General features: G+C 49.8%; 52 protein-coding genes and 1 CRISPR repeat array (1 of these 53 only partly in view). Of the genes, 27 read left to right on the plus strand and 25 right to left on the minus strand.

The features are described 5' to 3' along the window. From rsxC to argR, 5 genes are all read right to left on the minus strand, one after another. Nucleotides 1-2,195, minus strand: a 2,195-nt coding sequence (gene rsxC, locus ACESOH_RS07780) for an electron transport complex subunit RsxC (RefSeq protein WP_373100611.1), incomplete at its 3' end; no start/stop codon positions are given. Then, nucleotides 2,188-2,787, minus strand: coding sequence for an electron transport complex subunit RsxB (gene rsxB, locus ACESOH_RS07785; protein WP_032091984.1), 600 nt, complete (start codon nucleotides 2,785-2,787; stop codon nucleotides 2,188-2,190). The genes rsxC and rsxB, both read right to left, overlap by 8 nt. A 1-nt stretch (nucleotide 2,788) precedes the next feature. Beyond that, nucleotides 2,789-3,370: an electron transport complex subunit RsxA gene (rsxA, locus tag ACESOH_RS07790; protein WP_032092245.1), complete on the minus strand. Its 582-nt coding sequence runs from the start codon at nucleotides 3,368-3,370 to the stop codon at nucleotides 2,789-2,791. 135 nt (nucleotides 3,371-3,505) lie between these two features. Then, the gene (locus tag ACESOH_RS07795; protein WP_373100612.1) at nucleotides 3,506-4,393 is read right to left on the minus strand and encodes a TIGR01777 family oxidoreductase; all 888 of its coding nucleotides are present in this window, start codon (nucleotides 4,391-4,393) and stop codon (nucleotides 3,506-3,508) included. 21 nt (nucleotides 4,394-4,414) lie between these two features. Continuing rightward, on the minus strand, nucleotides 4,415-4,882 hold the full coding sequence (gene argR / locus ACESOH_RS07800; RefSeq protein ID WP_373100613.1) for a transcriptional regulator ArgR: 468 nt from the start codon (nucleotides 4,880-4,882) through the stop codon (nucleotides 4,415-4,417). A gap of 224 nt (nucleotides 4,883-5,106) precedes the next feature. Here argR and mdh point away from each other — a divergent pair, with 224 nt between their 5' ends. After that, complete coding sequence (mdh, locus tag ACESOH_RS07805) at nucleotides 5,107-6,042, plus strand: malate dehydrogenase (RefSeq protein WP_373100614.1); 936 nt, start codon at nucleotides 5,107-5,109, stop codon at nucleotides 6,040-6,042. 225 nt (nucleotides 6,043-6,267) lie between these two features. On the opposite strand, the gene ACESOH_RS07810 is transcribed toward mdh, so the two are convergent. Both ACESOH_RS07810 and argS read right to left on the minus strand, forming a co-directional pair. Further along, nucleotides 6,268-7,167 (minus strand): DUF3298 domain-containing protein, encoded by a 900-nt coding sequence (locus ACESOH_RS07810; protein WP_373100615.1) that lies wholly within the window; start codon nucleotides 7,165-7,167, stop codon nucleotides 6,268-6,270. A 51-nt stretch (nucleotides 7,168-7,218) separates the two neighbouring features. Continuing rightward, complete coding sequence (gene argS, locus ACESOH_RS07815; RefSeq protein ID WP_373100616.1) at nucleotides 7,219-8,949, minus strand: arginine--tRNA ligase; 1,731 nt, start codon at nucleotides 8,947-8,949, stop codon at nucleotides 7,219-7,221. Between the two features lie 86 nt (nucleotides 8,950-9,035). On the opposite strand from argS, the gene ACESOH_RS07820 reads away from it, so the two are divergent. From ACESOH_RS07820 to pgi, 15 genes are all read left to right on the plus strand, one after another. Next, nucleotides 9,036-9,623 (plus strand): VOC family protein, encoded by a 588-nt coding sequence (locus ACESOH_RS07820; RefSeq protein WP_373100617.1) that lies wholly within the window; start codon nucleotides 9,036-9,038, stop codon nucleotides 9,621-9,623. Nucleotides 9,624-9,628: 5 nt separating this feature from the next. Beyond that, nucleotides 9,629-9,952: a hypothetical protein gene (locus tag ACESOH_RS07825; RefSeq protein WP_373100618.1), complete on the plus strand. Its 324-nt coding sequence runs from the start codon at nucleotides 9,629-9,631 to the stop codon at nucleotides 9,950-9,952. A gap of 19 nt (nucleotides 9,953-9,971) precedes the next feature. After that, complete coding sequence (locus ACESOH_RS07830) at nucleotides 9,972-10,433, plus strand: outer membrane lipoprotein (protein ID WP_032091978.1); 462 nt, start codon at nucleotides 9,972-9,974, stop codon at nucleotides 10,431-10,433. A gap of 147 nt (nucleotides 10,434-10,580) precedes the next feature. Continuing rightward, on the plus strand, nucleotides 10,581-11,663 hold the full coding sequence (prfA, locus tag ACESOH_RS07835; protein WP_032091977.1) for a peptide chain release factor 1: 1,083 nt from the start codon (nucleotides 10,581-10,583) through the stop codon (nucleotides 11,661-11,663). A 43-nt stretch (nucleotides 11,664-11,706) separates the two neighbouring features. Continuing rightward, on the plus strand, nucleotides 11,707-12,627 hold the full coding sequence (prmC, locus tag ACESOH_RS07840) for a peptide chain release factor N(5)-glutamine methyltransferase (protein WP_373100619.1): 921 nt from the start codon (nucleotides 11,707-11,709) through the stop codon (nucleotides 12,625-12,627). Nucleotides 12,628-12,632: 5 nt separating this feature from the next. Beyond that, nucleotides 12,633-13,427 carry a SirB1 family protein gene (locus ACESOH_RS07845; protein WP_373100620.1) on the plus strand — a complete coding sequence of 265 codons (795 nt, stop codon included), beginning with the start codon at nucleotides 12,633-12,635 and terminating at the stop codon, nucleotides 13,425-13,427. 12 nt (nucleotides 13,428-13,439) lie between these two features. After that, nucleotides 13,440-14,294: a 3-deoxy-8-phosphooctulonate synthase gene (gene kdsA, locus ACESOH_RS07850; protein WP_373100621.1), complete on the plus strand. Its 855-nt coding sequence runs from the start codon at nucleotides 13,440-13,442 to the stop codon at nucleotides 14,292-14,294. 115 nt (nucleotides 14,295-14,409) lie between these two features. Next, nucleotides 14,410-15,351 carry a 2-hydroxyacid dehydrogenase gene (locus ACESOH_RS07855; RefSeq protein WP_373100622.1) on the plus strand — a complete coding sequence of 314 codons (942 nt, stop codon included), beginning with the start codon at nucleotides 14,410-14,412 and terminating at the stop codon, nucleotides 15,349-15,351. Nucleotides 15,352-15,440: 89 nt separating this feature from the next. Next, a complete protein-coding gene (locus ACESOH_RS07860; RefSeq protein ID WP_373100623.1) occupies nucleotides 15,441-16,631 on the plus strand; it encodes a lipoprotein-releasing ABC transporter permease subunit in 1,191 nt (396 codons plus the stop codon). An 82-nt stretch (nucleotides 16,632-16,713) separates the two neighbouring features. Then, nucleotides 16,714-17,391 carry a lipoprotein-releasing ABC transporter ATP-binding protein LolD gene (gene lolD / locus ACESOH_RS07865; RefSeq protein ID WP_373100624.1) on the plus strand — a complete coding sequence of 226 codons (678 nt, stop codon included), beginning with the start codon at nucleotides 16,714-16,716 and terminating at the stop codon, nucleotides 17,389-17,391. Continuing rightward, on the plus strand, nucleotides 17,388-18,641 hold the full coding sequence (gene lolE / locus ACESOH_RS07870; protein WP_373100625.1) for a lipoprotein-releasing ABC transporter permease subunit LolE: 1,254 nt from the start codon (nucleotides 17,388-17,390) through the stop codon (nucleotides 18,639-18,641). The genes lolD and lolE overlap by 4 nt, the downstream gene beginning before the upstream one ends. Nucleotides 18,642-18,790: 149 nt before the next feature. Then, on the plus strand, nucleotides 18,791-19,879 hold the full coding sequence (aroG, locus tag ACESOH_RS07875) for a 3-deoxy-7-phosphoheptulonate synthase AroG (protein WP_373100626.1): 1,089 nt from the start codon (nucleotides 18,791-18,793) through the stop codon (nucleotides 19,877-19,879). 262 nt (nucleotides 19,880-20,141) lie between these two features. Beyond that, complete coding sequence (locus ACESOH_RS07880) at nucleotides 20,142-21,560, plus strand: replicative DNA helicase (RefSeq protein WP_373100627.1); 1,419 nt, start codon at nucleotides 20,142-20,144, stop codon at nucleotides 21,558-21,560. A 13-nt stretch (nucleotides 21,561-21,573) separates the two neighbouring features. Further along, entirely contained in the window at nucleotides 21,574-22,650 is a 1,077-nt protein-coding gene (gene alr, locus ACESOH_RS07885; RefSeq protein WP_373100683.1) for an alanine racemase, read from the plus strand. Nucleotides 22,651-22,790: 140 nt separating this feature from the next. After that, entirely contained in the window at nucleotides 22,791-24,437 is a 1,647-nt protein-coding gene (gene pgi, locus ACESOH_RS07890; RefSeq protein ID WP_373100628.1) for a glucose-6-phosphate isomerase, read from the plus strand. A 109-nt stretch (nucleotides 24,438-24,546) separates the two neighbouring features. Here pgi and ACESOH_RS07895 read toward each other — a convergent pair whose 3' ends face one another. Beyond that, on the minus strand, nucleotides 24,547-25,722 hold the full coding sequence (locus ACESOH_RS07895) for an MFS transporter (protein ID WP_032091967.1): 1,176 nt from the start codon (nucleotides 25,720-25,722) through the stop codon (nucleotides 24,547-24,549). Nucleotides 25,723-25,857: 135 nt separating this feature from the next. After that, nucleotides 25,858-27,069 (minus strand): aromatic amino acid transport family protein, encoded by a 1,212-nt coding sequence (locus ACESOH_RS07900; RefSeq protein ID WP_032091966.1) that lies wholly within the window; start codon nucleotides 27,067-27,069, stop codon nucleotides 25,858-25,860. Between the two features lie 303 nt (nucleotides 27,070-27,372). Here ACESOH_RS07900 and ribH point away from each other — a divergent pair, with 303 nt between their 5' ends. Genes ribH through dapB form a run of 6 tightly spaced genes read left to right on the plus strand, consistent with a single transcriptional unit; the run spans nucleotide 27,373 to nucleotide 31,282 of the window. Beyond that, a complete protein-coding gene (gene ribH, locus ACESOH_RS07905; protein WP_032091965.1) occupies nucleotides 27,373-27,846 on the plus strand; it encodes a 6,7-dimethyl-8-ribityllumazine synthase in 474 nt (157 codons plus the stop codon). Nucleotides 27,847-27,849: 3 nt separating this feature from the next. Further along, a complete protein-coding gene (nusB, locus tag ACESOH_RS07910) occupies nucleotides 27,850-28,278 on the plus strand; it encodes a transcription antitermination factor NusB (RefSeq protein ID WP_032091964.1) in 429 nt (142 codons plus the stop codon). Between the two features lie 22 nt (nucleotides 28,279-28,300). Continuing rightward, complete coding sequence (gene thiL, locus ACESOH_RS07915) at nucleotides 28,301-29,308, plus strand: thiamine-phosphate kinase (RefSeq protein ID WP_373100629.1); 1,008 nt, start codon at nucleotides 28,301-28,303, stop codon at nucleotides 29,306-29,308. Nucleotides 29,309-29,317: 9 nt separating this feature from the next. Beyond that, nucleotides 29,318-29,809: a phosphatidylglycerophosphatase A family protein gene (locus ACESOH_RS07920; protein ID WP_373100630.1), complete on the plus strand. Its 492-nt coding sequence runs from the start codon at nucleotides 29,318-29,320 to the stop codon at nucleotides 29,807-29,809. 7 nt (nucleotides 29,810-29,816) lie between these two features. Beyond that, on the plus strand, nucleotides 29,817-30,452 hold the full coding sequence (locus ACESOH_RS07925; protein ID WP_373100631.1) for a LysE family transporter: 636 nt from the start codon (nucleotides 29,817-29,819) through the stop codon (nucleotides 30,450-30,452). 17 nt (nucleotides 30,453-30,469) lie between these two features. Then, on the plus strand, nucleotides 30,470-31,282 hold the full coding sequence (dapB, locus tag ACESOH_RS07930) for a 4-hydroxy-tetrahydrodipicolinate reductase (protein ID WP_373100632.1): 813 nt from the start codon (nucleotides 30,470-30,472) through the stop codon (nucleotides 31,280-31,282). Nucleotides 31,283-31,375: 93 nt separating this feature from the next. Here dapB and yfaE read toward each other — a convergent pair whose 3' ends face one another. From yfaE to dacB, 15 genes are all read right to left on the minus strand, one after another. Further along, nucleotides 31,376-31,624 (minus strand): class I ribonucleotide reductase maintenance protein YfaE, encoded by a 249-nt coding sequence (gene yfaE, locus ACESOH_RS07935; protein WP_373100633.1) that lies wholly within the window; start codon nucleotides 31,622-31,624, stop codon nucleotides 31,376-31,378. Nucleotides 31,625-31,681: 57 nt separating this feature from the next. Further along, entirely contained in the window at nucleotides 31,682-33,067 is a 1,386-nt protein-coding gene (locus tag ACESOH_RS07940) for an SLC13 family permease (protein WP_373100634.1), read from the minus strand. Between the two features lie 194 nt (nucleotides 33,068-33,261). Beyond that, entirely contained in the window at nucleotides 33,262-34,392 is a 1,131-nt protein-coding gene (gene nrdB, locus ACESOH_RS07945; RefSeq protein WP_373100635.1) for a class Ia ribonucleoside-diphosphate reductase subunit beta, read from the minus strand. A gap of 168 nt (nucleotides 34,393-34,560) precedes the next feature. Beyond that, a CRISPR array of direct repeats spans nucleotides 34,561-38,055; the repeat unit is 32 nt; unit sequence GTTTCAACTCTCAGCTACGCGTAGGTAGCCGG. 187 nt (nucleotides 38,056-38,242) lie between these two features. Continuing rightward, the gene (gene cas2, locus ACESOH_RS07950) at nucleotides 38,243-38,536 is read right to left on the minus strand and encodes a CRISPR-associated endonuclease Cas2 (protein ID WP_373100636.1); all 294 of its coding nucleotides are present in this window, start codon (nucleotides 38,534-38,536) and stop codon (nucleotides 38,243-38,245) included. Nucleotides 38,537-38,540: 4 nt separating this feature from the next. After that, nucleotides 38,541-39,554 carry a type I-C CRISPR-associated endonuclease Cas1c gene (cas1c, locus tag ACESOH_RS07955; protein WP_373100637.1) on the minus strand — a complete coding sequence of 338 codons (1,014 nt, stop codon included), beginning with the start codon at nucleotides 39,552-39,554 and terminating at the stop codon, nucleotides 38,541-38,543. Between the two features lie 124 nt (nucleotides 39,555-39,678). Further along, nucleotides 39,679-39,864: an O-methyltransferase gene (locus tag ACESOH_RS07960; protein ID WP_373100638.1), complete on the minus strand. Its 186-nt coding sequence runs from the start codon at nucleotides 39,862-39,864 to the stop codon at nucleotides 39,679-39,681. Continuing rightward, a complete protein-coding gene (locus tag ACESOH_RS07965; protein WP_373100639.1) occupies nucleotides 39,846-40,208 on the minus strand; it encodes an O-methyltransferase in 363 nt (120 codons plus the stop codon). Before ACESOH_RS07965 ends, ACESOH_RS07960 begins: the two co-directional genes overlap by 19 nt. Nucleotides 40,209-40,448: 240 nt before the next feature. Continuing rightward, nucleotides 40,449-40,616, minus strand: coding sequence for a hypothetical protein (locus ACESOH_RS07970; RefSeq protein ID WP_373100640.1), 168 nt, complete (start codon nucleotides 40,614-40,616; stop codon nucleotides 40,449-40,451). Between the two features lie 88 nt (nucleotides 40,617-40,704). Then, nucleotides 40,705-41,361, minus strand: a complete 657-nt coding sequence (cas4, locus tag ACESOH_RS07975) for a CRISPR-associated protein Cas4 (RefSeq protein ID WP_373100641.1) — start codon at nucleotides 41,359-41,361, stop codon at nucleotides 40,705-40,707. A gap of 14 nt (nucleotides 41,362-41,375) precedes the next feature. Further along, nucleotides 41,376-42,218 carry a type I-C CRISPR-associated protein Cas7/Csd2 gene (gene cas7c, locus ACESOH_RS07980; protein WP_032091954.1) on the minus strand — a complete coding sequence of 281 codons (843 nt, stop codon included), beginning with the start codon at nucleotides 42,216-42,218 and terminating at the stop codon, nucleotides 41,376-41,378. A gap of 25 nt (nucleotides 42,219-42,243) precedes the next feature. Next, nucleotides 42,244-44,232, minus strand: coding sequence for a type I-C CRISPR-associated protein Cas8c/Csd1 (gene cas8c, locus ACESOH_RS07985; RefSeq protein ID WP_373100642.1), 1,989 nt, complete (start codon nucleotides 44,230-44,232; stop codon nucleotides 42,244-42,246). Further along, nucleotides 44,229-44,981, minus strand: coding sequence for a type I-C CRISPR-associated protein Cas5c (cas5c, locus tag ACESOH_RS07990; RefSeq protein ID WP_373100643.1), 753 nt, complete (start codon nucleotides 44,979-44,981; stop codon nucleotides 44,229-44,231). The genes cas8c and cas5c overlap by 4 nt, the downstream gene beginning before the upstream one ends. Further along, on the minus strand, nucleotides 44,971-47,400 hold the full coding sequence (cas3, locus tag ACESOH_RS07995; RefSeq protein ID WP_373100644.1) for a CRISPR-associated helicase Cas3': 2,430 nt from the start codon (nucleotides 47,398-47,400) through the stop codon (nucleotides 44,971-44,973). The genes cas5c and cas3 overlap by 11 nt, the downstream gene beginning before the upstream one ends. 336 nt (nucleotides 47,401-47,736) lie before the next feature. Beyond that, nucleotides 47,737-50,007, minus strand: coding sequence for a class 1a ribonucleoside-diphosphate reductase subunit alpha (gene nrdA / locus ACESOH_RS08000; protein ID WP_373100645.1), 2,271 nt, complete (start codon nucleotides 50,005-50,007; stop codon nucleotides 47,737-47,739). 351 nt (nucleotides 50,008-50,358) lie between these two features. After that, a complete protein-coding gene (gene dacB / locus ACESOH_RS08005; RefSeq protein WP_373100646.1) occupies nucleotides 50,359-51,810 on the minus strand; it encodes a serine-type D-Ala-D-Ala carboxypeptidase in 1,452 nt (483 codons plus the stop codon). Nucleotides 51,811-51,978: 168 nt separating this feature from the next. On the opposite strand from dacB, the gene greA reads away from it, so the two are divergent. After that, on the plus strand, nucleotides 51,979-52,455 hold the full coding sequence (gene greA, locus ACESOH_RS08010) for a transcription elongation factor GreA (RefSeq protein ID WP_373100647.1): 477 nt from the start codon (nucleotides 51,979-51,981) through the stop codon (nucleotides 52,453-52,455). Nucleotides 52,456-52,500: 45 nt separating this feature from the next. Here greA and yhbY read toward each other — a convergent pair whose 3' ends face one another. Beyond that, the gene (gene yhbY / locus ACESOH_RS08015; protein ID WP_032091947.1) at nucleotides 52,501-52,797 is read right to left on the minus strand and encodes a ribosome assembly RNA-binding protein YhbY; all 297 of its coding nucleotides are present in this window, start codon (nucleotides 52,795-52,797) and stop codon (nucleotides 52,501-52,503) included. Nucleotides 52,798-52,920: 123 nt separating this feature from the next. Between yhbY and rlmE the strand changes: the two genes are divergently transcribed. From rlmE to glmM, 4 genes are all read left to right on the plus strand, one after another. Further along, nucleotides 52,921-53,550: a 23S rRNA (uridine(2552)-2'-O)-methyltransferase RlmE gene (gene rlmE, locus ACESOH_RS08020; RefSeq protein WP_032091946.1), complete on the plus strand. Its 630-nt coding sequence runs from the start codon at nucleotides 52,921-52,923 to the stop codon at nucleotides 53,548-53,550. Nucleotides 53,551-53,644: 94 nt separating this feature from the next. After that, nucleotides 53,645-55,570 carry an ATP-dependent zinc metalloprotease FtsH gene (gene ftsH / locus ACESOH_RS08025; protein ID WP_373100684.1) on the plus strand — a complete coding sequence of 642 codons (1,926 nt, stop codon included), beginning with the start codon at nucleotides 53,645-53,647 and terminating at the stop codon, nucleotides 55,568-55,570. A 195-nt stretch (nucleotides 55,571-55,765) separates the two neighbouring features. Beyond that, nucleotides 55,766-56,590, plus strand: coding sequence for a dihydropteroate synthase (folP, locus tag ACESOH_RS08030; protein WP_373100685.1), 825 nt, complete (start codon nucleotides 55,766-55,768; stop codon nucleotides 56,588-56,590). 56 nt (nucleotides 56,591-56,646) lie between these two features. Then, nucleotides 56,647-57,671 carry the 5' portion of a phosphoglucosamine mutase gene (glmM, locus tag ACESOH_RS08035; protein ID WP_032091945.1) on the plus strand. 310 nt of this gene lie beyond the right edge of the window, so 1,025 of the gene's 1,335 nt are visible here — the first part of the coding sequence; the start codon lies at nucleotides 56,647-56,649; the stop codon falls past the right edge of the window.

Consider the following 57,671-nt stretch of genomic DNA (forward strand, 5'->3'; position numbering starts at 1 on the left):
CGAGTTTTTTCGATCGCACTATTATGTTCGGTGCGTTTTTCTACCGCACTTTTTCCCGCTGCGCCGTCGGTTACCGGCTGTACGGTTGATTGCGGCGGCACTGTTTCAGCCGGCGGTGTCATGTCGGCACGATTGGCGGTGTTATCATTTTGCTGTGCTGCTTTTTTGGCCTTGGCGCGCGCAATGGCGGCGGCGATGGCGGCTTTTTTATCGTCAAGTGCGGTGGAATTTTCGCCGGTTTTTTCGACCGCACTATTATGTTCGGTGCGTTTTTCTACCGCACTTTTTCCTGCTGCGTCGTCAGTTGCCGGCTGTGTGCGTGACTGCGGTGGCACTGTTTCAGCCGGCGGTGTCGCGTCGGCAAGATTGGCGGCGTTATCGTTTTGCGCCGCTTTTTTGGCCTTGGCGCGTGCAATGGCGGCGGCAAGCGCGGCTTTTTTATTATCAAGTGCGGTGGAATTTTCAGTAGTTTTTTCTACCGCACTTTTTTCCGCTGTACCGTCGGTTGTCGGCTGCGCCCTTGACGGTGTTTGTTGCTCCGCCTGCTGACGGGCTAAGCGGCGCGCTTTACGCTGCGCCATAATCTCGCTGTTATCCGGCACCACTTCGCCTTTGGCGTTCACCACAGTTTTAATCTGCGCCTGGGCGGCGTTCTGAGCGGCGGATTGTTTGGCTTTTAGCCGCTCTAATGCGGCTTGTACCGGATCGACGCCTTGCTGCTGCGCCAGTTCGGCACGACGGTTTTCCGCAGCGCGCTGGGCTCTGGCTTTACGCGCCTGTTCCTCTTTTTGCAGACGCGCCTGACGCGCTTCAAACCGCACTTTGGCCTCTTCGGCCTTGTGCGCTTTGTCTTTTATTTCCCACAGTTTGGCCTTTTCCTGACGGAAATATTGAATCAGCGGGATATGACTCGGGCAAACATAGGCGCATACGCCGCATTCAATGCAGTCTTTCAGGGCGTATTGCTCCGATTTTTCATGATCTTCGCTGCGCGCGAACCAGTACAGCTGCTGCGGCATTAAATGTACCGGGCAGGCGTCCGAACAGGCGGAACAGCGGATACAGGACTGTTCCGGCTCCGGCGGTGCATATTCGAAATGATCCGGCGCCAGCAGGCAGTTGGTCACTTTGGTTACCGGCGCGTTTAAATCGGGCAGAATCACGCCCATCATCGGGCCACCCATAAACACCGGGAAACGATCGTCATAATGATAGCCCGCCTGTTGCAGCAGATGGGCGATCGGGGTGCCGAAGCGCACCCATTGGTTGCCTTTGTGCGGGATTTTATCGCCGGTCAGGGTAACCACACGTTCAATCTGCGGCTCATCGTCCATAATCGCCCGTTTGACGGCAAAGGCGGTGCCGACGTTATGCATTAATACGCCGATACGGGAAGAGCGTTGGCCGCTCGGTACTTCCAGCCCAGTCAGCACCTGAATCAGCTGTTTTGACGCGCCGGACGGGTATTTGGTCGGAATCACGCGGATTTCGATGTCGTTCGCACCGTGCAGCGCGCGGGTCAGCGCCGCCACTGCCTGCGGTTTGTTATCTTCAATGGCGAGTACCACGTTTTCCGGGCGCAGAATATAACGCAGGATACGGATACCTTCGATAATTTCCGCCGGATAATCGCGCATCAGGCGATCGTCGCAGGTGATATAGGGTTCGCATTCCGCGCCGTTGATAATCAGCAGTTTAACCTGTTTTTCCGCCGAATGAATTTTGGCCGCGGTCGGAAATGCCGCGCCGCCCAGACCGGCAATGCCGGCGTGGTAAATGGTTTCGATCAGCTGTTCCGGCGTGCGGCTGAGAAAATCTTCGAGCGGCCGGCGTTCACGCCATTGATCCAGCCCGTCGGCCTGAATTTCGATGCACAGTTCGCTTAATCCCGACGGATGGGCGGCGACGTGCGGCGCAATGGCGGTTACCGTACCGGAAGTGGGCGCATGCACCGGTAGGGCGCGCAGCCCTTCGCCCAGCGTCAGCGGCTGACCTTTCAGAACTTTGTCGCCCGGCTTGACCAGAATATTGCCTGCGCTGCCGGCATGTTGTTTCACCGGCACATAATAGGTTTCTGCCAATGGCGCGCGGGTAATCGGCGTTTGGTTCGATTGGGATTTCATTTCCGGCGGATGAATGCCGCCGTCGAACGTCCATAGTTTACCCGAATTGAAACGGGCTAATACATCATTCATCACGCTCTCCCACAATCAGTTTTTTCTGCACCGACGTGGTATCCAGCACGGGAATAACCAGTTTCGGATCAAATTTCCAGCTCCAGTGTTCGATATCCGGTTTTACTTTAATCATGGAAATACAGTCGGTCGGGCAGGGGGCGACACAAAGCTCGCAGCCGGTACAGAGATCGGGAATGACGGTATGCACCGCCCGGTTGGTGCCGATAATGGCGTCAACCGGACAGGCCTGAATACATTTGGTACAGCCGATACACATATTTTCGTCGATAAAGGCAACTTTCGGCGTCGGATCTTCAGCCAGCTCGCTTGCCGGTACTTCCACCCCCAGCAAATCCGCCAGTTTAACCACCAGCGGTTGCCCGCCGGGGACGCATTTGGTGATCACATCGCCGTTAGCAATGGCCTCGGCATAAGGGCGACAACCGGGATAACCGCATTGACCGCATTGACTTTGCGGCAACAGGGCATCGATTTTTTCGACGATAGGATCCGCCTCAACTTTCAGTTTTATTGAGGCGATGCCTAAAATAATACCGAAAATCAACGCCAATACGGCAATGGCGATCAGCACATAATAAAAGGTTGTCATGTTACGCTCTCACCAGACCGGTAAAGCCCATAAAGGCAAGCGACATCAGGCCGGCCGTAATCAATGCGATGGAGGCGCCGCGAAACGGCAACGGCACATCCGCCGCCGCCAGCCGTTCACGCAGGGCGGCGAATAAAACCAGCACCAGCGCAAAGCCGAGCGAGGCGCCGAAACCGTAAATCACCGATTGGGTCAGATTATGCGCTAGATTAATATTCAGCAGCGCCACCCCCAGTACGGCGCAGTTGGTGGTAATCAGCGGCAGGAAAATACCCAGCAGACGGTACAGCACCGGGCTGGTTTTATTGATCACCATTTCGGTAAACTGAACCACTACCGCGATCACCAGAATAAAGACTAATGTGCGCAGAAAATTGCCGTTAAACGGCGTCAGCAAATAGCGATCGGCCAGATAAGAACACAATGACGCCACCGTCAGCACGAACATTGTCGCCAATCCCATGCCGACCGCGGTTTCGATTTTTTTCGATACCCCCATAAACGGACAAAGTCCCAGAAATTTAACCAGAACAAAGTTGTTGATAAGCGCGGTACTGATAATCAATAAAATATAATCTGTCATAGTGTTTTCGCTGATTTGATTAAGCCGTATATTATCTCTGTTTCTGCCGCCCAGGACAATAAAAAGTTTAGCGCGCGGAAATTTAACATAAAACGACCGCACTTTTTATGCCGAAAACGGGGGATATGCCGGCGTTTATGATGACAGGCACTGCGCCAGCGCGGGCTTGATCGCCGGATATTGAAAGCAAAAACCGGCGTGCAGCAGTTTGGTCGGCTGTATTTTCTGGCTGTCCAGCAACAGTTGCGCCCGTTCGCCGAAGACCAGTTTCAGCATGAACGCAGGGACGCTGACAAAGTGCGGTCGGTTTAGCAGCGATCCCAGCGCCTGATTGAATTCGCTGTTGCGTGCCGGATTCGGCGCCGACAGATTGAATGCGCCGCGGCATGACGGATTGTGCAGCAGAAATACAATGGCATTGACCATATCCGGCAGTGCGATCCAGCCCCAATATTGCCGCCCGCTGCCGAGTTTGCCGCCCAAACCTAAGCGATACAGCGGCAGGATCTGCGCCAACGCACCGCCGTTAGGCGCCAGCACGATACCGGTACGCAGCAGGCAGACGCGGGTTTCGGCACCCAGCGCGGCGGCTTCCCATTGCTGACAGAGACGGGCGGGAAAGGTGGTGCCGGGCATGCTGTCTTCGCTGATCACCGCCTCGCCCTGATCGCCATAATAGCCCGCCGCCGAGCCGGAAATAAAACTGTGCGGCGGATGGCTGCTGCGGTTAATTAGTGCGGTCAGTTTTTCGGTTAAATTCACCCGGCTGTAAAGCAGGCGATTTTTCTGCTGTGCCGTCCAGCGGCGCCGGAATATCGGTTCGCCCGCCAGATTAATCACGGCGTCAAAGGCGTTCAGATCGCGGAACTGATCCAGCGTGTCGATAAGCCCGACGCCGGCGGGCAGTTTGGCTTTTGCCTGCGTCGGATTTCGGGTCAGCGCAATGATCTGATGATCACGGATTAAACGGGGAATCAATGCGCGCCCAACCAGACCCGTGGCGCCGGTCAATAAAATTTTCATCGTTCCCTCCCGTCGTATGCGTTACAGTGAATTTTCAAATAGCTGCTGAATGTTGCTGATCAGGCGCTTAATTTCGGTGCCGGATGTCGGGGTGATAAAAATGGTATCGTCGCCGGCAATGGTGCCTAAAATGCCTTCCGCTTTGCCTACCGAATCCAGCAGGCGGGCGATAAGCTGGGCGGCGCCCGGACTGGTTTTTACCACGATCAGCGAGGCGTTGGAGTCGATGTCCAGCACCAGATTTTTAAGCGGGCTGCTGGTATTCGGCACGCTGAGTTCATTGGGCAGGCAATATACCATTTCCATGCGCGTATTGCGGGTGCGCACGGCGCCGAATTTGTTCAGCATGCGTGATATTTTCGATTGATTGATATTGTTGAACCCCTGCTGCTGCAAGGCGGTGACGATTTCGCTTTGCGAGCCGAACCGTTCTTGCGCCAGCAACGCCTTGAATGCAGCGGTTAAATTGTCGCTTTTTTCATTTGTCATCGGAATGCTCCAGATTCTGTCTTTTGCATAGATTTTGCATAAAAATGCAAAATAAGTAAATAAAATTTGTTTATCTGCGCTGTTTTCGGTGTGAAAACGCGCTGATTGGCGGGAAAACCTTGAGTTAGATCTCACTATTGGATTTATCCGTTTGAATTTGCGCAGGAATAAATTTAGAATTCAGAGGTTCAATTTGTAAACTTAATCAACATAAGGAGTTTTAAATGAAAGTAGCAGTATTAGGCGCCGCAGGCGGTATCGGTCAGGCATTGGCATTATTGTTGAAATTACAGTTACCGGCAGGTTCCGAATTATCGTTATATGATATTGCGCCGGTAACTCCGGGGGTGGCGGCGGATGTCAGCCATATTCCGACCGCGGTTAAAGTGCAGGGATTCGCCGGTGAGGATCCGACACCGGCTTTGCAGGGCGCGGATGTGGTGTTGATTTCGGCGGGTGTGGCGCGTAAACCGGGTATGGATCGCTCCGATTTATTCAATATTAACGCCGGCATTGTGCGTAATTTAATTGAAAAAGTGGCGGCGGTGTGTCCGCAGGCCTGTATCGGGATCATTACCAATCCGGTGAATACCACCGTTGCCATTGCGGCGGAAGTGCTGAAAAAAGTCGGCGTGTACGATAAACGCAAATTATTCGGGGTAACGACGCTGGATGTGCTGCGTTCCGAAACCTTTGTATCCGAATTAAAACAGCTGAACGTTTCCCGTACGGCCGTGCCGGTTATCGGCGGTCACTCCGGCGTAACGATTCTGCCGTTGCTGTCGCAGGTGCAGTATGCCGAGTGGAAAGAGGAGGAAATCGCACCGCTAACCAAACGTATTCAAAATGCCGGTACGGAAGTGGTGGAAGCCAAAGCCGGCGGCGGATCGGCGACACTTTCCATGGCGCAGGCGGCAGCCCGTTTCGCCCGCGCACTGGTAAAAGGGTTGAGCGGCGAAACCGTGGTGGAATGCACTTATGTGGAAGGCGACGGCAAATACGCCCGTTTCTTCGCCCAACCGGTTCGCTTGGGTAAAAACGGAGTGGAAGAAATTCTGCCGATCGGCCCGTTAAGTGCGTTTGAACAGCAGGCGCTGGAAGCGATGCTGCCGACCTTACGCGCCGATATCGAGCTGGGTGAGAAATTTGTTAATTCGTAACGCGAATTTATTGTTCAAAAAGGCGGCAATTAAGCCGCTTTTTTTGTTTTTTATGAAAATTTTTAGCTAAAACCGTGAGTTAGTTCACAAATTTGGTAATAACCATTTGCCCTGTGAGGGTTAATTCTGTATCCTACGCCCATCAAAAACAAGTGCTATTAATAAATAGCCGACATATTTTGCTTTCCGAGTAGTGCCTCCGTTAAACGAGGCACTTTTTTTATCTTATTTATACCAGTTGTAATCCGGATTAATCAGATTATCTTCGATTGCTCCCCAAGGTAAAACCAGTGTCACGTCACCATAGGCATAAGCATTTAACGCGTAAGGCGGATAAACGAAATGAATGCCCTCCGGACTGAAATAAAATTCCGGCGAAATGCTGAAATCCTGTTTCGAAATAAACGGCGGCTCCCCGTTCATTACATTGTCAACATAGTCTTTCCATAAGAACTCGAGGAGTTTGGGCTGCCCGCTTTCGGTCACTAAATCATCAAGGCGGATAATGGCTTTTTTATTGATATCGATATTGGTGTAAAACAGATAGTGCATGCCGTGCGCGCCGCCGGTATAGGTAGAGACCGCCTCTTCAAAGCTGACGACATTTTGACGCTGACCGAGATAATTCGCGTTGATGCATAAGTCGAATCCTAAAGCCGGTTCGCGCTTGATTTCATCCATGGCGGTGGTATGAATGGTTTCCAGTCGTTTGATTAAATCCGCTTTGCTCGGATTCTCTAACGCGGATTGGCTTTTTTCATCGGAATTAACAAGATAGCCGTATTGCTTTTTCACCAGCAGCGCATCTAGCCATGGTACGCCGGTTTCCGGCAGATAATCGCAGGTGTTGACCGTTGCCTGCGGAATATCCAGGTCATTTTTCGTTTTGGCATCGAATTCAATTTGCGCCTGTTTGTTGAAAATTTCGCTAATTTTCACCTGTAATGCCGGAAATTGCGCTTTAGCCTGCGCGAGTTCGTTTTGAATGGTCTGTTGATTGGCTTTCAGCTGTGCGACGCTGTGTTCCGACTGTTGCAGTTGCTGCGTTAAGTCGGTGATCTCTTTGTCGTTACAGGCGGAAAGCAGGGCGGTGCTGAGCAGCAGGAGGGGAACGGATTTTTTCATGATGGTTGCCTTATGCGGTTAAAAAAGGGCGGTTTCGCCCTTTTGTTCGGATTACATTTTTTCTACGGTTTTGATACCCAGTAAATCCAATCCTTGTTTTAGGGTTTTTGCGGTTAATAACGCCAGTTTCAAACGGCTGAGTTTTATCTCATCGTCGGCATTGAGGATTGGGCAATGTTCATAAAATGCAGAAAATAATCCCGCCAGTTCATACAGATAAGCGCAGAGAATATGCGGCGTTCCGTCACGACCGACAATTTGCACCGCTTCCTCAAATTGCAATAATTTAATCGCCAGCAAGCGCTCTTTTTCGTCGTCCAGTTTAATTGGCGCCGTTGATAAACTTTCCGCACTGATTGCTGCTTTGTTAAAAATAGAACGGATTCGGGTATAGGCATACTGCATATAAGGCGCGGTGTTGCCTTCAAAACTCAGCATATTATCCCAGTCGAATACATAATCGGTGGTGCGGTTTTTGGATAAATCCGCATATTTCACCGCACCGATACCCACCGCTTCCACTACCGCCGCTTTTTCCTGTGCGGAAAGTGCGGTGCTTTTTTGCGAAATTAATTTATCCGCCCGTTCAAGGGCTTCGTCTAACAGATCCGCTAGCTTCACCGTGCCGCCGCTCCGGGTTTTAAACGGTTTGCCGTCTTTACCCAGCATCATGCCGAAATTTTTGTGTTCCAGCTGGAAGCTGTCCGGCACATAGCCCGCCTTGCGGGTGATAAGCCAGGCCTGCTGCATATGCTGACTTTGGCGGGTGTCGGAAAAGACCAGGGCGCGATCGGCGTGCAGGGTTTCATAACGGTATTTTGCCGCGGCGATATCCGTTGTGGTGTAAAGATAACCGCCGTCTTTTTTCTGGATAATCACGCCCATCGGATCGCCGTCTTTATTTTTGAATTCTTGCAGATAAACCACCCAAGCGCCGTCGTCTTCCACTGCCAGCCCTTGTGCTTTCAGATCCGCCACAATGCCCGGCAGCATCGGATTATACAGACTTTCTCCCATGACGTCTTTTTCCGTCAGGGTAACGTTCAGCCGCGTATAATTGTGCTGATTCTGACGCATGGTAATATCCACCAGCTTTTTCCACATGGTACGGCAATATTCGTCACCGCCCTGTAGTTTGACGACATAACCGCGGGCTTTTTCGGCAAAATCCGGGTCGTTGTCATAATGCTCTTTCGCCGCGCGGTAAAAGGCTTCCAAATCGCTTAGCTGCATTGCGCTGGCATGTTCGTTTTCCATTTTTTCCAGATAGGCGATCAACATACCGAACTGAGTGCCCCAGTCGCCGACATGGTTGGCGCGGATCACCTTATTGCCGAGAAATTCCAGCGTGCGCACCACGGCATCGCCGATAATGGTGGAACGCAGATGGCCGACGTGCATTTCTTTGGCCACGTTCGGGGAGGAATAATCCGCCACTACGGTTTGTTTTTGTGATGTGCGCACGCCGAGTTTTTCATCGTCAAGGGCTTGCTGAAGATTCTCCGCCAGCCAGTGTTTGGCTAAGAAGATATTGATAAAGCCGGGGCCGGCGATTTCGGTTTTTTCCGCCATGCCCTGCAAATCCAGCCGGTCGATAACCTGCTGAGCGAATTCGCGCGGATTTTGTCCCAGTTTTTTTGCTGCCGCCATAATGCCGTTGGCCTGATAATCACCGAATTGCGGTTTTCCCGATTGACGCACTGACGCATCGCATTGCGCATCTGCGCCCGCTTTGAGCATCGCCTGTTTGATTTTGTCCGATAGAATGGATTGAATATTCACTGTGTATGTAACCTGATTTTGAATTGTGAAAGTAATCCGCTATGATACCGTTCTTTCGTGAGCCAGAAAAGATGAAGTGAGAAAAAATGATCAGCCCGAACCAAAATCATCCGCTGTTTTGTCAGACTTTTGTCCATTTATCGGATTTTATTGAATTTGAACGAAAAATCATTGCATTGGCGGCGGCAATGGCACTGCCGTTGCAAGCATACCCGATCGATCATCTGGCGGTGAGAGTAAATCAGCGTAAAGATGCCGAGCAATGGCTGACAGTGCTATTAAAGTGCGGTACAATTTTGAGCGATAATATCGTTAACGGTCGGCCTATTTACTTGATTAAATTGAATAAACCTCTGCGGTTTTGCGATCAAGACGTAGATATTATTGAATTGCCGTTTCCTAAAAATAAACTGTATCCGCAACATGCCTGGGAGCATATTGAAGTGGTGATTCCGTTTTTGTACAAAGAATCGACGGAAGAATGGGTTAAGCGCATTAATGCGTTATTTTTATGGAACAAATTAACCGATTTGAGCGTCAAAGTCAGCGAGCCGAAAGTGGAAGGCGAACGTCTGCCGAATCCTTCTGTCGCAGTGAGCTTTGCGCAGCAATCGGATAATCATACCTGTATTAAGGTTCATCCGTATCATATTAAAAAAATAATTGAGGTTTAACACCAATGAAAAAAGCTGCTTTAGCATTAACCGTTTTATTGAGCCTGGGACTAACTGCCTGTTCATCACATTCCGATGACAACAGCTACAAAGGCGAAGTGGTTTTCAGTGCCTATGAAGGAAGTAATTTAAAACTGACTATTCGCCGTGACAACTGTGAACCTTCGGACGGTAATGCGGAAATGATCGAGTTGGTTTATCCTTATGATTCCAATTTGGTCGTCGGTGCCTGCGTATCGGTTTCCGCGGACGATAACGGTAATCTGAGTATCAAAAATGTGTCGAGATCAAAATCGGCCTCTTGGTTGTCCAGAACCGGTAAACATTAATTTTGTTTAAGGTATTTTTATGAAAAAAATCAGTTTGGCATTTGCATTGTTATTAACGCTGGGATTAGCCGGTTGCGCCAATCAGGACATTTACAGCGGCAGCGTCTATTCCGGTGCGCAGGCAAAAGAAGCGCGTTCTATCAGCTACGGTACCATCGTATCCACCCGCCCGGTGAAAATTCAGGCGGATAATCAAGGCGTTATCGGTACGGTGGGCGGCGGCGTATTAGGCGGTATCGCCGGTTCCGGCGTCGGCGGCGGAACGGGACAAGCCATTGCCACCACGGTCGGCGCCATCGCCGGTGCGGTGATCGGCAGCAAAGTGGAAGAAAAAGCCAGTCAGGTGGATTCGCTGGAATTAGTGATTAAAAAAGACGACGGCAAGGAAATTGTCGTCGTACAAAAATATGAAGCCAATTTGGTTCCGGGCGCACGCGTGCGTATTGTCGGCGGTTCATCGTTGAACGTTTCGGCATTATAATCCCGGATTTCATGACGGATAAAGGCTTTCGGCATTCCCGGAAGCCTTTATTTTTGGCGTGAAATTTTTCCGATAACTACAATTTTTCTGTCAAACCGTGCTAAAATAGCCCGATTTTTTATTTATGTTTTACTATAAGGTTAGTGAATGAAACCCTCAATTATCAGTAAGTTAGATAGTTTAAATGAACGTCATGAAGAACTGGCCGCGCTGTTGGGCGACCCGTCCGTTATCAGCGATCAGGATAAATTCCGCGCCTACTCAAAAGAATATGCCCAATTGGAAGATGTGGTGACCTGTTTTGCCCGCTGGAAACAGCTGAATGAAAATTTGGAAGAGGCGGCGGCGCTACTGGATGATCCGAGCATGCGCGAAATGGCGCAGGAGGAAATCGAAACCTGTAAAACAGAACGGGAACAGGTGGAAAAACAGTTACAGATTTTACTGCTGCCGAAAGATCCGAATGATGAGTATAACTGTTATCTGGAAATCCGTGCGGGAACGGGCGGTGATGAAGCGGGGATTTTCGCCGGCGATTTATTCCGGATGTACAGCCGCTATGCGGAAAGCAAGCGCTGGCGGCTGGAAGTGCTGAGCGAAAATGAAAGCGAGCAGGGCGGATATAAAGAGATCATCGTCAAAATCAGCGGCGATAGCGTTTACGGCCAGCTGAAATTCGAGTCCGGCGGTCATCGGGTACAACGCGTACCGAAAACCGAATCGCAGGGACGTATCCACACGTCTGCCTGTACCGTGGCGGTGATGCCGGAATTACCGGAGAGCGAACTGCCGGAAATCAACCCGGCGGATTTGCGTATCGATACCTATCGTTCATCGGGCGCGGGCGGACAGCATGTGAACACCACGGATTCCGCCGTGCGCATTACCCATATTCCGACCGGTATTGTGGTGGAATGTCAGGATGAACGTTCACAGCATAAAAATAAAGCCAAGGCCATGTCGGTGCTGGCGTCACGAATTGTGCAGGCAGAGCAGGAAAAACAAGCCGCTCAGCAGGCGGACACACGCCGTAACTTACTCGGTTCCGGGGATCGCTCGGATAAAATCCGCACCTATAATTACCCGCAGGGGCGCGTGACCGATCACCGTATCAATCTGACCGTTTATCGTCTGGATGAAGTGATGAACGGCAAAATTGACGAGCTGATTCAACCGATTATCACCGAATATCAGGCGGATCAGCTGGCGGCCTTATCCGAACAGAATTAATCTTTTTATCCTCAGGCTCATTCCACAGACAGAATCGGTTGCAGTGAACAATATTTACCCACAATGTTATCAGCAATGGCAGGAAGCTGCCATTGACTATTTACAACCTTATCAGGCTCAGGATCCTTATGCGAACCCTAAAGCCGATGTTCGCCTGTTATTACAGTTTGTGACAGGGTGTGATCGCGCAACGCTTCTGGCCTTTCCGGAAAGGCTGCTGGATGAAAAACAGATAAGCACATTGTCACAATTATTAGCGCGTCGGGCCAAAGGCGAACCGATGGCGTATATTCTCGGCGAACAGGCATTCTGGTCGTTAAATTTACAGGTGTCCCAACGGACCTTAATTCCGCGTCCGGATACGGAAGTGCTGGTGGAGCAGGCGTTGGCGGCGGCGAAACAGCGCTTAATTTCACCGCACTTTGACGGTGAACTGGCGATTTTGGATCTCGGCACCGGTACCGGTGCTATCGCGCTGGCATTGGCGGCCGAACTGACGCCGCTGACGGAACAGCGCGGCGTCGGTTTAACGGTGTTAGGTGTGGATGTGATTGCCGAAGCGGTGGCATTGGCGGCCGGTAACGCTGAACGCAATCGGGTGAAAAATACGCATTTTATACAAAGCCATTGGTTTGAGGAAATCGGTCGCCGGCATTTTGATCTTATCGTCGCCAACCCACCGTATATTGACGCTCAGGATGAGCATCTGCGTTGCGGCGATGTGCGCTTCGAACCTTTATCGGCGCTGGTTGCCGGACAGCAGGGATATGAAGATCTGCACAAAATTATCCAACAGGCGCCGCAATATCTGAAAACGAACGGCTGGTTATTGTTGGAACACGGCTGGCAGCAGGGAGAAAAAGTGCGGTCGTTTTTTGCCTCGGATCTATGGCAGGCGGTTGCAAGCGTGCGCGATTACGGTGACAATGAACGGGTAACTTTCGGGCGAATAGCCAAAGGATAATTGTGATGAAGTATTATCAAAAAGCCTTGTATGACGAAATGACGTCTTTTTATTTGATCACCTGTGATGACGAAGGGGATGAACTTGCCCGTATCCGCGCTTTAATGGGGGCGCTGGTGCGCAAAGCTCGCAAGGCGATGCCAGCGGAGATGCGCGATAAAGACAAAATTCAGCGCTTATTGCAGCTGGTTTATCAGGATTGGGGCTTTCATTGCGACCCCGAACAGTATTTTCATTCCGACAAGCTGTATTTGCCGCAGGTGCTGACGACACACAGCGGCATGCCGGTGAGTATCGGCGCGATTGTGCTGTATTTGGCGGACAGCCTGAACCTGCCGCTGTATCCGGTGAATTTTCCGACCCAGCTGATTTTGCGCGCCGATATGGAGGACGAAACGCTGTTTATCGACCCTTGGAACGGCAAAATCCTTTCGCGCCGACGGCTGGAGACGCTGTATGAAGGCGCACTCGGTTTCGGTGCGACCCTGACGGCGGAGGTATTGGCACGGGCGGACGGGCAAGTGCTGATTGAGCGTTTCAGACAGCTGGCCAAAAACGCGCTGATTCGCGAGGAACACAATTACGCCGCGCTGCAATATATCGAAACCTTATTACACCGCCATCCGGACGATCCTTATGAAATCCGCGATCGCGGCATTGTGCTGGCGCAAATGGGCTGCTTTAAAGCGGCGGCGGGCGATTTGGAATATTTTATCGAAAAATGTCCGCAGGATCCGACCGCACTTTTGCTGGCGGGACAATTATCGGAACTCAAAAAAGAAACAGAATCTATTCATTAGAGGGAATGTACTATGCAAAATAAAATTGTGCGCGTCGGTGACATCGAGATTGCCAACGATAAACCGTTCGTGTTATTCGGCGGGATGAATGTGCTGGAAAGCCGCGATATGGCGATGGCGGTGTGTGAGAAATACGTCGAAGTAACGACGAAATTAGGCGTGCCTTATATTTTTAAAGCGTCTTTCGATAAAGCCAACCGCTCCTCCATTCATTCTTACCGCGGCCCGGGCATGGACGAAGGGCTGAAGATTTTTCAGGAGCTGAAAGATACCTTCGGCGTAAAAGTGATTACCGACGTGCATGAAATTTATCAGTGTCAGCCGGTGGCGGATGTGGTGGATATTATTCAGCTACCCGCGTTTTTAGCCCGTCAGACCGATTTAGTGGAAGAAATGGCGCGCACCGGCGCGGTGATTAATGTGAAAAAACCACAGTTTTTAAGCCCGGGGCAAATGGGCAATATTGTGGAAAAAATCCGCGAATGCGGCAATGATAATGTGATTTTGTGCGATCGCGGCACCAATTTCGGCTATGACAATCTGGTGGTGGATATGCTCGGTTTCAATGTGATGAGGCAGGTGTCCGACGGATGTCCGGTGATTTTTGATGTGACTCATTCACTGCAATGCCGGGATCCGTTCGGTGCGGCTTCGGGCGGACGTCGCGCACAGGTGACGGAACTGGCGCGCGCCGGTCTGGCGGTGGGGCTGGCGGGTCTATTTCTGGAAGCACATCCTGATCCGAATAATGCCAAATGCGACGGCCCGTCGGCATTGCCGCTGTCGAAACTGGACGCCTTTATCGCACAGATGAAAGCCGTTGACGACCTGGTAAAAGGATTCGAGGAACTTGATACCGCAAATTAAGGTGAAAAGTGCGGTGGATTTTTAATAAGTTTTGTCAAGAGATTGTTAAAATCCGCCGCCTGCGGTATAGTCAAAGGCGGTAAACCGCAACATTTTGATAAAAGGAGAGTTATCTATGAATATCGTTTTTCTTGATAGTACCGCCATCCCGAAACATATCCCGATTCCCCGTCCGAGCTTTGCACATCAATGGATTGAATACGAACACACCTCCGCCGCGCAAACGGTCGAGCGCGCCAAAGACGCCGATATCGTGATCACCAGTAAAGTCGTATTTAACCGCGAAACCCTACAGCAATTACCGAATTTAAAACTGATCGCTTTAACCGCGACCGGCACCAATAATATTGATCTGGCGGCGGCGAAAGCACAGGGCGTGACGGTGAAAAACGTCACCGGTTATTCCTCGGTAACGGTGCCGGAACATGTGCTGGGCTTGATTTTTGCGCTGAAACACAGCCTGATGAACTGGTACCGGGATCAACTCAGCGCCAAATGGGCTGAGTGCAAACAGTTCTGTTATTTTGACTACCCGATCACCGATGTGCGCGGCGCCACGCTGGGGATCGTCGGCAAAGGCAATTTGGGCAGCGAAATCGGGCGTCTGGCCACCGCACTTGGGATGAAAGTGATTTATGCCGAACGTAAAGATGCGATCACGATTCGCGACGGTTATCTGCCTTTTGAAACGGTATTACGCGAAGCGGACATTCTGACCCTGCATTGCCCGTTGACCGAAAGCACGACTAATCTGATTAATGCCGACACCCTCAAGCAGATGAAACCGAGCGCGTATTTAATCAACACCGGGCGCGGGCCTTTGGTGGACGAACGCGCGCTGGTCGAGGCGCTGGAAAACGGCACGATTGCCGCCGCCGCGCTGGATGTCTTGGTGCAGGAACCGCCGGCAAAAGACAATCCGCTGATTCAGGCGGCGACCCGTTTACCGAATCTGATTATTACGCCGCATATTGCCTGGGCATCCGACAGCGCGGTAACCACCTTGGTCAGTAAGGTGACGCAAAACATTGAAGAGTTTGTGGCGACAGGTAAATAAATTATCGCTATAATGGCGTCATCCGTTTCTGATACCGGCACGGACTTGGGTTCGTGCTTTTATTTTTTTAAGATAACCAATAAACCGATATGACTTTTCCTGTCTCCTTATTTATCGCCCTGCGTTATTGGCGAGCCAAAAGTGCGGATCGTTTCGGGCGGCTGGTGACCAATCTTGCCGCCTGTGGCATTATACTCGGTGTGATGGCGCTGATTATTGTACTTTCCGTGATGAACGGTCTGGAAAAACATCAAAAACAACAGGTTCTCGCTACCATTGCGCACGCCATAGTGATGCCCGCTGAAGATCGACTGAACCTTGAAGATACGCCGCCGGCGCTGCCGGATTTCGTATCAAAAGCGGTGCCGATTAATACCACCGGCGTGATTTTGCAGACGGCGAAAGGCGTCAGTGCCGGACAGGCCATCGGTATTCGTGCTTTTTCCGACGACCGCCTACTGGATGAACTGGCGCCGCAGCAGTTTGAACAGCTGCTGCCTGCCGGCGGTTTTAAACTGATTATCGGCTCCGTGCTGGCGCACAAATTGCAGCTGCAAATCGGCGATAAAGTGCGCTTTATGATCACCGAAAACAGCCGCTACACGCCGTTCGGACGGGTGCCGGTACAACGTTTGTTTACGGTCAGCGACATTTATTTTTCCAATGCGGAGAGCGCCGATTACGCCGTGTTCGCCAATTTGAGCGATATCGGCCGTTTAATGCGCATTCAGCCGCAACAGGTGCAAGGCTATCGTCTGTTTCTTGATGATCCGTTCCGAATTACCGAATTATCCGCCTATTTTCCTGCACAACAATGGAAAATCGACGACTGGCGCAGCCAGAAAGGCGAATTTTTTCAGGCGGTCAGAATGGAAAAAAACATGATGGGCTTATTAATCAGCCTGATTATCGTAGTGGCGATATCCAACATTATCACCTCGCTGAGTTTAATGGTGGTGGATAAACAGGGCGAAATTGCGATTTTGCAAACGCAGGGGCTGCGTAAAGCGCAGGTGCGGCGGATTTTTATCGCGCAGGGCTTATTCGTCGGGCTTAGCGGCACCTTGTTCGGGACATTGCTCGGCATGGCGGCGACGTTAAATCTGGATCGCCTGATTAATGTAATCAACCCGCAGGGGATTTTTTTGCCGACGGAAACCGACGGCGTACAGATTGCGCTGGTCGTCGGCTTTTCTTTGCTGCTGTCACTGCTTTCCACGTTATATCCCGCTTACCGCGCGGCACAGGTGGAGCCGGCGCAGGCATTGCGCTATGAATAGTGCGCATATGCACAAAAGTGCGGTGTTTTTTTTATCTTTTTTTATTTAACGCAATAGAATTTAAGCTATGCCAAATCACGAAATGTTATTACATTGTCAACACGTCAGCAAAGATTATCAGGAAGGTGCGATCCGCACTCAGGTCTTAAAAGACGTGAGTTTTTCCATGCAGTCCGGCGAGCTGGTGGCGATTGTCGGCAGTTCCGGTTCGGGTAAAAGCACGTTGCTGCATACCTTGGGCGGGCTGGATCAGCCAAGCGGCGGCGAGGTGTTTATCCGCGGACAGTCTTTACAGCGCGCCAGCGCCGACGAACTGGCGCGGTTGCGCAACCGACAGCTGGGGTTTGTGTATCAGTTCCATCATTTGATGGCGGATTTCAGCGCATTGGAAAATGTGATGATGCCGATGCTGATCGGACGACAGAACAAAACGGAAGCCCGCGATCGGGCGGAAAACATGTTGGCGGCGGTCGGATTGTCGCACCGCGTGACGCATCGTCCTTCGGCGTTATCGGGCGGCGAACGGCAACGGGTGGCGATAGCCCGCGCGCTGGTTAATCACCCGGCGTTGGTGCTGGCCGATGAGCCTACCGGCAATCTGGATCGCAAAACCACGGAAAGCATTTTTGATCTGATCCGACAGTTAAACGAAGAACAGCAGATCGCTTTTTTACTGGTTACCCATGATCTGAATTTAGCCCGCAAACTGTCCCGCTGTCTGCTCATGCAAGACGGCGTACTGAGCGGAGCGCAGGTATGAATACGCCTTTTTTTATCAGCTGGCGCTATCAGCGTACCAAGCAGCAAAACCGTTTGGTTTCGCTGATTTCGCTGTTTTCCGGTATCGGCATTGCGTTGGGCGTGGCGGTGCTGATTGTCGGCCTAAGCGCGATGAACGGTTTTGAGCGGGAGCTGAATAACCGGATTCTGGCGGTGGTGCCGCATGTGGAAATCCGCGCTTATCCGGGGCAGGGCGACAGTGAAACGCTTGATCATTGGCAAAATCTGACCGCACTTTTAGCGCAGGATGCGCAAATCAGCGCCGTGTCGCCGTTTGTCGGATTTACCGCGTTGGTGGAAAACGGCGCCAAGCTGAAAGTGGTTCAGGTGAAAGGGGTGGAAAAAACGGCGCAGGATCAGGTCAGCGCGCTGGGAAAATTTGTGCTGGATGACGGTTGGCAGCGGTTTGAGCAGAACGGCGGTTTGATTCTCGGCGCTGCGATTGCCCGCGAGCTGGCGGTTGAGCCCGGCGATTGGGTGACTCTGCTGGTGTCTTCGCCCGGTAACGGCGAGGATTTCAGCCAACCGGTACGGCATCGGATGCAGGTCAGCGGTATTCTGCGTCTGGACGGGCAGCTTGATCACAGTTATGCGCTGATGCCGCTGGCGCAGGCGCAGACATTTCTGGGCTATCGGTCGGATCAGGTCAGCGGCGTGGAATTAAAAGTTAACGCGCCTTTTGCGGTTCAGCAGCTGGATTATGCCGTATTGCAGCATTATCCGCAGATGCTGAATGTGCAGAACTGGATTGCTAAATTCGGCTATATGTACCGCGATATTCAGCTGATCCGCACCGTCATGTATATTGCCATGGTGCTGGTGATCGGTGTCGCCTGTTTTAATATTGTTTCAACCCTGATTATGGCGGTGAAGGACAAGCAGGGCGACATCGCCATTATGCGCACGCTGGGCGCCGACAACGCATTTATCAAACGGATTTTTATTTGGTACGGCTTGCAGGCCGGGATGAAAGGTTGCCTGAGCGGCATTGTTTTAGGTATAGTACTGGCGCTGAATCTGACGACTTTGATTGAGGGCATTGAATGGCTGCTGGGCAGAAAACTGCTGTCGGACGGGGTGTATTTTGTGGACTTTTTACCGAGCGAACTGCACTGGCAGGATGTGGTTATCGTGCTGATTGCCGCATTAATCCTCAGCCTTATCGCAAGTCTGTACCCTGCCGGCCGTGCCGCGAAGCTACAACCCGCACAAGTTTTGAGCGGTCATTAAGGCAACGATTGAATATTTTTTTAAACTAGTTTACTAGTACAAAAATACATGTTACATTGACACCCATTATTTACGGTGTGATGATTTCTTCCGGAAAGCAAAATAAACGGGCGCTTGCAACGCCCGCTAATAAATTAAGAGAGTGATGTATGACGACAAAAAATAAAAACCATATCCGTATCGCCAATGACGATACCCGAATTGCCAAAATAGAGCAGGTATTACCGCCGATCGCGCTGCTGGAAAAATACCCGGCAAGCGAAACTGCGGTCAAAACCGTAAAAAATGCCCGCCGGCAGGCACACAATATTATCCACGGGCAGGATGATCGCCTGCTGGTGATTATCGGCCCTTGTTCCATTCATGATCCGAAATCCGCGCTGGAATACGCCCGGCGGATTAGAGCGATGCGCGAAAAATATCGCGATACGCTGGAAATTATCATGCGCGTTTATTTTGAAAAGCCGCGTACCACCGTGGGTTGGAAAGGCTTGATTAACGATCCGTATCTGGATCACAGTTATGCGCTGAATGACGGCTTGCGCATCGCCCGCAAACTGCTTTCCGATATTAATGATCTTGAAGTGCCGACCGCAGGGGAATTTTTGGATATGATTACCCCTCAGTATATTGCCGATTTTATGAGCTGGGGAGCAATCGGCGCCAGAACCACCGAATCGCAGGTTCACCGTGAACTGGCATCCGGCCTGTCCTGCGCGGTGGGATTTAAAAACGCCACCAATGGCGGTGTGCGTATTGCGCTGGATGCGATCGGGGCGGCGGAAGCACCGCACTATTTCCTTTCCGTTACCAAATTCGGCCATTCCGCCATTGTGTCCACCAAGGGCAATGAAGACGGCCATATTATTTTGCGCGGCGGCGATAAAGGGCCGAATTACAGCGCCGAGGATGTGCGCATCGTGTGCGATAATATTGCCAAGAGCGGTCGGATTCCGCATGTGATGATCGATTTCAGCCATGCCAATAGCTATAAACAATTCAAAAAGCAATTGGACGTTTGTCAGGAAGTCTGCCGTCAGGTTGCCGGCGGTTCGACCCGGATTTTCGGCGTAATGGTGGAAAGCCATTTGGTCGAAGGCCGTCAGGAGTTGGAGGACGGCAAAGCGTTGGTGTACGGCCAAAGCGTGACCGACGCCTGTATCGGCTGGGAAGACAGCGAGCAGGTCTTGCAGGATTTATCCGATGCCGTGGTGGCACGCCGCCGTGTTACGGGTTAATATGCCGTACTGTGCGCTCAACGGGTTTTGCCTCATAAGCGTAAAAAACGTTTAAAAAAACCACCGCACTTTTGTGCGGATTTTATCTCAAAGCGGGTCAGTTTCCCCGCTTTTTCTGTTTGTTACGGCGGGTACAAATCGCGCCGCCATATCATTTTGCCCTTTATTTTTATCCGCGTTTTTCTGTGCTTTTCGCTTAAACCGCCGTTGGATTTGGTATATCATATACAGCAATTTTTGGTATCGGATAACATAGATTAATATGGCACAACAACACGCTCAGTCCCAACGTACTCAAGCGAGAGATAATCAAGTGGCGCAGGTGAGCATTCCGCCTCATTCCATCGAAGCGGAACAGGCCGTGTTAGGCGGTATTTTATTAAGCAACAGCCACTGGGATGCCGTTGCCGAGCGGATTATCGCAGAGGATTTTTATACCTTCCAGCACCGGCTGATCTTTCAGGAAATGGCCGATCTGGTGCGCCGCAATCAACCGGTGGATTTGCTGACGATTGATGAAGCGCTGAAAAATAAAGGCGTGACCGATGAAGTCGGCGGGTTCGCCTATTTGGCGGAACTTTCCAATAATACACCCAGTGCGGCGAATATTATCGCTTATGCGGATATTGTGCGCGAAAAGGCGATTTTGCGCGAACTTATCGCCGCCGGTAATAAAATCGCAAAAATCAGTTATACGCCGAAAGGGCAGGATGTAAAAGCCATTCTGGACGAGGCGGAACGGGAAGTGTTCGCCATTGCGGAAAAACGCACCACCGCCAGTGAAGGCCCGCAGAATATTATTGATATTCTGGAAGCGACGGTGGATAAAATCGAAACCCTGAGCCTGAATAAAAATCATAACGGGATCACCGGCGTGACCACCGGATTTATTGATTTGGATAAGAAAACCGCCGGTTTGCAGCCTTCCGACCTGATTATCGTGGCGGCGCGCCCGTCGATGGGAAAAACCACCTTTGCGATGAATCTGTGTGAAAACGCCGCACTGGCCAGCGAGAAGCCGGTGCTGGTGTTCAGTCTTGAAATGCCTGCCGAGCAAATTATGATGCGTACTATCGCCTCCCTTTCGCGCGTTGATCAGACCAAAATCCGTACCGGGCAAGGGCTGGATGAAAGCGACTGGTCAAAAATCGGCAGTACGCTCGGCATCTTTAAACAAAAACCGAATCTGTTTATCGACGATTCCTCCGGACTGACACCGACGGAACTGCGCTCCCGCGCCAGACGGGTTTATCGCGAAAATAAAGGGCTGAGCCTGATTATGGTGGATTATTTACAGTTGATGCGTGCGCCGGGATTTGCCGATAACCGCACGTTGGAAATTGCCGAGATTTCCCGCTCGTTGAAAGCGCTGGCGAAAGAACTGGAAGTGCCGGTGATTGCATTGTCGCAGCTGAACCGAACGCTGGAAAACCGCGCGGATAAACGCCCGGTGAACTCGGATTTGCGCGAATCCGGATCCATTGAGCAGGATGCGGATTTGATTATGTTTATTTACCGTGATGAAGTCTATAACGACAATTCCGATGATAAAGGCATTGCCGAGATCATTATCGGTAAACAGCGTAACGGCCCGATCGGCAGAGTGCGGTTAAAATTTCAGGGACAATATTCGCGCTTTGACAATTTAAAAGAACAACCGGAATATATGGATGAGTATTAAGCCTATGATGCACATGAAACCGGCGACGGCAAAAATCAGTTCCGTCGCATTAAAACACAATATCCAGACAATTAAACAAAAAGCACCGCACAGTAAAGTGATCGCCGTGGTGAAAGCCAATGCTTACGGCCATGGTGTGGTGTTTGTTTCCGCTGCGCTGGAGGCCATGGTGGACTGTTTCGGCGTTGCGCGTCTGGAAGAAGCCTTAAGCCTGCGTTCCAACGGTATTATTAAACCGATTCTGTTGCTGGAAGGCTTTTTTTCGGAAAAAGATTTGCCGGTTATCGCAGTCAATAACATTCAAACCATTGTGCATAATCAGGAACAGCTTGATGCCCTGCAACGGGCGCAGGTGCCGAATAAAATCAAAGTGTGGTTGAAAATCGACACCGGCATGCACCGGCTGGGCGTGCGGCTGGATCAGGTGGATGACTTTTACCGGCAGCTGAAACATTGCGCCGCGGTGGACGATAATATCGGCTTTGTCAGCCATTTCAGCCGCGCAGACGAATTGCAGTGCGATTATACCCGTAAACAACTGGCGGATTTTTTACGCATCACGCAGGATAAAAACGGTGAGCGCAGCATTGCCGCTTCCGGCGGGGTGTTATTCTGGCCGGATTCCCATCTGGACTGGATTCGGCCGGGCATTATTATGTACGGCATTTCACCGAATAACACGCCGAGCAGCGAATACGGCTTAACGCCGGTGATGACGCTGACCTCGTCGCTGATCGCGGTGCGTGATCATAAACAGGGCGAGCCGGTAGGCTATGGCGGAAAATGGATCAGCCAACGGGATACCAAAATCGGTGTGATCGCTATCGGTTACGGCGACGGTTATCCGCGTGATATGCCGATGGGAACGCCGGTATATCTTAACGGACGCCGGGTGCCGATTGTGGGTAAAGTTTCCATGGATATGCTGACGGTGGATCTCGGTGCCGACAGCCGGGATCAGGTCGGCGATGAAGTGATTCTGTGGGGCAAGGAACTGCCTATCGAAGAAATTGCGGAAATCAGCGGCGTTTTGAGTTATGAATTAATTACAAAACTCACTCCGCGGGTTTTGACCGAATATATTGATTAAGTGCGCCGGCACACAGGGCGGCGAAGGTAAATAAACCTTCCTCCTGTGATGTCCTCCTCAACTTTAAAATCAATAGAGGAGTTATAGCGCCGATTAATTGATTATATTATTTTCAATAATTAACATGAAAAGGAAATACCATGAAAAATATCAATCCGACGACGACTAAGGCGTGGCAGGCCTTACAGCAGCATAAAGCTGATTTTGCCGCAACCACCATTCAGCAGCTTTTTGCACAGGAACCGGATCGTTTCGCGCAGTATTCATTAACCTTTCACGACGACATGTTAGTGGATTTTTCCAAAAATAATCTTAATCAGCAAACCTTGCGTTTATTGCGCCAGCTAGCCGACGAATGTGCGCTGTCCGAGGCGGTGGAAGCCATGTTCAGCGGCGAGAAAATCAACCGCACCGAAAATCGCGCGGTATTGCACACCGCACTGCGTAATCGTTCCAACACGCCTGTGCTGGTGGACGGCAAAGATGTGATGCCGGAAGTCAACGCCGTACTGGCGAAAATGAAATCATTCTGTGAACGGGTGATTTCCGGCGAATGGAAGGGTTATACCGGCAAAGCGATCACCGATGTGATCAATATCGGCATCGGCGGTTCGGATTTGGGCCCTTATATGGTGACCGAAGCCCTGCGCCCGTATAAAAATCATTTGACCATGCACTTCGTGTCGAATGTGGACGGCACTCATATCGCCGAAACCCTGAAAAAAGTCAATCCGGAAACCACGCTGGTACTGGTGGCGTCCAAAACCTTTACCACGCAGGAAACCATGACCAACGCCATGTCCGCGCGCGACTGGTTCTTAGCCGCCGCGAAAGACCAAGCCCATGTGGCGAAACATTTTGCCGCGTTATCCACGAATGCCGAAGAAGTGGCGAAATTCGGGATCGATACCGCCAATATGTTTGAATTCTGGGATTGGGTCGGCGGCCGTTATTCTTTGTGGTCGGCGATCGGTTTGTCTATTGCGCTGTCCGTCGGATTCGAGCATTTCGAAGCCTTATTAAGCGGGGCGCACGAAATGGATAAACATTTCCGCACCACGCCGATTGAGAAAAACATTCCGGCAACCTTAGCGCTGGTGGGATTATGGAACACCAATTTCCTCGGCGCACAAACCGAAGCGATTTTGCCGTATGATCAGTATCTGCACCGTTTTGCCGCCTATTTCCAGCAAGGCAATATGGAATCCAACGGCAAATATGTAGCGCGTGATGGGAACGCCGTCGATTATCAGACCGGCCCGATTATTTGGGGTGAACCGGGAACCAACGGTCAGCATGCGTTCTATCAGCTGATTCATCAGGGCACCACTTTAATTCCTTGCGATTTTATTGCGCCGGCGCAAAGCCATAATCCGCTGTCCGATCATCACAGTAAACTGCTGTCCAACTTCTTTGCGCAGACCGAGGCGCTGGCGTTCGGTAAAAGCAAGCAGGAAGTGGAAGCGGAGTTTGTCAAAGCGGGTAAAGCGTTAGATGATGTAAAAGATATCGTGCCGTTTAAGGTGTTTACCGGCAATAAACCGACCAACTCGATTTTGCTGCAGAAAATTACGCCGTTCAGTCTGGGAGCGTTAATCGCTATGTATGAGCATAAAATTTTCGTACAGGGCGTGATTTTCAATATTTTCAGTTTCGACCAATGGGGCGTTGAACTGGGTAAACAGCTGGCTAACCGCATTCTGCCGGAACTGGCGGACGACAGCCAAATCAGCAGCCACGACAGTTCCACCAACGGGTTGATCAATCAGTTTAAAGTCTGGCGCTAAAAGTGCGGTCGGTTTTGGCTTAGTTTTTACCCCTGACGCCAATCACAACGGGCATTTCTCCGACGAAATGCCCGTTTTTTATGGAAAATTTGCAGCCGCCGGTTTGGCATTAAACGGATTTAACTTTATACATGCAGAACGCGCTGACCAATAAAATCAACAGCGAAAAATAAAACACCGTGTTGTAATGCCAGAATTGCGTCACCAGCCCGGCGATCGGGCCGCCGATAATCCAGCTGCCTTTTGCCGCATTGCTGAATAGGGTGGTCGCCGCGCCCATTTGTGCCGGCATCAGATCCTGAAAATACACCATGCCGATTGTGGCGACGATACCGATAAACACCGCATTCAGCCCCTGCAAGGCGATAAACTGCCAAGGTTGTACGGCGAATAATAACCCCAGATAAAACAGCATGCCGGCGAAAAGTGCGGTGAATATCAGCTGTTTTTTGGTAAAAAATCGGCTCAGATAACCGGCGAGCAACATAACCGGAATTTCCAGCCCCGCAGCGGTGCCCATTAAAATTCCCGCCAGCTCCTGCGCCAGCTGCAACTGGTGAATCAGATATAACGGCATATTGATAAAATACATACTGTTACACACCAACATCAGCAGACAGGCGCTAAATAAAAAGGCGGTGCTTTTACGATTGGCGCGCGGCGCGTCAGTAATTTCGCGGCTGGACAGCGCTGTGTTGCGGGGGATTTTCGGCAGTAAACAGGCAGTCGCCGCCGCACACAGCAGAAACGCCAGCCCGGCCAGCAGATACATATAACTGAAGCCCCAGTGCAGGGCAATGGCAAAGGATAACGGCGGGCCGATAACCCAAGCAAGGGAAATCTGGGTTCGCATCACGGTGGTGAACATTACGCTTTCCCGTTTCATGCTTTCGCTGTATTCGCGGGCAAAGGCGAACGATTGCGGATTGGCGGCGGAACCTAAGCCTAAAAGGGTGGTTCCCAGTAGTATCAAAATATAATAATTGCGGCAGTAGGCAAAAATCAGGCAGCCGAAAATGGCAATCAGACAACAGGTCATTATGACTTTGCGCCGATCCTGTCGGGTGTCCGAATATTTTGCCACCAGCTGACTTAACAGTATGCCGATAACGGCGTTGACGGAATAAAAGATGCCCACCATTAACGGCGGCGCCTGAATTTCCTGCGATAAAAACAGGCTGAGGGTCGGTTGCTGAAAAGCGGAAGCGATACCGGTCAGAAAGGCGATCAATAAAAACGTAAAGATAACCGTATTGGCCGGTTTTTGTGGTTCGGGTGTCAGCATAAATGCAATCTGTTAAGACGGAAATGACGCTATTTTACACCGTTGTGTCAAAAAAGTGCGGTCAATAATCGGAATATTTTCGCAGCGTGGCAAATCAACAGGCGACCGCAGTCGCCCGTTGAGCTGCTTGCCGGCTTAACCGATCACCGGCGGCAGATAACCCGCCTGGATTAAAAACGGCACGTTCATAATCAGTAAGCCCAGCAATAGCGCGATAAGCAAGCTGAGGTTGCCGCCGATGACGCGATAGCGCAGATCGGGATATAATTTTCGCATGCGCCATGCCAGACCGACCGGCAGCACCAAACCATAAAAGGTGAACATTTGGCCGGCATATCCCAGCGCGGCGACGAAACCGTCCGGATAGAACAGCGCGAATGCCAGCGGCGGGATAAAGGTTAACACGCCCAGACCGAGGCGCCCTGCGCGGATGTTGACGCGTTTTAACAGATCATCCAGACAATCGAATAAAGACAGCGCCACACCGAGGAATGAGGTGATTAATGCCAGCGTGGAAAAGGTGCGCACGGCACCGCTGATCAGCGGGCTTTCCGTTACATGGTAAGTGGCGTTGACCAATCCGTTTAAGGTCGGATCGGTATTAATAATTTGGACGAATTGCGATTGCGGAAACACGCCGTGGGTCGCCATTTGCCATAAAATATAGGCGACTAACGGAATAGCCGTGCCGCCGATAATGGCAATGCGCAGCCGGCGGATATCACCGTCCAGATAACTGTTGATACTCGGAATGATAACGTGGAAGCCGAACGAGGTAAAAAATACCGGGCTGGCGGAAATAATCAGGAAGTCTTTTAACGGCATCGCCATCAGATGCGCTGAACTGACCCGCGGTAGCATCATACTTAATACCAACACGAACGCCACCAGTTTGATCATAAACAGTAAGCGGGTCAGCGCATCCACCGCGCCGGTGCTGATCACAATGAAAACGCCTAATATGACGGTGAACAGCACAATGGAAATCGGCGTGGCATGCTCGCCTAAAAACGGCAGCACGCCGGCTAATAGCGACCCGCCGCCGGTTACATAGGCGGACAGAATGGCGTACATAAAAATAACCAGCGATAAGGTGGCGAGAATGCGTCCCGCCATACCGAAATATTGCTCCGCCAGCGTGGCGATACCGGCATCTTTGCGTTCGGCTTTCTGATAAACCTCAACGAATAACAGTGCGCTGTAAGACAGTAAAATCCACAGCGCGAACAGCAACAGCAAGGTATAAGTAAATCCCATTTCCGCCGAGGTCAGCGGCATTGCCAGCATACCCGCGCCGATGGTGGTGCCGGCAACAAGCAGAGCGCTGCCGAAAGTTTTATTTCGCATAAACGGATTATCCTTATTGAATGTAAAAAAAGTGCGGTCATTCTAGCGTAAATTTCTGGGATTGTAATTATATTTTTACGCTGCGTTTTTATTTATTTACAATTTTGCTATGGCGTTGTATTTACAGGGTTTGTTATCCCGATGCGCTTTTCCCGAAACCCCCTGCGTTTATTGGGTCGGCGAGAGTGCGGAGGCCGGAAAGAAACAGGCGGCGGGGAATTGCAGGATTGTGTTACTCTGCCCCTATTTTTGTGATAAAATCCCCAACCGATTTCTCATGCATAATTAATTTTAGGAAAGACTATGAAAGTATTGGAAGGCGTTGTTGCGGCACCGAACGCAAAGATTGCAGTGGTGATCGCCCGTTTTAACAGTTTTATTAATGAAAGCCTGCTGGAAGGCGCGGTGGATGCGCTGAAACGGGTCGGTCAGGTGAAAGACGAAAATATTACCTTAGTTCGCGCACCGGGCGCTTATGAACTGCCGCTGGTGGCGCGCCGTCTGGCAGAAAGTAAAAAATACGATGCGATTGTGGCGTTGGGAACGGTGATTCGCGGCGGCACGGCGCATTTCGAATATGTGGCGGGCGAAGCGAGCAGCGGTTTAGGTCAGGTGGCGATGCAGGCGGAAATTCCGGTGGCGTTCGGGGTGTTGACCACGGAAAATATCGAACAGGCTATCGAACGCGCCGGTACCAAAGCGGGCAATAAAGGGGCGGAAGCCGCGCTGGTCGCACTGGAAATGGTAAATTTATTGGCACAGATTGAAGCGGCGTAATCTATGAGTGAACAGCTAAAAAAAATCTCGCCGCGCCGCAGAGCAAGAGAATGTGCGGTTCAGGCCTTATATTCCTGGTATGTGTCGCAGAATCCGGCGGAAACCGTTGAATTGGCCTTTGTCACCGATCAGGATATGAAAGGGGTGGATCTGCCGTATTTCCGTAAACTGTTCCGGCAAACCGTGGAGCATATTGATGCCGTCGAAACGACGCTGCGTCCTTATCTGGATCGTGATATCGGCGAGCTGGATCCGATCGAACGCGCCATTCTGCGTTTGGCGGTGTATGAATTACAGTTTGAACCGGACGTGCCGTATAAAGTTGCTATCAATGAAGCGATTGAAGTGGCGAAAGTCTTCGGCGCAGACGACAGTCATAAATATGTGAATGGCGTATTGGATAAAATTGCGCCGGCGTTATCTCGTAAATAATTGATGTCAAGGGGAAAGCTGTATGAGCGAGGGTGAGTTTGATATTATTCAACGGTATTTCACTGCGTCGAAAAGGCTTCCCCGTAAAGACGTTATCGTTTCGGTCGGCGATGATTGCGCCATTACTGAGCACCGCCAGAATCAGCGCATTGCCGTAACCACCGACACCATGGTGGAAAATACCCATTTCCTGCCCGATATCAGCGCCGCCGATCTCGCCTATAAGGCCGCCGCAACGAATTTAAGCGATTTAGCCGCCATGGGCGCCGAACCGGCCTGGTTTTCGTTGGCATTGACCTTGCCCCGTGTTGATCATCAGTGGTTGAGCGAATTCAGCCACAGTTTTTTTACGGTGCTGGATCACTATAATGTGGATTTAATCGGCGGCGATACCACTCAGGGAGCGCTGCACGTCATTACGATCACCGCGCAGGGGATTGTGCCGAAAGGTAAAGCCTTATGCCGTCACAGCGCCAGACCCGGCGACTGGATTTATGTGTCCGGTTCTTTAGGCGACAGTGCCGCAGGGTTGGCTTTATTGCTGCAGGGCAAACATGCGGCAGATGCGTCGCTGAGTGCGGATCAGCAATATCTTATCCGGCGTCATTTGCGCCCGACGCCCCGCGTGTTGCTGGGGTTTGAGCTGGCGGTATCTTCACTGGCAAATGCGGCGATCGACATTTCCGACGGTTTTATTGCCGATTTGGGGCATATTCTGCAGCGTAGCCAATGCGGTGCGGTGATTCACTTGGATAAACTGCCGTTATCCGAACCCTTAATACATGAATTCGGCCGCGCGCAGGCCGAGCAGTTTGCGCTGAGCGGCGGGGAAGATTACGAACTGTGCTTTACCGTTTCCGATCTCAACCGGGCGAAACTGGAACGGGCTTTGATGCACATCGGCGTAGCTTATACCTGTGTGGGGCAAATCCGCTCGCTGGGGGCGCATAATAAAAACCGTATTTATTTTCAGCGTTACGGCAAACCGGCGGATGCGGCAAATACCGCCGGTTTTGAACATTTTCGTTAGGACAGTGCGATGCAAGCGCAAAATGATCCGTTAAAACGGATAAAATTATACCATCCCGTTCATTTCTTTGCGTTGGGATTCGGCTCCGGCTTAATGCGCCCGGCACCGGGAACCTGGGGAACGCTTGCCGGCACGATTGTCGGCGGCTTACTGCTGCAATATTTAACGCTGAATACTTTTCTGATTTTGACCGCACTTTGTTTCGTGGTCGGCTGCTATTTATGCCGCAAAACCTCACAGGATATGGGCGTGCATGATCACGGCGCGATTGTGTGGGATGAGTTTGTCGGGATTTTTATCGTGTTATCCGCCTTGCCTCAGCTTACGCCGTTCTGGTATGTTGCCGCCTTTTTGATCTTTCGTTTTTTCGATATTGTTAAGCCTTATCCTATTCGCTATTTCGATCAAAAACTGGAAAGCGGATTCGGTATCATGATTGACGATGTGTTGGCCGCGCTTTACAGTGTGGTGCTGATTAAAATTATCGCATTTTTTGTATAGGTTCCCTATGTTTACCATCTTGCTGGTCAACCTTGCCGGGTTATTAAGCCCGGGGCCCGATTTTTTCTACGTCAGCCGTAAAGCGGCAAGCGATACCAAAAATAACGCCATTGCCGCCGCTTTCGGCATCAGCCTCGGTATTTTTATCTGGGCGACTATCGTCATTTTCGGCTTATCCCTGATAAGCCGCACGCATAACCTTATTCAGTATATTATTATGTGTTTGGGTGGCAGCTATCTTATCTATTGCGGGATTAAACTGCTGAAAGTGACGGCAAACACCAAGTTGCAGGCCGTCCATCCGCTGCGTGAAGCAAAAAGTGCTATCCGCCGGGAAATCGGTAAGGGACTGATGATTAATCTGAGCAATGCCAAAGCGATTGTGTTTTTCACCAGCGTGTTATCCGGTTTTATGAGCGGTATTGCCGATCCGGCTACCATCATTGCCGTTATTTTGCTGCTGACGCTGGAAACTTTCTTCTATTTCAGCATGATCGCATTTTTATTTTCACGCAATATGGTGCGGCGTTTTTATACCGAATATAATCGTTATATTGATAATTTTGCCGGATTGGTTTTTCTGCTGTTCGGCGGCGAACTGATTTATACCGGCATTAGCGCGATAATTAACACAACATCTTAAACGATAAGGAAAAAACTATGACATTACAAATTGCAGTGGCAGGCGCCGGCGGCCGTATGGGGCGCCAATTGATTCAGGCGATTCAGACCGCAGACGGCGTTTGCCTCGGTGCGGCGTTTGAACGTCCGGGTTCATCATTAATCGGTACCGATGCGGGCGAGCTGGCGGGTGTCGGCGCGTTGGGCGTTAAGGTTTCAGACGATCTGTCCGCACAAAAAGACCATTTTGATGTGTTCATTGATTTTACCCGTCCCGAAGGCACATTGGAGCATCTCCGATTCTGTGTTGCGCACGGGAAAAAAATGATTATCGGCACCACCGGTTTTAATGACGCAGGCAAACAGGACATCCGGCAGGCCGCACAACAAACCGCCATTGTGTTTGCCTCCAATTTCAGTGTCGGCGTCAATCTGGTATTTAAATTGCTGGAAAAAGCGGCGAAAGTAATGGGGGATTATTGTGATATCGAAATTATTGAAGCTCATCACCGTCACAAAGTGGATGCCCCGTCCGGCACGGCATTATCCATGGGCGAACATATCGCCAAAACGCTGGGACGCGATTTAAAAACACAGGGCGTTTTCTGCCGAGACGGAATTATTGGCGAACGCAAACCGGATGAAATCGGGTTTTCAACCATCCGAGCCGGCGATGTGGTCGGCGAACACAGCGTCTGGTTTGCCGATATCGGTGAACGGGTGGAAATTTCCCATAAAGCCTCAAGCCGCATGACCTTTGCCAACGGCGCCATCCGGGCGGCAAAATGGATTGCCGCACAAGACAAGGGATTATTCGACATGACGGACGTGCTGAGTCTGAATAATTTATAGGCTGTAGCGCGACAGTTTTCACACCACATTCACTTTTATAACTTTCCCGACCTCATGATCGCACTGAAAGTGCGGTCATTTTTTTTGCCGTTTTTATAATTCGATTTCCAAATCCTCTTCCACCCGACAGCAGCAGAGCAGGATTTCATCCGGATTTAAAAAGGCAAGGGGCGTTTCTTTATAGGAGACCTTGCCTTTTCGCATCTTCACCCGACAAGACCCGCAATACCCGCTGCGGCATTGATATTCATGACGAACGCCGTGTTGCTCCAGCCGGTTGAGCAGCGGAATGTCATTGTCATGTTCAATAATTCGGTTACTGTGTAATAAATGAATTTTCATTATTTAAGCGTTGAGATAACGTAAAATTGCCCGGAAGAACATTCATTATAATGACCGTTAAATCCAGATAAAATAGGCAAGCCCGCCGATAATGGCAATACAGAATAAATTCAGCATAAACCCAACCTTCGCCATATCCGCTTGTCGCACATAACCAGTGGCGAAAACGATGGCATTCGGTGGTGTGGCAATCGGCAGCATAAATGCGCAGCTTGCGCCGCAGGCAATGATCGCGGCGAGTGCAAGCGGCGGTAAATTCATCGTTTGTGCCACTGAGATGACAATCGGAATAATCAGTGCGGCACTGGCGGTATTCGAGGTGAATTCCGTTAAGAAAATGATAAACGCACTGAGTACAAGACAGAGAATCCATAACGGTTCTTCATTGACGAATTGAACAATCGTATCCGCCATAATTTTACTGGCACCGGAATCTTTCATCACGATACTTAAGGTTAATCCGCCGCCGAATAGCATCAACACGCCCCATTCTACGCGCGCTTGAATTTCTTGCCATTTTGCTACTCCGGTAACACCGATAATCACGACAACGGTTAAGGCGATTATGCTGTCGAAACTGTCAATAGTTTTGGTTAACCCTAACAGATTGGATAACCAAGGGTTGATTAATGCGCTAAAAAGCAATATGACTGCCATAACGGCAAAAATAATGAGGGTCATAATGTTTTTTCGGTTGAATCTGACTTGTTTGATAAACGGCGAGAATTCAATGGAAAAATCCGGACGTAGGATCACCCATAAAACGAATAAGACCGACGGTAGTAATAACAGCATAACAGGAAAACCATAGCCTAGCCATTCAGTAAAGCTAATCGGGAGTTGCGACGCTAAAATCGCGTTCGGCGCACTGCCGACCAGAGTGCCTATTCCGCCTATGCTGGCGCAAAACGCCATTCCTAATAGGACGAAAGTGTAAAGACGTGAGTGTTTTTCCGCATCCACACCTTTTAACATACCGACGGTTAACGGCAGCATCATTGCGGCAACAGCGGTATTGTTAATCCACATGGATAAAAAAGTGGTGACGCCGAATAAATAGGCAACAGAACGCTTAAGGCTGCCTTTGGCCAACTGTATGATGTAATTGGCGATGATTTTATCCAACTGTTGAATCTGCAAAACTGCGGCGATCACGAATCCGCCGAAGAACATATAAATGATTGGTGTGGCAAACGGCGAGAGAGCCTGTTCGGTGTCGATTAAACCCAGGGCAACGGCTAACACCGGTACCATTAACGATGTGACGGTAATGTTGAACGCTTCTGTCAGCCATAGGATTGCGATAAAAGCCAACAGCGCAAGACCACGGTTTTCCTGCGGTGAAAACGGAAGTGTATGGAGCAACGCCAGCAGCAGGACGAAATCGATAGCCAGAATAATAAAACGTTTGTACTGTGAAAAGAATGAGGGTTTAGTTTGCATAATAGATATTCTCCATAGGTTTTCTTCTATCTATTAGCATGATTTGAATTTTACTGAAACAAATTTTTAACAATTTATATAAAAAGTTTTAAATTTATTGGTTATAAGAAGAGCAGAATCACAAAAAGTGCGGTGAAATTTTCAAACATTTTTAAAACGTTTAAAAAAAACACCGTACTTTTTATCAACCGGTCTTACAGATCAAAATCGCCGAAATCGTTGGTATCGACTTTGGAATCAATCTGACCGACGAGGTAGGAGCTGACTTCCACTTCCTGCGGCGCAACCTGTACGTTATCGGAAACCAGCCACGCATTGATCCACGGAATCGGGTTGGAGCGCGCCTGAAACGGCAGCGGAAGACCGACCGCCTGCATGCGGATATTGGTGATGTATTCCACATATTGCACCAGAATATCCTTATTCAGACCGATCATCGAGCCGTCTTTAAACAGATAATCCGCCCAGGCCTTTTCCTGTTCGGCCGCAGCGACGAATAGATCGTAGGCTTCCTGTTTGCATTCTTCGGCGATTTCCGCCATTTCCGGATCGTCCTGACCGGCGGCCATAATATTCAGAATATGCTGTGTGCCGGTTAAATGCAGGGCTTCGTCGCGGGCGATAAATTTAATGATCTTGGCATTGCCTTCCATCAGCTGACGTTCGGCAAAGGCAAATGAACAGGCGAAAGACACATAGAAACGAATCGCTTCCAGCGCATTGACGCTCATTAAACAGAGGTAAAGCTGTTTTTTCAGATTGCGCAGGGTGACGACGCAGTCTTTTCCGTCCACGCGGTATGTGCCTTCGCCGTATAAACCGTATAACTGACTGTCGCGGATCAAATCGTCGTAATAAGCGGAAATATCCTTCGCACGCTTGATGATTTCTTCATTGGTGACGATATCGTCGAATACCACCGAAGGATCATTGACGATATTGCGGATAATGTGGGTATAAGAGCGGGAATGAATCGTTTCTGAAAACGTCCAGGTTTCAATCCAGGTTTCCAGCTCAGGAATGGACACCAGTGGCAGCAATGCCACATTCGGACTGCGCCCCTGAATGGAATCAAGCAGGGTTTGATATTTCAGGTTGCTGATAAATATATGTTTTTCATGTTCCGGCAACGCAGCATAATCAATACGATCCTGCGATACGTCCACCTCCTCCGGACGCCAGAAGAAAGACAGTTGTTTTTCAATAAGTTTCTCAAAAGTCTCATATTTTTGCTGATCATAACGCGCAACATTCACATTCTGACCGAAAAACATCGGCTCTTTTAGTTGATCGTTTTTGGTTTGGGAAAAGGTGGTATATGCCATAAAAAATACCTTTATTTGCAGTTAAGAATGGTTTGTATTTTATCATGAAAATTGCTTTATGTAATAACAAGAGGGAATAGACGGATTTTATGTTGATTAGGTTTTAATTTATGGCTACGAGTGGGTAGCCAGACGAACAGACTGGATTTTCGCCTTCAAGAAATTAAAGTTTCAACTCTCGGCTGCGCGTAGGTAGCCAGCTTTCTCGATTGCGAATCTCGAAAAAGTCGTAGTTGTTTCAACTCTCGGCTACATGTAGGTAGCCGGACCTAAATCAAAGTTAAACGCATCAGCCGGAATAAGTTTCAACTCTCGGCTGCGCGTAGGTAGCCGGCACCACCTGGAAACGCGTATCCGTGCGGAAAAGCTGTTTCAACTCTCGGCTACGCGTAGGTAGCCGGTGTATTAGGTGGCCTGGCACAAAATAAATTTACCGTTTCAACTCTCGGCTACGCGTAGGTAGCCGGTCGCCGTTAGTCGTACCAAATCCCGCACTCGCTTGTTTCAACTCTCGGCTGCGCATAGGTAGCCGGTATACGCCGTAAAATTCGGAGACGCCCACGGCGGCGTTTCAACTCTTGGCTGCGCATAGGTAGCCGGGATAGATTTCACGCTGCGATTATCCGGTATCGACGTTTCAACTCTCGGCTGCGCATAGGTAGCCGGATCCAATTTAAAGTCAACGGCTTGCACCGAAAACGTTTCAACTCTCGGCTGCGCATAGGTAGCCGGGATTGAACAAAATTTCCGTCATATAAGTATGCTTGTTTCAACTCTCGGCTGCGCATAGGTAGCCGGCACTTAGTGGGCTGAATAATGTGTTTTAAACAAGGTTTCAACTCTCGGCTGCGCATAGGTAGCCGGGGGATGTACGACCGACAATGGTTTTCGGCACGGTGTTTCAACTCTCGGCTGCGCATAGGTAGCCGGGTCAGCAAATCATACAATTGTGGGTTAGCACGTTGTTTCAACTCTCGGCTACGCGTAGGTAGCCGGAGAGGGATTTTTAACCGCAAGATTTGAAGATGTTGTTTCAACTCTCGGCTACGCGTAGGTAGCCGGATATACACATGGCGCTTGCATTTATAAAGGACGCGTTTCAACTCTCGGCTACGCGTAGGTAGCCGGTACAAGGCGAGAAAGCTCCAACAGCACAAACAGTGTTTCAACTCACAGCTACGCGTAGGTAGCCGGCAGGGCACGCCCCATCATAAACATGGCTTTGCCGTTTCAACTCACAGCTACGCGTAGGTAGCCGGGACGTTGGTCTAACACGCGATTTAACAACCGCTCGTTTCAACTCTCAGCTACGCGTAGGTAGCCGGCAAATAAAAGCTGCCATAATTTAGTCCTTGTTGATGTTTCAACTCTCAGCTACGCGTAGGTAGCCGGCTGAAAAACGCAATATAAAGCCTATACAGGCGTGTTTCAACTCTCAGCTACGCGTAGGTAGCCGGGCAACGGATACTTGTTACCGTTGTATTGAAAAACGTTTCAACTCTCAGCTACGCGTAGGTAGCCGGAAGTGCTTAAGCGCGTAATACTGTTATTAGGTGGTGTTTCAACTCTCAGCTACGCGTAGGTAGCCGGCATTTAGCATTTCTTCTCTTTTAGCATGATTATTATGTTTCAACTCTCAGCTACGCGTAGGTAGCCGGCGGCTGCAAGCGCATTTTCTAATAATTGATACACTGTTTCAACTCTCAGCTACGCGTAGGTAGCCGGATATTTAGCAGATCCGATAGCAATAATTTATTGCCGTTTCAACTCTCAGCTACGCGTAGGTAGCCGGTTTCAGAGGTAGTGCCTGCTGTTTGTAGAGATGAGGTTTCAACTCTCAGCTACGCGTAGGTAGCCGGAATCTATACTCATCTCATTTCACTCAAAGATCCAGTTTCAACTCTCAGCTACGCGTAGGTAGCCGGCCCTATACTGGTGATACATTAGACCTTTGTTATTTAGTTTCAACTCTCAGCTACGCGTAGGTAGCCGGGTGGGTACACCGTGCCACCCTGTTATGGTGAATGGGTTTCAACTCTCAGCTACGCGTAGGTAGCCGGGTACAGTCGCCAAACGCCGACAACCATCCGTCTTTGTTTCAACTCTCAGCTACGCGTAGGTAGCCGGCAACTGCTGCCGAACCACCTCATCTGGCGACAGGCGGTTTCAACTCTCAGCTACGCGTAGGTAGCCGGAAACTTTTCGCCCAGCAAGCTGATATTTTGTAACGTTTCAACTCTCAGCTACGCGTAGGTAGCCGGGCCGGGCGCGGGCAAAAAACCTTCTTGTACATTGTTTCAACTCTCAGCTACGCGTAGGTAGCCGGATATATTAGACTTTTTGGACTTTTAGACCTCGCAAGTTTCAACTCTCAGCTACGCGTAGGTAGCCGGTATAATATACTTACTTTTAAAACAAGAGGAGTTTGTTTCAACTCTCAGCTACGCGTAGGTAGCCGGCAAACGGTTTGAAGCGGGCATTACAAAAATTATCGTGTTTCAACTCTCAGCTACGCGTAGGTAGCCGGCTTATTGATTCTAAAGCGATGTCCACGATGTCCACGTTTCAACTCTCAGCTACGCGTAGGTAGCCGGCTATCGACACTAACCGAGACGCCACCAGCCACTCAAGTTTCAACTCTCAGCTACGCGTAGGTAGCCGGCCCAGTTCATGTGCTGCAGCAATTTGCTCAGGTGTGTTTCAACTCTCGGCTACGCGTAGGTAGCCGGAAGCGTGTATCAATAATTTCGGTATAAGATTGCCAGTTTCAACTCTCGGCTACGCGTAGGTAGCCGGGTTAAAATCAGCACTTGCGTGATGATGTATAGATAGTTTCAACTCTCGGCTACGCATAGGTAGCCGGACAGGGTTATCTGGCTCCGGTGCAAATTCGTATTTGTTTCAACTCACAGCTACGCATAGGTAGCCGGAGGCGATAAATCCCCAAATCAACATAAATACAGCCGTTTCAACTCACAGCTACGCATAGGTAGCCGGACCCTTCGCCATGGGCACAATGAGGTGCGGGCATGAGTTTCAACTCACAGCTACGCATAGGTAGCCGGGTTCGAGAATATCGTCAAATTATACGAATACATTGTTTCAACTCACAGCTACGCATAGGTAGCCGGTTGTATTAGGTGGCCTGGCACAAAATAAATTTACTGTTTCAACTCACAGCTACGCATAGGTAGCCGGCTTTTGTAAATACGGTTTAATCGCTAAAATCACTGTTTCAACTCACAGCTACGCATAGGTAGCCGGTCCACCTGCCGATAAATATAGTTTTTTCCGTTTGTTTCAACTCACAGCTACGCATAGGTAGCCGGATTGCAATGCTGACAATTTTTTACAAATAACCACGTTTCAACTCACAGCTACGCATAGGTAGCCGGTCGGTTCGCTGATGGGACTGCTCGGCGGTTTTGCCGCGTTTCAACTCACAGCTACGCATAGGTAGCCGGGGCGGCATTTATACCTATGCACGCGAAGGATTCGGTTTCAACTCACAGCTACGCATAGGTAGCCGGAGCTCAGTGAGCGGCCGCATTTAATCGGTCAGGTTTCAACTCACAGCTACGCATAGGTAGCCGGTTGTTCGTTGCGGCTGCTAAGCAGAGAAACGAACCAGGTTTCAACTCACAGCTACGCATAGGTAGCCGGTGCCTTTTTGAGAAAGGGCGAGGGGAGTGGTTTGAAAAGCCGGAATTCGCTGATCTTTAACAAAAAGACAAGAAGCAAGTATAACATAGCATTATTTATGTTATACGAATAAGTTAAGTATCTAATTTGTTAAAGAAACATGGAATCGCTAATCTAAGAGGATTTTATGTGAACCAACGGTTAGCGATCAGATAATTAATATATCTTTAAAAATATCCGGAGCGGGTTTGGCGCCGTGATGTTCGACTTTATTCCGCCATTTACTGCCTAAGTGATAGAACCTTAAACTATCTGATTCGGGGTCATAGGTTTCCAACAGTTTCTGTTTTAGTTTTACCCATTGATCAGGTGTTACATCACATTCGAATACGGAGTATTGTGCCCTAACACCATAGTCTAAACAATACTTTGCTATACGACGTAAGCGGCGCTGTCCTTCGGGATCTTCAAATGATATATCATAAGTAATTAACATCAGCATAATTTTATCTCATTAAAAAAGGTGGATATTCCGCCAGATCGCCACGCAGATGCCGCGCTAATAGCATTGCCTGAATATGCGGCAGTAAACCGATTTCAACGTCTTCCTGTAAAAAGGGATGAATAATTTTTTCCTGTTTTTTCATTTGCAAGGTTTGGAATATAAGTTTACGCAGTTCCGGCTTAAGGCTTACGGCACCACTCGCTTCAATCGTAAAATCCCGTGGTTTGACTTGACCGCGATTAATTAAACTCAGCACCATACGATCAATCCACCAGGCCCGAAATTCCTCAAGAATATCTTGCGCCAGACTGTCTCTTCCCGGACGATCCGCGTGCAGAAAACCGACCTGCGGATCCAGACCGACACTTTGCAGAGCACCACTGATGTCTTTACCTACTATGCTATACAAGAAGGACAATAAGGCGTTAATGCCGTCACGCGGCGGGCGGCGGTTACGTCCGTCAAAAGTAAATTCGCTATTTTCAGTAAGTAAGTTCCGGAATACGCCGAAATAACGCGATGCGGCCTCGCCTTCAATACCTCGGATTAATGCCAGATTTTCAGCTTTTTTTAATTGTTGCAAACTGATATTTAAAGCCACAACAGCCGATTGCACGGATTGATGCTCGCCGTGATTGCGCAGCCGTCGCTGTAGCACCCGCTTGCTTGACTGAATCTTCGCCGCAATAATATGCCGCGCGATCGGCACCGGATTTTGTTCCGATAGCCGGTATTGCGCCCGGCGCAGCAATACATTGCCGCTTTGGCGTCCCTGTAAGCGTCCTAAATAACGGCCGTTTTCAGTAAAAAATGCCAGATTGACGTTATTCTCGCCACAAAACCCCATCAAAAACGGCGACACCAGCACATTGCCGAAACAGAAAATATGCCCGATGGAATGCACCGGCAACTGCGCCACCTTTTTGCGTTCCTGTTCCACCACCAGCGTTTCCCGCTCCTTATGCAGATAACTGCCTTGCGTGGTGATATACAGCGTATTTTGCAGCTTGCGCATAGTTGAAAAACTCCCTTGATTTTGACCGCACTTTTGGTTTCTTTAATTTACCAATTTACCGTTTAGACCATCTGAAATGGTTCCGGCAGATTGAGTTAGATAACACACTATCCATGATCTGCGGTTACCTGTTATTTTTCACAACCAACAATAAACCTGCACCAATAGGTAATATAGTCTGCTCAAACCCTATATCGGCATTGATTAAAGCGATAAATTCCTTAATCTGTTCGGCATGCGACAATACATTGTCCACAACCAACACACTTCCGCTGGTTTTCAGACACGTTTTTAAATATGTCCAATACATAGGATAAGCGGGGCGCTCAGCATCCAACAAAATAAAATCGTAGCTACTTGATTACTTTGTAAAAATTTGCCGGCATCGACGCATAATGCGGTAGTGACTTCAGATAATCCCGTTGCAACAAGATGTTTCAGTGCGGTCTGCTGACATTGCGTTTCAATTTCCAAAGTAATTAAATGTCCACCGGTTTGTTCTACAGCATCAGCCAGCCACAATGTGGAATAGCCTCCTGACGTGCCGATTTCCAACAAACTTTTTGCTTGTTTAGCAAGCACCAATAGCGCTAAAAATTCAGCCGATTCAGGTTCAATAACAGCGCCGGCATGCTTACCTGTATCCCAGCTCAATTAAATCATTTAAGAACCAATACCGCCCTAAAACAAAGGACGGTATTGGACTACTTTGCTTACAATTAGCAACTAACAATCAAGGTTTCAACACACAACCGCCCGTAGACGATTGAAGACGCGCCGCTGGTCAATTCATTCAGCTTGGCGGTCTCAATACACAGCCACTCAATGGCAGCTGAAATAAGTTTAAATTATTAAAGTAGTTAACAATCCTCCTTTATTCAAAATGAAAGTATTTTATGGGCTAACAAATGAAAATATATCCGGCATTTTAGAAAGAATCCACAAGGCAACTAAAATAATACCAATGACAATCTTTCTCAGCCCTTTAAAATGCATTAGAAATTCATCGTCTGCTTTCTTTTCTAAATGAATCATCCAGAATTTATCACGTTGATTACCCATACATAATATCCCCATAACACAAGATCATGGTTATTATCTTAGGGCATCAGAATATTAATTTCAAATTTCTTGAAGGTTATTTGCTTATTTATATAACAAACAACCCCTCCACATACCCCACCGACCGATCCCGATCCAACAACTTTGGCTGGCAAACCTCCATCAGCGAGCAGGCTTTGCAGCGTTTGCTGTAGTTGGGCAGCGGGGTTTGTCCGCTTGCCAAGAGTTCGCGTACTTGGGCGATAACGGTCAGCGTCTGCGCTCTAAGGTCATCTGAAAACGCTACCGGTACACGGTGGCGGGTTAGCATATACCACAGTGCGCCTTCGGCGATGGTTTGTCCGGTCATCTCTTCTAAACACAGCGCCTGCGCGCAAAGCTGGATTTCGTCGAACGGATCGGGTTTGGGCTTACCGCGTTTGTATTCCACCGGTTTCAGGCGACCGGTTTTTATCTCCACCTCGACCAAATCCAAAATACCGCTGATGCCTAATTTTTCCGCCGAAACGTGTACGGCGCGCTTGAAACGCATGCCGCCTCTCGTTTCCGGCTCACCCGAATCCACCCGCTCGTGCAGCGAACGTCCCTGCGCGGTGAGATAGTTTTCCGCCCACGCCTGCTCGTTGTGAATCAATGCGCATTGGCGCGGGCAGAAAGCAAAGTGCTGCAAAGCAGAAAGGGGAACGATGAGTTGTTCTCCCTGCTTATCGGTTTGGGCTGCTTGGTCAGGAAAAAGTGCGGTCATTTTTTAGTGTTTTTTTAGAAGCCGTCAATTTCTTGTGGAATCAAGCCTTCAAGGTTGTGTAATGCGTAACTGCCGTCCGTATTCACTTTCAGGCTGCCGTGCACTTTGGCGGAGGAATATTGTCCGGCTTTGCAGTTGTGTTCCCACCAAATCAGTTTCAACACTTGCATGCTGCCTTCGGGGCGGGCGGATGAGGCGTCGCCTTCAAACAGTTTGGTTAGCACGGTTTTGATGGTTTCGGCATCGGCGTCGGAAAAGCCGGTGCGTTCGGCAAGTTGCGGCGACATAGCGCCGAAGGCGACGTAAATGCCGCTGTCGACGCGGTGTTTCATGCCCATGGTGTCGGAACCGCGTTTGCTGCCGTCGCCTTCGCCGCTCACGCTTTTGGTAATTTGCGTGCTGGTGATATTGACCGGTTCGACGCTGAATGCCGACTGGATGGTGACAGGGCCGCGCACAGCAATCGATACGCCTGCGCCGTCGTCACTTTTGCCGAACGCGAATACCTGCCCGAAACTGCGCACGTCCAGCCATTTTTCACAGGCTTTTTTGGCGGTTTCGTCTTTATTGGCTTTTTTGGCGTTAAAGGCTTCCGCGCCTAAACCCACATTTTTGTCTTTGGCGCGGTTGGCGAGGCTGGTCATGCCGTCGGTTTTCTTTTCGTCGGATTGCACGAAAATGCTTGCGCCGCCATCTTGCAGGCGATCGCGGATTTTACGTTTCAGGCAAACATCGGTCATTTCGCCGAAGCCGGCAAAATCGGCACGCGGGCGGTTGCCGTTTAAAGGGTCGCCGTTGGGGTTGGCATTGGTGACTTTAACAATCAGGGCGAAGTCGATTTTTTTGGTTAAGCTCATGTTATTTTCCTTTCACTATTTAGGGTTATTCAGTAGTTTCGGTTTTCTTTTGTTTGGCAGCTTGGCGCTCGGCAATTTGGCGGTTATTTTCCATTTTTTGGCAATGATAACCAAGCAGAAACTCGCCGCTTAATTTGTCGTCGCAAGTAAAGTCGTTATGTTGGAACAGTTCCATAATTTCGCCGATGGCTTGCGAGCCGGTATCTTTTCCACGGTTGCGCAGCCGGTCTTGATAAGGCTTCAGCGCCAATTCTATATTACGCCAAGTGGCGAAGGGGTGTTCGGCAAAGCGCTGCATATAACGTTCTGCGGTAGTGGCGCGTTTTTCTTCCGCCAGATAAAGCGCGTAGGATTCGATATTTTCGGCAATGGCCAGCAATCTGCCGTATAAATAATCGCGCGTGCGGTTTTTAGTATCCAAGCTCATAGAATAAGTCCTCCTTTTTGATAAATCATGATGACGGGCGCGCCAGCCTTTGTATAAAGCGCAGGCGGCGCCGATATTGCGTTGCCATTCCCAATGCTCGCTGCCGTTAGGATTGCAGGCCGTCCGAAAACTTTGTTGCACCAAATCATAAGGCATCGGCACGTTTTTACCGCCGGCAATCACCGGCAGCAAACGGGCGTAGAGTTGCTTTTTCAGGCTATCGCTCAATGCTTGTCCATAAATGGCATGGCCGATGGCGTACGGCGAGGGTGGCACGAACGCCCAAAGGGTGTGTTTGTCTGTTTTTTTGCCGTTCGGTTTTTCAATGCTATGGCGTTGATACCAAGAAAAATCGTCTATCCAGGCATCCAGATTGGCGAAATAATCGGCCGGCAAAAATTCTTGGTAATAGGTCAGTGCCATACGCCCCGGTGTTGCGGAATCCAGCATTAATAATGAGATTTGCTCATGGGCTTTTAATGCTGCCTGATAGCCGTGCAGTTTCTTTTTGATGATGTGGGCGGCGGCTTTTCCGATATTGACCGACCAATCGACATTTTCAGACGGCGTATCAGGTAAAAATTCATCGCAATTTTTGACCGCACTTATATCCAGATTGTCCCAATCAATTTCATCCGACATATCTTTTATCGGTGAAGGAATTTGCTTGCCGCTGACCGCCCAAGCGACGGTGACTTGATCGCCGTTGCGAATACCTTGTCGGGCTATCAGCCAACGTAAGGCGCTATGTGCTTTGGCGGAGACTTCCGCCGATACGCTGGCTGCTTCTTCGGCCGATTCAAAGCGACCGCGAAAGGTGTAACCGGTCGTATCATTGGAAGAAATCAATTTGGCTTTATCACCCGTATGGCGCAGTTTGGCCGGGTGCATGGCGGAAACCGTCGCATCAGTGCCTTGCACCAGACAAAAACCTTTTTGTGTAGCGCTGCTGCCGAGATAGTCTATCCATGACTGTTGCACGCCGCTATCCGTCCAGGTTTCGCTCTGTACATCGCCTGCGATTTCCACACACCAGCACACCAATGCCGAACCGAATTCGATTTCGCCTTTGGTTTTCGGCAAGACGGAAAAAATCAGCGGAGCAGCGCCCTCCGCATCCCATTTGCGCAACACCTTGCCGTTTGAATCCAACTGAAAAACGCCTGTCCGCACCAAATCGGCGACAACCGTACCTTTGCTGATATAATCCAGCACCGCCTGCACTTTCGGGTGTTTGAATGCCGAGTCACACCATGCCTGCAACTGCTTTTGATAACCTTCGAAATAGGCTTTTTTGCCGCCGCCGTAATCGGCATAATCTTTGGCGACATATTGGATTTTGTCTGCCAGCGGGTGCGGTGCTTCGCCGCTGGTGCGATTTTCTGACGATTCGGTGGCCGGCAGCATAATCGCCGTTTTCGGCGGCATTACCCACGCCGTCTGAAATTCGCCTTGTCCGTTTAGTACGATAACAATATGGGCGTTTTGCAGGGTATGACCGACCGGGGTTAACGGCTCGTCATCGCTGTCAAAGATTTGCCCTGATACGGTTTCGTATGTCCGATACAACTTCTGCATCCAACTCATAATTCCAACTCCTCTGCCTCGGTTTCTACCGGCTTCATATTTCGTTTAAACGGTCTGTGAGGCTGCATTTTGCGGATAAAACGGGTTTTCAGACGGCCTGTATTATCGTTTACGCTTGGGAATTCGATTACGCCATGTTGCATATTGGCTTGCCAAAAACGGTTGATCAATTCGTGTTTACCCGTTTCTTCGGGGTAGCCGAAGCTATGGAACATCAAGCCGAAATCGAGATTGTCGATTTCATCGTAAAAGCCTGCTTTGCCGTCCCGGCTTGGGCTGCCGAATTGGCACGGCTCCACATAGCCCTGACAGTCGCGTGTGCCCAGGAAAATATCCTGCCGTCCGCCGCGATCCAGCATTCGACGGGCAATCGCCATATGTTTGCCGAGATTACGGTCATCTTTGAGCTCGTGCCAATATTCGTTCCAAGTAAAATGCGCTTGTACTTGATATTCCACATCTTGCAGAAAGGTGTAAATCGCCAGCGTATTGCCGCCGTTCCAATCCAGCGGTTTGGTGGATTTGCTTTGGGTGCGAATCGGCTTCATGACACGAATTTTATCAATATGCCAGATCAGGGTCGGTTTCCAATAAATGCTCCTCAAAATGCCTTTTATCGCTTCATACGTCGGCACTTGGTAGGTGAATTTTTCACCGCCGATTTTGGTAATGGGGTCGGTAAACAACGCCTGCCGCCCCCAAATACGGAAAGTAATTGTGCTGTTCATAGTGCTCCTTTTATAAGCCATAAAACGTCATTGTGCCGGCGTCATCAACCGACAAGCCGTATTCATCGGTGTAATGCGCATCTTTCAAATAATAAATCCCCGAACCTGCCTGCACTTCATGTACAGCGTGTTCTTTTTCCAGTTGTTGCCATACTTTCGGGAACACGTTCACACTATAGCGCTGTGCTTTTGCCAAAGTGCGGTACATTTTTTTCGGATTCCATTCGCCGCACAACGTAGCAATTAATTCCCTGCCTTCGCCATACGGCACAATCACGGCGCGGGTCGGCGCCTCAATTGTTCGGAAGGCTCGTCCCGCACTTTTGAAAGATTGCATCAACAACGGAAACGGCTTGGTGCGTTCATTGTTTTTATTGGCGTAAGGATTGTTTTCATTATCACTCAACCAATCCAGCAGCGAACCTGTCGTGCTGTTTTTGACGGGATAAACCATCTCACTGCGACGGTTATAAAAATAGTACTGGAAATACTGCTGCATGGCTGCGGGCTGCAAAATATCCTGCCCTGAAAATTCACGCAATACGCGCTCGGCATGGATTTGCCCTTGATGAATATCAGGCAACATCTGTGCCAAACTCGGCTCTTGCAGATTCAATACATACACTTGTCCTTTGCCGTCTTTTTCGCCGTGGCGATTGCAGCGCCCCGCCGCTTGGGCAATGGAATCCAAGCCGCCCAAAGCGCGCATCACGCAAGCCATCGAAAGATCGACGCCGGCCTCGGTTAACTGGGTGCTGATGCAAATCACGGGTTCTTGATTTTTTAAACGCGTTTTAATGGTATCAAAAATAGCTTTGCGGTGCGCCGCACATTGATGGGTGCTGAGATGAAACAACGCTTCGGGCGGCACGTTTTGTTTTTTGCAATATTGGTACAAATCCTGCGCCCATTTTTTTGTATTCACGATAAACAGGCAGCTTGAGGCCGTCTGAAACTGCGCCAATAAAAATGCACCTGCCTCATCCGGCGACCAACCGCCGGCTTTAGGTTGATAGCGGATTTCCACGCGTGATAAGTCATCGAACAGCTTATTCAACTGATCGCCTTTACCCATAATCTCGGCATTTTCCGCCAACTTTAATTCGCCGAATGTCGATTTGGGCAGCTTGTCCAGCAACGGTTGGGTCGCGGTACACAATACCGCGCTGGATTTGCCGAATTTTGTCAGCCAGTTCAGTACATTGCAGAACAAATGCACACATTTTATCGGCAGAGTTTGGATTTCATCAAAAATCAGCACGCTGCGGGTCATCGGGTGAATATGTCGCGCACCGCGTGTGCCGTCGCCGAACCAGGCATCAAGAAACTGCACCATAGTGGTAAACACAATCGGCTTATCCCAGTTTTCGGCAAGCAGCTTGTCCTGCCAGGTTTGTTTTTCGGGCTCAAGGTTGGAGTGGTGTTCCAATACCCAATCCGCGCCGAGAATTTCGCGCACTGTGCCTGCATTTTGGTCGATGATGGAGGTGTAGGGAATGATATAGATAATGCGATCAAGATCGTATTTTTTCGCGTGGTACAAGGCATAGCGCAGACTTGCCAGGGTTTTACCGCCGCCGGTCGGTACCGTCAGGGTATAAATACCTTGAGAATCGACCGCTCTTTTTAAACAGTGGTCTGAAATTCGGCGGCGGATTTGGTCGATCGGGTAACGAATCTCAAAATTACCTAAATAAGCTTCCAGTTTGTTGATTGCCGTTTGCCAATCGGGCTTTGTCGTGAGGCGGCGAATATCTTTTTGATGTTCCTGTTCAAAATCGGCACTGTTGATGCGATCGGCATCAATCAGACAGCTAAACAGAAAACGGGTGAGGCAGCCGAGATAAAATTCTTTGTTTTTCTTGTTGGTTTCTTTGTCGGACAAAATCGGCTTGAACGCATTTAACAGCTCGCGAATCAGGTTTTCTCCCGCCAATGTCTGCGCGGTTTGCCCGACGATTTCATCGGCATTGCGTTCGCATTCCGCTAAATGGGTTAATTCGTCTGCTTTTTCAAAACGTTTTTTCCAAGTGGGATTGCCTTTATCATCTAAACAGTCAATCAGCCCGCCGTGATGGGAGGCAAGACACAGGCCTAACATTTGCCCGCATAATTCGCCGATGCCGTGTTGCTCACCGTATTTTCTCAGTGCACGATACACCCATTGCGCGCCGGCGGTAGCGTGGTCGATTTTTTTGCCGTTGGGTAAAACATAATCATCGGCGTCGGGATCAATACCGGCGGCGCTTGTTATATAATTCAGAAAGTCTGCGGCATATTTACCGAAATCGTGCATCAGACCCAGCAGTTCGCCGCTTGATGCCAGGTCGAGTTTTTCGGCCAGAGCTTTGGCAATGGCGGCGGTTTCTAAAAGGTGGGTTGCTACGGATTGCACAACGCCGTCGGAACGACGGATGTGGGCGATATATTTTGCAGTCAAGGCGCTTGCTCCTTTCGGCCGTTAAATGAACCGTTATATCAACACATTACTACAAAAGATGTGTGAGATAATAGCAAATTTAAAAATATATTCAATGGCGTTTTTTTATTTCGCAAATGCGTTGTTTTTGTTTTAACTGATTAAAATTTATGGACTTTTCTTTCAGTAAAGGGAATGGCGGCAAGAGGTTTTGAGCATGTCGCGGAAAGAGGCGCGCCGTTGCTTATCGTAAAGCAATAATGAGTTTATTATTCCCTGTTTTTATGCGCTTAACCTTATTTAGGGGCAATAAAAAACGGTGGAAACAGTAAAAATTTCCACCGCACTTTTTATGGATTAAATTTTACATGCACCGCCTGCACAGCCGTCGTCCATATCTTCCTGAGCGTCTTCGGCGCCGTCGCGGGTGTTTTGATAGTAGAGCGTTTTTAAGCCGTATTTATACGCGGTTAACAGATCTTTCAGCAGCACTTTCATCGGGACTTTGCCGTCTTCAAAGCGTTTCGGATCGTAATTGGTGTTGGCGGAAATAGCCTGATCGACAAATTTCTGCATAATGCCGACCAGATGCAGATAGCCGTCGTTGCTCGGGATATCCCACAGCAGTTCGTAATTTTCGCCCAGATTTTCATAATCCGGCACCACTTGTTTTAAAATGCCGTCTTTGGAGGCTTTCACGCTGACATGGCCGCGCGGCGGTTCGATGCCGTTGGTGGCGTTAGAAATCTGCGAGGAGGTTTCCGACGGCATTAAGGCCGTCAGGGTGGAGTTACGCAAGCCGAAAGTCTGAATATCTTTGCGCAGGCTTTCCCAATCATAATGCAGCGGTTCCTGCGTTAGGCTGTCGATCTCCTTTTTATAGCTGTCGATAGGCAAAATACCTTTGGCATAAGTGGTCTGGTTAAAATATTCACAGGCGCCGGCTTCTTTTGCCAGATTCATCGAGGCTTTCAGCAGGTAATACTGAATGGCTTCAAAGGTGCGGTGAGTGAGATCGTTGGCGCTGCCGTCGGAATAACGCACGCCGTTTTTAGCCAGATAATACGCATAGTTGATCACGCCGATGCCCAGCGAACGACGTGCTAATGAACTGCGCCGCGCCGCGTTGACCGGGTAATCCTGATAATCCAGCAGCGCGTCTAAAGCGCGAACCGCCAAATCGGCCAGCTCGTCCAATTCATCGAGGTTGTTAATGGCACCGAGGTTAAATGCCGATAACGTACACAGCGCAATTTCGCCTTCTTCATCATTAATGTGTGCCAGCGGTTTGGTCGGCAGGGCGATTTCCAGACATAAATTGGACTGCCGAACCGGCGCCACGGCGGGATCGAACGGGGAGTGGGTATTGCAATGATCCACGTTTTGAATATAAATTCGCCCGGTGGAGGCGCGTTCCTGCATTAATAAGGAAAAAATTTCCACCGCTTTTACCGTGCGTTTGCGGATAGTCGGATCCTGTTCGTATTTAAGATAAAGCTGTTCGAATTTATCCTGATCGGCGAAAAACGCCGCATACAGTCCCGGTACGTCGGAAGGGCTGAACAGGGTGATATCGCCGCCTTTGATCAGACGCTGATACATTAATTTGTTCAGCTGCACGCCGTAATCCATATGACGGACGCGGTTGTCTTCCACGCCGCGATTGTTTTTCAGCACCAGCAGACTTTCCGCCTCAAGATGCCAGATAGGGTAGTACACCGTTGCCGCCCCGCCGCGAACGCCGCCCTGCGAGCAGGATTTCACGGCGGTCTGGAAATATTTATAAAACGGAATGCAGCCGGTATGGAAGGCTTCGCCGCCGCGGATCGGGCTGCCTAAGGCGCGGATAGCACCGGCGTTGATGCCGATGCCGGCACGCTGCGAGACATATTTAACGATCGCCGAAGCCGTGGCGTTAATGGAATCCAGACTGTCGCCGCATTCGATCAGCACGCAGGAGCTGAATTGGCGGGTCGGCGTGCGCACGCCGGACATAATCGGCGTCGGCAGAGAGATTTTAAAGGTGGATGTGGCGTCATAAAAACGGCGCACATAACTTAAACGGGTTTCCGCCGGATATTTTGAAAACAGGCTGGCGGCCACCAGCAAGTATAAAAATTGTGCCGATTCGTAGATTTCGCCGGTGACCCGGTTTTGTACCAGATATTTACCTTCCAGCTGTTTGACCGCTGCGTAAGAGAAGGTCATATCGCGCCAGTGATCGAGAAAACCGTCCATTTCGTCCCATTCTTCGCGGGAATAATCGCTCAGCAGGGCTTCATCATATTTGCCCATGCGCACCAGTTTTTTCACATGATCGTATAAACGCGGCGGATCAAAATGGCCGTAGGCTTTTTTACGCAGATGAAAAACCGCCAGACGGGCGGCAAGATACTGATAATCCGGCGCGTCTTTGCTGATTAAATCCGCCGCGGCTTTGATAATGGTTTCATGAATATCCGAGGTGCGAATGCCTTCGTAAAACTGGATGTGCGAACGCAGTTCGACCTGCGATACGGAAACATTTTCCAATCCTTCCGCCGCCCAAGTGATCACGCGGTGAATTTTGTCTAGGTTAATCGGTTCGAGTTTTCCGTCACGTTTCGTGACCATTAAGGCTTTGTTCATAAGTGATTTCCGGCTTGTTATACTGAGGTTGAAAACACAATATATAGGTACATGAGAAAAATTAGGCTACAAGATAATGTGTTGTCCGTAAAAGTTCAAGCACTAAATTTGAGGGGCAATTGTTGACAGAAAATAACTTACTTATAAATAAGAAAAAATTTGTTAAGCCAAAAATCCGACTGAATAAAATTTTGTATATCGGCGGAATTTACGCTTTTTGACCGAGATCAGAAAAAGTGCGGTCGATTTTTTCGCTAAATTTGACCGCACTTTAGACCATTCGGATTTTAGCTTTCGCTTCCGGCTGAGGCAGTTTGAGGCGGAAGCAAAACACCGGCTGTGCCGGGCGCTTTACTCTTTGTAAATGCTGTTATACAGGCTGCTTTCGAACTGCACCAGCGGCGCCCGTTTGGTTTTGCTTTCCAGATCGCTGCCGGTGGAATAGCCGTTGATAAACTGCACGAACGCCACCCGTTCGCCGCGGGCGTTGGTCATAAAGCCGGCGAGATTATAAACCCCTTTTAAGGCGCCGGTTTTGGCCGTGATATTTTTTACCAGCGGCGCGTTAATCATGGAGCCGCGCCCGCTTAGCGTGCCGTCCGTACCCGCGATGGGAAAGGTTTCCAACAGATGCAGCTGATCCTCATGCCGGGCAATATATTCTAAGGCCTGCAACATGGCCTGCGGGGCGATCAGATTGTGCCGCGATAAGCCGGAACCGTCGGCGATAATGCTGTTGCCGAATTTCACGCCGGCTTTGGATTGCAGAATCTGGCGCATGGCCAGCGAGGCAAGCTGGAACGAGGCCGGGCGTTGGTAATGATGATAGGCGACGGTGCGGAACAGCGCATCGGCGATCTGATTGTCGGATTTTTTCATCATTTTTTTCAGCAGATCCGGCAGCGGTTTGGATAAATGCTGTGCCAGCAGTTTACCCTGCTGCGGTTGGTAAGGCTGCTGTACGCTGCCGTTAAAAGCGATGCCGAGGCGGTTTAACTGGCGCTGAATGGTTGCGGCGGCGTAGGCATCGGGATCCTGTACCGAAAAGCTCAACCCAAAGGGTTTGTTCTGGCGGCTTAAACAGCCTTTGATTTGATAGCGGTTATTATCGTGAACCACCGCATCCAGCTGGCAATAAGGCGCCTCTTCTTTGGTGGCGACGCGAACCTGTCCGAAAACCTGAACGGGAAATTGCGCCGGTACGTTAAATTTAACCAGCTCGCCGGCGGGCTGATTGGCATCCAGTTCGACGTAAAAACAGTTGTTATCCAGATTAACGGCGGCCGGAGGTGAGTTAAAACACAGGGTCAGATCATTCCAAATCCAGCCTAAACCGCGGTCATGACCGACAAATACGGAGGTGTCCAGAATCAGATTGCCGGCAATGCGGTTGATTCCCTGTTTTTTCAGTTCCGCCAGCAAATTATACAGCTGACCGCTGGTTAAATCCGGATCGCCGCTGAATCTGGCGATAAGATCGCCGTTTAATTGGCCGTTTTCGACGCGCCCGTTGGTCAGCAGGCTGGTTTCGAAACGAAAATCGTCACCCAGTGTTAATTTGGCGGCAAGTGCGGTAAAAACTTTTTGCGTACTGGCGGGCAGCATGAAGGTTTGCGGGTTGAATGCGGCGATTTGCTGATCCTGGTTTAAATTTTTCGCCACAAATCCCAGACTTGCGCCTTGCGGTAAACGAGCGGCGATCGAGGCGACATCCACATCGGCGACGGCGCAGGTTGAGAACGCTAAATTTAAGGCTAATAAAGTCGGTTTTAATCGGGATGAAAATCGGGATAATTTGTACATAAACGGCTGTGTTTCGGTTGCTATTTTTTTTCAGACGAACAATAATAGTACCTGAATCAGCGAGAGTAAAACGATTTCTCGTTTATCGTGATATTTTATTAACTACGACAGGATGACGTATTCTGCCGTAGTTTTGTTTTTACTTAAATAAAGGATAGCTTGAGAGTTATGCAACAGATTCCTATGACCGTACGCGGTGCGGAGCAATTAAGACAAGAACTTGATTTTCTTAAGAATGTACGCCGTCCGGAAATTATTAAAGCCATTGCCGAAGCGCGTGAACACGGGGATTTAAAAGAAAATGCGGAATATCATGCCGCCCGTGAGCAGCAGGGCTTTTGCGAAGGCCGCATTCAGGAAATCGAAGGAAAATTATCCAACGGTCAGATTATTGATGTGACCAAAATTCCGAATAACGGTAAAGTGATTTTCGGCGCCACGGTGGTGCTGGTGAATACCGATACGGAAGAGGAAGTGACTTACCGTATTGTCGGCGATGACGAGGCGAACATTAAAGAGGGATTAATTTCCGTCAATTCGCCGATTGCGCGCGGTTTGATCGGTAAAGAACTGGACGATACGGTGAGTATCGTGACGCCCGGCGGTACGGTGGAGTTTGAGATTATTGCCGTGGAGTATAAATAAGCGGCGTATCCGGAAAGGACGCGAAAGATCGCGTCCGTCAGCGGGTTATTTGCGCGGTAGCTGAATTTTCGCTTCTTCGCTCGGGCGATAAAGCACGAGGATATGGCCGATGGTTTGCACCGCCGAAGCCTGTGTTTCACGGATAATCGCATCAATGATTAATTGCTTGGTGTCGCGATCTGCGCCGGCAATTTTTACTTTAATCAATTCATGATGGTTGAGTGCGTTGTCGATTTCGGCAAGCACGCCCTCGGTTAGTCCGTTGCCTCCCAGCATCACCACCGGATTTAAGTGATGAGCCAGACCTTTTAAGAATTGTTTCTGTTTGGTTGATAATGTCATGAATAATGATCCCGATGAATAAAAAAGTGCGGTCGGTTTTTTGATAAAATATCGCAGCCGACGACTTGAACCGGGAAATTTTAACCTTATATTGGAAAAACTACCACAACATTTGAATAATTTATGGGAAAGAAAAAACGTTCGGCGAGTTCGACTCGCTGGCTGAATGAACATTTTAAGGATCCGTTTGTCCAAAAAGCGCATAAACAAAAATTACGTTCGCGCGCCTATTTTAAGCTGGATGAAATTCAGCAGACGGACCGTTTGTTTAAACCGGGCATGACCGTCGTCGATCTCGGTGCCGCGCCCGGCGGTTGGTCGCAGTATGCGGTCAGTCAAATCGGTTCGAACGGGCGGGTGATTGCCTGCGATATTCTGGAGATGGATCCGATTGTCGGCGTGGATTTTCTACAGGGCGATTTTCGCGATGACAATGTCTTAAACGCGCTGCTGGAACGGGTGGGGGAAGCCAAAGTAGATGTGGTCATGTCCGATATGGCGCCCAATTTCAGCGGTATGCCGTCGGTCGATATTCCGCGTGCGATGTATTTGGTCGAATTGGCGCTGGATATGTGCAAACAGGTTCTGGCCCCTAAAGGCGGTTTTGTGGTGAAGGTTTTCCAGGGTGAAGGTTTTGACGACTACTTAAAAGAGATCCGATCTCTGTTCAGTGTTGTGAAAGTGCGTAAGCCTGAAGCGTCCCGCGGGCGTTCCCGTGAGGTGTATATCGTTGCAACGGGTTACAAATATTAGCGATGGATTTGATAACTTCAAATCCGGCGGTGGATGTAGTAAGCTTGTAACAATTTATTAACTCAAAAATAAACGAGGTCAAACCTTGAACGATATGGTAAAAAATCTGGTGCTGTGGATTGTGGTTGCGGTTGTGATGATGACGGCATATCAGGGATTTAACGGCAGTTCCAATGGCAATTTAACCGATTATACGACGTTTATTACCGATGTCGGTAATGATCAGGTGCGTCAGGTGCGTTTTGAAGACAGCGAACTTGCCGTAACCAAGGCCGACGGTTCCAAATATTCGACCGTGATGCCGATTTATGACGATAAATTATTGAATGATTTATTAAATAAGAAAATCAAAGTGGAAGGAACACCGCCGGAAAAACGCGGCTTTTTATCTCAGATTTTGATTTCGTGGTTCCCGATGCTGTTATTGATCGGCGTCTGGTTTTTCTTTATGCGCCAGATGCAGGGAGGCGGCGGTAAAGCCATGAGTTTTGGCAAAAGCCGTGCCAAGATGCTGACCAAAGAACAGATTAAAACCACCTTCGCCGATGTCGCCGGCTGCGATGAAGCCAAAGAAGAAGTGGGCGAAATTGTGGATTTTCTGCGTGATCCGAGTAAATTTCAGAAACTGGGCGGTAAAATTCCGAAAGGGATTTTAATGGTCGGCCCGCCGGGAACCGGGAAAACTTTATTGGCGAAAGCCATTGCCGGGGAGGCGAAGGTGCCGTTTTTTACCATTTCGGGTTCTGATTTCGTGGAAATGTTCGTGGGGGTCGGTGCCTCCCGTGTGCGCGATATGTTCGAACAGGCGAAGAAAAACGCGCCTTGTCTGATTTTTATTGATGAAATTGATGCGGTCGGTCGCCAGCGCGGTGCCGGTCTGGGCGGCGGGCATGACGAACGTGAACAGACGCTGAACCAAATGCTGGTGGAAATGGATGGTTTTGAAGGTAATGAAGGCGTTATCGTGATTGCCGCCACCAACCGTCCGGATGTGCTGGATCCGGCGTTAACCCGTCCGGGACGTTTCGACCGTCAGGTGGTGGTCGGCTTACCGGATGTGCGCGGTCGCGAGCATATTCTTAAAGTGCATATGCGCAAAGTGCCGATTGCGCCTGATGTGGACGCCATGACGCTGGCGCGCGGTACGCCGGGCTATTCCGGTGCGGATCTGGCCAATCTGGTGAATGAAGCCGCCTTGTTTGCCGCGCGTACCAATAAACGCGTGGTGACCATGCTGGAATTTGAGAAAGCGAAAGATAAAATCAATATGGGGCCGGAACGCCGCACCATGATTATGACGGAGAAACAGAAAGAATCCACCGCTTATCATGAAGCCGGGCATGCGATTGTGGGTTATCTGGTGCCGGAGCATGATCCGGTGCATAAAGTGACCATTATCCCGCGCGGTCGCGCCTTGGGGGTAACTTTCTTCCTGCCGGAGGGCGATCAGGTCAGCATCAGCCAGAAACAGCTGGAAAGCAAATTATCCACTTTATATGCGGGACGTCTGGCGGAAGATTTGATTTACGGTGAGGAAAATATTTCCACCGGTGCCTCCAACGACATTAAAGTGGCGACCAATATTGCGCGCAATATGGTGACCCAATGGGGCTTTTCGGAAAAACTGGGGCCGATTCTTTATACCGAAGATGACGGCGAAATATTCCTCGGCCGTTCCATGGCGAAAGCGCAGCATATGTCCGACGAAACCGCGCATGTTATTGATGAAGAAGTGCGCGCGATTGTGGCGCGAAACTATGAACGGGCAAGACGTTTGCTGACGGAAAATATGGATATTTTACATGCGATGAAAGACGCGCTGGTAAAATATGAAACCATTGAAGAGGTTCAGATCAAACAATTGATGAACCGCCAACCGGTCACACCGCCGAACGGCTGGGACGATGCCGGCGTTAAACCGTCAGCGGAAAAGGCCGAGAGTGCGGCGAACGCGACGGATAAGGCTGAGAATACGGAAGAAAGTGCGGTGGAAAATCCGGACAAATCCGATAACGCATAACATTGAGGGACATCTTCGGATGTCCCTTTTGTTTTGCCTGTCAGCATGCCAACGGCGCAGCGGCAAGTGCAACGCGAAAAAGAATTTTTTATTCTTTTTAATATTCCGCTATAATTGACGGAAATTTTTGTACGGGAAATACTCATTGCCGAAACGATGTTTTTTCCGACCGCACTTTTACCGAATAATAGCAATATGAAGTTATACGCCAACCATAAAGTTTTAGATCTCAATGTGCCTCAAATCATGGGGATTTTAAATTTCACCCCCGACTCCTTTTCCGACAGCGGTAAATTTTTCCGTTTAGACAAAGCCTTGCGGCAAGTGGAAAACATGCTGGCACAAGGCGCCGCCATTATTGATATCGGCGGCGAGTCAACCCGGCCGAATGCCGACGAGGTCAGCACCGAACAGGAGCTGGAACGCGTGGTGCCGTTGGTGGAAGCGGTTCGTCAGCGCTTTGATTGCTGGATTTCGGTGGATACCTCCAAAGCACAGGTGATGGCAGAAAGCGCCGCGGCGGGCATGGATATGATTAACGATATTCGTGCCTTAAGCGAGCCGAATGTGCTGGAAACCGCGGTGAAACTGGCTTTGCCGACCTGCATTATGCATATGCAGGGGCAGCCGCGCACCATGCAGGCGGATCCGCATTATACGGATGTGGTGGCGGAAGTGCTGGAATTTCTGCAAAAACGCACCGCACTTTGTTTGCAGGCGGGTATGAAAAAAGAGAATATTATCTGGGATCCGGGCTTCGGCTTCGGTAAAACGGTTCAGCATAATTATCAGTTGTTGCAGCGATTGTCCGTATTTGCGCAAAATTATCCGCTGTTGGCGGGGCTTTCGCGTAAATCGATGATTGGTGCGGTGCTGGACAAACCGGTACAACAACGCGCCGTCGGCAGTGCGGCCGGTGCGCTGATCGCCGTTATCAACGGGGCGCGGATTGTGCGCGTGCATGATGTGGCGGAAACTGCCGACGCATTAAAAATCTGGCTGGCGACGGTACAGGCATAATACGGCGTATTGAACACATACGCTTCACATTATTTAAGCATGAGGAAGGAATAACCATGGCAGAACGTAAATATTTCGGCACCGACGGGGTGCGCGGTAAAGTCGGCACCTCACCGATTACGCCCGATTTCGTCTTAAAATTAGGCTGGGCGGCGGGCAAAGTGCTGGCGACACAAGGTTCCCGCACGGTTTTAATCGGTAAAGATACGCGGATTTCGGGTTATATGCTCGAATCGGCGCTGGAAGCGGGGCTGGCAGCCGCCGGGTTGTCCGCCGCGTTTACCGGGCCGATGCCGACACCGGCCATCGCCTATTTAACCCATACTTTCCGGGCGGAAGCCGGTATTGTCATTTCCGCTTCGCATAATCCTTATTATGATAACGGCATTAAATTTTTCTCAACTGCCGGCACCAAGCTGCCGGACGATGTGGAAGAAGCCATTGAAGCGATGCTGGAACAGCCGATGGACTGTGTGGAATCCGCCGAGCTGGGGCGCGCCAGCCGGATTAAAGACGCGGCCGGGCGTTATATTGAATTTTGTAAAAGCACTTTCCCGGCGCATTTAAGTCTGGAAAATTATAAAATCGTGGTGGATTGTGCCAATGGGGCGACTTATCATATTGCGCCGAATGTCATGCGTGAACTGGGTGCGGAAGTGATTGAAATCGGTACCGATCCGAACGGTGTCAATATCAATGAAAAATGCGGCGCCACAGATATTAAGGCGTTGCAGGATAAAGTGCTGGAAGTGAAAGCGGATGTCGGTCTGGCTTATGACGGCGACGGCGACCGCCTCATCATGGTGGATCATCTGGGTAATAAAGTGGACGGCGATCAGGCGTTGTTTATCATTGCCCGCGAGGCACTGCGCGCCGGTAATTTGAAAGGCGGCGTGGTGGGCACACTGATGAGCAACATGAGCCTTGAACTGGCGTTGAAACAATTGGCAATTCCGTTTATCCGCGCTAATGTGGGTGATCGTTATGTGCTGGAAAAAATGCAGGAGAAAGGCTGGACGCTGGGCGGTGAAAATTCCGGGCATATTATCATTGCGGACAAAAACACTACCGGCGACGGCAT

The sequence above is a fragment of the Necropsobacter rosorum genome, from assembly GCF_964241405.1.
Classification (GTDB): Bacteria; Pseudomonadota; Gammaproteobacteria; order Enterobacterales; family Pasteurellaceae; genus Necropsobacter; species Necropsobacter rosorum.

Coding starts and splice junctions, on each gene's coding strand:
- lolE (WP_373100625.1), top strand. CDS start 17,388: ATGAATACGCCTTTTTTTATCAGCTGGCGCTATCAGCGTACCAAGCAG.
- rsxB (WP_032091984.1), bottom strand. CDS start 2,787: ATGACAACCTTTTATTATGTGCTGATCGCCATTGCCGTATTGGCGTTG.
- ACESOH_RS07895 (WP_032091967.1), bottom strand. CDS start 25,722: ATGCTGACACCCGAACCACAAAAACCGGCCAATACGGTTATCTTTACG.
- cas5c (WP_373100643.1), bottom strand. CDS start 44,981: ATGGCTTATAAAAGGAGCACTATGAACAGCACAATTACTTTCCGTATT.
- greA (WP_373100647.1), top strand. CDS start 51,979: ATGCAACAGATTCCTATGACCGTACGCGGTGCGGAGCAATTAAGACAA.
- ACESOH_RS07940 (WP_373100634.1), bottom strand. CDS start 33,067: ATGCAAACTAAACCCTCATTCTTTTCACAGTACAAACGTTTTATTATT.
- aroG (WP_373100626.1), top strand. CDS start 18,791: ATGACGACAAAAAATAAAAACCATATCCGTATCGCCAATGACGATACC.
- cas4 (WP_373100641.1), bottom strand. CDS start 41,361: ATGACCGCACTTTTTCCTGACCAAGCAGCCCAAACCGATAAGCAGGGA.
- cas1c (WP_373100637.1), bottom strand. CDS start 39,554: ATGCGCAAGCTGCAAAATACGCTGTATATCACCACGCAAGGCAGTTAT.
- yhbY (WP_032091947.1), bottom strand. CDS start 52,797: ATGACATTATCAACCAAACAGAAACAATTCTTAAAAGGTCTGGCTCAT.
- rsxA (WP_032092245.1), bottom strand. CDS start 3,370: ATGACAGATTATATTTTATTGATTATCAGTACCGCGCTTATCAACAAC.
- ACESOH_RS07845 (WP_373100620.1), top strand. CDS start 12,633: ATGAAGTATTATCAAAAAGCCTTGTATGACGAAATGACGTCTTTTTAT.
- nrdA (WP_373100645.1), bottom strand. CDS start 50,007: ATGAACAAAGCCTTAATGGTCACGAAACGTGACGGAAAACTCGAACCG.
- cas2 (WP_373100636.1), bottom strand. CDS start 38,536: ATGCTGATGTTAATTACTTATGATATATCATTTGAAGATCCCGAAGGA.
- thiL (WP_373100629.1), top strand. CDS start 28,301: ATGAGCGAGGGTGAGTTTGATATTATTCAACGGTATTTCACTGCGTCG.
- nrdB (WP_373100635.1), bottom strand. CDS start 34,392: ATGGCATATACCACCTTTTCCCAAACCAAAAACGATCAACTAAAAGAG.
- dapB (WP_373100632.1), top strand. CDS start 30,470: ATGACATTACAAATTGCAGTGGCAGGCGCCGGCGGCCGTATGGGGCGC.
- ACESOH_RS07860 (WP_373100623.1), top strand. CDS start 15,441: ATGACTTTTCCTGTCTCCTTATTTATCGCCCTGCGTTATTGGCGAGCC.
- ACESOH_RS07855 (WP_373100622.1), top strand. CDS start 14,410: ATGAATATCGTTTTTCTTGATAGTACCGCCATCCCGAAACATATCCCG.
- cas8c (WP_373100642.1), bottom strand. CDS start 44,232: ATGAGTTGGATGCAGAAGTTGTATCGGACATACGAAACCGTATCAGGG.
- yfaE (WP_373100633.1), bottom strand. CDS start 31,624: ATGAAAATTCATTTATTACACAGTAACCGAATTATTGAACATGACAAT.
- mdh (WP_373100614.1), top strand. CDS start 5,107: ATGAAAGTAGCAGTATTAGGCGCCGCAGGCGGTATCGGTCAGGCATTG.
- ACESOH_RS07820 (WP_373100617.1), top strand. CDS start 9,036: ATGATCAGCCCGAACCAAAATCATCCGCTGTTTTGTCAGACTTTTGTC.
- ftsH (WP_373100684.1), top strand. CDS start 53,645: ATGGTAAAAAATCTGGTGCTGTGGATTGTGGTTGCGGTTGTGATGATG.
- ACESOH_RS07810 (WP_373100615.1), bottom strand. CDS start 7,167: ATGAAAAAATCCGTTCCCCTCCTGCTGCTCAGCACCGCCCTGCTTTCC.
- ACESOH_RS07795 (WP_373100612.1), bottom strand. CDS start 4,393: ATGAAAATTTTATTGACCGGCGCCACGGGTCTGGTTGGGCGCGCATTG.
- kdsA (WP_373100621.1), top strand. CDS start 13,440: ATGCAAAATAAAATTGTGCGCGTCGGTGACATCGAGATTGCCAACGAT.
- ACESOH_RS07880 (WP_373100627.1), top strand. CDS start 20,142: ATGGCACAACAACACGCTCAGTCCCAACGTACTCAAGCGAGAGATAAT.
- pgi (WP_373100628.1), top strand. CDS start 22,791: ATGAAAAATATCAATCCGACGACGACTAAGGCGTGGCAGGCCTTACAG.
- ACESOH_RS07960 (WP_373100638.1), bottom strand. CDS start 39,864: ATGTATTGGACATATTTAAAAACGTGTCTGAAAACCAGCGGAAGTGTG.
- cas7c (WP_032091954.1), bottom strand. CDS start 42,218: ATGAGCTTAACCAAAAAAATCGACTTCGCCCTGATTGTTAAAGTCACC.
- ACESOH_RS07825 (WP_373100618.1), top strand. CDS start 9,629: ATGAAAAAAGCTGCTTTAGCATTAACCGTTTTATTGAGCCTGGGACTA.
- lolD (WP_373100624.1), top strand. CDS start 16,714: ATGTTATTACATTGTCAACACGTCAGCAAAGATTATCAGGAAGGTGCG.
- prfA (WP_032091977.1), top strand. CDS start 10,581: ATGAAACCCTCAATTATCAGTAAGTTAGATAGTTTAAATGAACGTCAT.
- dacB (WP_373100646.1), bottom strand. CDS start 51,810: ATGTACAAATTATCCCGATTTTCATCCCGATTAAAACCGACTTTATTA.
- alr (WP_373100683.1), top strand. CDS start 21,574: ATGAAACCGGCGACGGCAAAAATCAGTTCCGTCGCATTAAAACACAAT.
- ACESOH_RS07925 (WP_373100631.1), top strand. CDS start 29,817: ATGTTTACCATCTTGCTGGTCAACCTTGCCGGGTTATTAAGCCCGGGG.
- ACESOH_RS07970 (WP_373100640.1), bottom strand. CDS start 40,616: ATGGGTAATCAACGTGATAAATTCTGGATGATTCATTTAGAAAAGAAA.
- ACESOH_RS07920 (WP_373100630.1), top strand. CDS start 29,318: ATGCAAGCGCAAAATGATCCGTTAAAACGGATAAAATTATACCATCCC.
- folP (WP_373100685.1), top strand. CDS start 55,766: ATGAAGTTATACGCCAACCATAAAGTTTTAGATCTCAATGTGCCTCAA.
- nusB (WP_032091964.1), top strand. CDS start 27,850: ATGAGTGAACAGCTAAAAAAAATCTCGCCGCGCCGCAGAGCAAGAGAA.
- ACESOH_RS07830 (WP_032091978.1), top strand. CDS start 9,972: ATGAAAAAAATCAGTTTGGCATTTGCATTGTTATTAACGCTGGGATTA.
- ribH (WP_032091965.1), top strand. CDS start 27,373: ATGAAAGTATTGGAAGGCGTTGTTGCGGCACCGAACGCAAAGATTGCA.
- ACESOH_RS07900 (WP_032091966.1), bottom strand. CDS start 27,069: ATGCGAAATAAAACTTTCGGCAGCGCTCTGCTTGTTGCCGGCACCACC.
- argR (WP_373100613.1), bottom strand. CDS start 4,882: ATGACAAATGAAAAAAGCGACAATTTAACCGCTGCATTCAAGGCGTTG.
- rlmE (WP_032091946.1), top strand. CDS start 52,921: ATGGGAAAGAAAAAACGTTCGGCGAGTTCGACTCGCTGGCTGAATGAA.